Annotated in this window: 51 protein-coding genes and 2 tRNA genes (2 of these 53 running past the window's edge); 17 read left to right on the top strand and 36 right to left on the bottom strand. The window is 57.6% G+C overall.

The annotated features are described in order from the left end of the window. A protein-coding gene (locus tag BFV97_RS05060; RefSeq protein WP_069299259.1) for a YdcF family protein crosses the window boundary here: on the top strand, positions 1–35 show its end. It extends 622 nt beyond the left edge of the window; only the last 35 of its 657 coding nucleotides appear in the window; its start codon lies beyond the left edge, outside the window; the stop codon is at positions 33–35. Between the two features lie 9 nt (positions 36–44). Here the strand turns inward: BFV97_RS05060 and BFV97_RS05065 are convergent, their stop codons facing one another. The 5 genes from BFV97_RS05065 to BFV97_RS05085 form a co-directional block, all read right to left on the bottom strand. Beyond that, a complete protein-coding gene (locus tag BFV97_RS05065) occupies positions 45–1,862 on the bottom strand; it encodes an ABC transporter transmembrane domain-containing protein (protein WP_069299260.1) in 1,818 nt (605 codons plus the stop codon). A 53-nt stretch (positions 1,863–1,915) separates the two neighbouring features. Next, positions 1,916–1,989: transfer RNA gene (locus BFV97_RS05070), tRNA-Gly, on the bottom strand. A 161-nt stretch (positions 1,990–2,150) separates the two neighbouring features. After that, entirely contained in the window at positions 2,151–3,287 is a 1,137-nt protein-coding gene (locus tag BFV97_RS05075) for a Gfo/Idh/MocA family protein (RefSeq protein ID WP_069299261.1), read from the bottom strand. Continuing rightward, positions 3,287–4,342 carry a sugar phosphate isomerase/epimerase family protein gene (locus BFV97_RS05080; RefSeq protein ID WP_069299262.1) on the bottom strand — a complete coding sequence of 352 codons (1,056 nt, stop codon included), beginning with the start codon at positions 4,340–4,342 and terminating at the stop codon, positions 3,287–3,289. Before BFV97_RS05080 ends, BFV97_RS05075 begins: the two co-directional genes overlap by 1 nt. A gap of 35 nt (positions 4,343–4,377) precedes the next feature. Then, positions 4,378–5,241 carry a sugar phosphate isomerase/epimerase family protein gene (locus BFV97_RS05085; RefSeq protein ID WP_069299263.1) on the bottom strand — a complete coding sequence of 288 codons (864 nt, stop codon included), beginning with the start codon at positions 5,239–5,241 and terminating at the stop codon, positions 4,378–4,380. A 329-nt stretch (positions 5,242–5,570) separates the two neighbouring features. On the opposite strand from BFV97_RS05085, the gene BFV97_RS05090 reads away from it, so the two are divergent. The 4 genes from BFV97_RS05090 to BFV97_RS05105 all read left to right on the top strand — a co-directional run bounded on the left by BFV97_RS05090 (position 5,571) and on the right by BFV97_RS05105 (position 9,402). Next, complete coding sequence (locus BFV97_RS05090; protein ID WP_069299264.1) at positions 5,571–6,458, top strand: sugar phosphate isomerase/epimerase family protein; 888 nt, start codon at positions 5,571–5,573, stop codon at positions 6,456–6,458. A 74-nt stretch (positions 6,459–6,532) separates the two neighbouring features. Next, positions 6,533–7,702: a mandelate racemase/muconate lactonizing enzyme family protein gene (locus BFV97_RS05095; protein WP_069299265.1), complete on the top strand. Its 1,170-nt coding sequence runs from the start codon at positions 6,533–6,535 to the stop codon at positions 7,700–7,702. A gap of 1 nt (position 7,703) precedes the next feature. After that, positions 7,704–8,402 (top strand): FadR/GntR family transcriptional regulator, encoded by a 699-nt coding sequence (locus BFV97_RS05100; RefSeq protein WP_069299266.1) that lies wholly within the window; start codon positions 7,704–7,706, stop codon positions 8,400–8,402. 13 nt (positions 8,403–8,415) lie between these two features. Then, positions 8,416–9,402, top strand: a complete 987-nt coding sequence (locus BFV97_RS05105) for an NAD(P)-dependent oxidoreductase (RefSeq protein WP_069299267.1) — start codon at positions 8,416–8,418, stop codon at positions 9,400–9,402. 5 nt (positions 9,403–9,407) lie between these two features. On the opposite strand, the gene BFV97_RS05110 is transcribed toward BFV97_RS05105, so the two are convergent. The 6 genes from BFV97_RS05110 to BFV97_RS05135 all read right to left on the bottom strand — a co-directional run bounded on the left by BFV97_RS05110 (position 9,408) and on the right by BFV97_RS05135 (position 15,136). Then, positions 9,408–10,475 carry an ABC transporter ATP-binding protein gene (locus BFV97_RS05110; RefSeq protein ID WP_069299268.1) on the bottom strand — a complete coding sequence of 356 codons (1,068 nt, stop codon included), beginning with the start codon at positions 10,473–10,475 and terminating at the stop codon, positions 9,408–9,410. Continuing rightward, positions 10,475–11,575 (bottom strand): ABC transporter ATP-binding protein, encoded by a 1,101-nt coding sequence (locus tag BFV97_RS05115; protein ID WP_069299269.1) that lies wholly within the window; start codon positions 11,573–11,575, stop codon positions 10,475–10,477. The genes BFV97_RS05110 and BFV97_RS05115 overlap by 1 nt, the downstream gene beginning before the upstream one ends. Further along, complete coding sequence (locus BFV97_RS05120) at positions 11,575–11,862, bottom strand: hypothetical protein (RefSeq protein ID WP_069299270.1); 288 nt, start codon at positions 11,860–11,862, stop codon at positions 11,575–11,577. The genes BFV97_RS05115 and BFV97_RS05120 overlap by 1 nt, the downstream gene beginning before the upstream one ends. Beyond that, complete coding sequence (locus BFV97_RS05125) at positions 11,859–12,821, bottom strand: carbohydrate ABC transporter permease (RefSeq protein ID WP_069299271.1); 963 nt, start codon at positions 12,819–12,821, stop codon at positions 11,859–11,861. The genes BFV97_RS05120 and BFV97_RS05125 overlap by 4 nt, the downstream gene beginning before the upstream one ends. Before the next feature lies 1 nt (position 12,822). Then, the gene (locus BFV97_RS05130) at positions 12,823–13,728 is read right to left on the bottom strand and encodes a carbohydrate ABC transporter permease (RefSeq protein ID WP_069299272.1); all 906 of its coding nucleotides are present in this window, start codon (positions 13,726–13,728) and stop codon (positions 12,823–12,825) included. 97 nt (positions 13,729–13,825) lie between these two features. Further along, positions 13,826–15,136 carry an ABC transporter substrate-binding protein gene (locus BFV97_RS05135; protein WP_069299273.1) on the bottom strand — a complete coding sequence of 437 codons (1,311 nt, stop codon included), beginning with the start codon at positions 15,134–15,136 and terminating at the stop codon, positions 13,826–13,828. Between the two features lie 404 nt (positions 15,137–15,540). Between BFV97_RS05135 and BFV97_RS05140 the strand changes: the two genes are divergently transcribed. The 4 genes from BFV97_RS05140 to BFV97_RS05150 are packed head-to-tail and all read left to right on the top strand — an operon-like array spanning position 15,541 to position 18,933. Then, positions 15,541–16,755: a Tm-1-like ATP-binding domain-containing protein gene (locus tag BFV97_RS05140; RefSeq protein WP_069299516.1), complete on the top strand. Its 1,215-nt coding sequence runs from the start codon at positions 15,541–15,543 to the stop codon at positions 16,753–16,755. Between the two features lie 3 nt (positions 16,756–16,758). Next, a complete protein-coding gene (locus BFV97_RS05145; protein ID WP_069299274.1) occupies positions 16,759–17,601 on the top strand; it encodes a phosphoenolpyruvate hydrolase family protein in 843 nt (280 codons plus the stop codon). A 5-nt stretch (positions 17,602–17,606) separates the two neighbouring features. Further along, the gene (locus BFV97_RS18935; protein ID WP_216635948.1) at positions 17,607–17,762 is read left to right on the top strand and encodes a hypothetical protein; all 156 of its coding nucleotides are present in this window, start codon (positions 17,607–17,609) and stop codon (positions 17,760–17,762) included. Position 17,763: 1 nt separating this feature from the next. After that, entirely contained in the window at positions 17,764–18,933 is a 1,170-nt protein-coding gene (locus BFV97_RS05150; protein WP_069299275.1) for a M24 family metallopeptidase, read from the top strand. 64 nt (positions 18,934–18,997) lie between these two features. Here the strand turns inward: BFV97_RS05150 and BFV97_RS05155 are convergent, their stop codons facing one another. After that, a complete protein-coding gene (locus BFV97_RS05155) occupies positions 18,998–20,158 on the bottom strand; it encodes an acyl-CoA dehydrogenase family protein (protein WP_069299276.1) in 1,161 nt (386 codons plus the stop codon). Positions 20,159–20,346: 188 nt separating this feature from the next. Next, a complete protein-coding gene (locus BFV97_RS05160) occupies positions 20,347–20,883 on the bottom strand; it encodes a DUF992 domain-containing protein (RefSeq protein WP_083225520.1) in 537 nt (178 codons plus the stop codon). A 297-nt stretch (positions 20,884–21,180) separates the two neighbouring features. Between BFV97_RS05160 and BFV97_RS05165 the strand changes: the two genes are divergently transcribed. Then, positions 21,181–21,390 (top strand): cold-shock protein, encoded by a 210-nt coding sequence (locus BFV97_RS05165; protein WP_069299277.1) that lies wholly within the window; start codon positions 21,181–21,183, stop codon positions 21,388–21,390. A gap of 107 nt (positions 21,391–21,497) precedes the next feature. On the opposite strand, the gene BFV97_RS05170 is transcribed toward BFV97_RS05165, so the two are convergent. Next, a complete protein-coding gene (locus BFV97_RS05170) occupies positions 21,498–22,529 on the bottom strand; it encodes a histidine kinase dimerization/phosphoacceptor domain -containing protein (protein WP_083225521.1) in 1,032 nt (343 codons plus the stop codon). 338 nt (positions 22,530–22,867) lie between these two features. Here BFV97_RS05170 and BFV97_RS05175 point away from each other — a divergent pair, with 338 nt between their 5' ends. After that, positions 22,868–23,263 (top strand): diacylglycerol kinase, encoded by a 396-nt coding sequence (locus tag BFV97_RS05175; protein WP_069299518.1) that lies wholly within the window; start codon positions 22,868–22,870, stop codon positions 23,261–23,263. 9 nt (positions 23,264–23,272) lie between these two features. On the opposite strand, the gene ilvA is transcribed toward BFV97_RS05175, so the two are convergent. The 3 genes from ilvA to BFV97_RS05190 all read right to left on the bottom strand — a co-directional run bounded on the left by ilvA (position 23,273) and on the right by BFV97_RS05190 (position 27,868). Then, a complete protein-coding gene (ilvA, locus tag BFV97_RS05180; RefSeq protein WP_069299279.1) occupies positions 23,273–24,520 on the bottom strand; it encodes a threonine ammonia-lyase IlvA in 1,248 nt (415 codons plus the stop codon). A gap of 77 nt (positions 24,521–24,597) precedes the next feature. Further along, complete coding sequence (locus tag BFV97_RS05185; RefSeq protein WP_069299280.1) at positions 24,598–25,416, bottom strand: lytic murein transglycosylase; 819 nt, start codon at positions 25,414–25,416, stop codon at positions 24,598–24,600. A gap of 97 nt (positions 25,417–25,513) precedes the next feature. Then, complete coding sequence (locus BFV97_RS05190) at positions 25,514–27,868, bottom strand: M10 family metallopeptidase C-terminal domain-containing protein (protein WP_069299281.1); 2,355 nt, start codon at positions 27,866–27,868, stop codon at positions 25,514–25,516. A gap of 478 nt (positions 27,869–28,346) precedes the next feature. Here BFV97_RS05190 and BFV97_RS05195 point away from each other — a divergent pair, with 478 nt between their 5' ends. After that, positions 28,347–29,009 (top strand): 4'-phosphopantetheinyl transferase family protein, encoded by a 663-nt coding sequence (locus BFV97_RS05195; protein WP_069299282.1) that lies wholly within the window; start codon positions 28,347–28,349, stop codon positions 29,007–29,009. Positions 29,010–29,115: 106 nt separating this feature from the next. On the opposite strand, the gene BFV97_RS05200 is transcribed toward BFV97_RS05195, so the two are convergent. From BFV97_RS05200 to pdxR, 17 genes are all read right to left on the bottom strand, one after another. Next, positions 29,116–30,084, bottom strand: coding sequence for an ABC transporter ATP-binding protein (locus tag BFV97_RS05200; protein WP_069299283.1), 969 nt, complete (start codon positions 30,082–30,084; stop codon positions 29,116–29,118). Further along, complete coding sequence (locus tag BFV97_RS05205; protein ID WP_069299284.1) at positions 30,081–31,058, bottom strand: ABC transporter ATP-binding protein; 978 nt, start codon at positions 31,056–31,058, stop codon at positions 30,081–30,083. The genes BFV97_RS05200 and BFV97_RS05205 overlap by 4 nt, the downstream gene beginning before the upstream one ends. Positions 31,059–31,061: 3 nt before the next feature. Beyond that, positions 31,062–31,973, bottom strand: coding sequence for an ABC transporter permease subunit (locus tag BFV97_RS05210; protein ID WP_069299285.1), 912 nt, complete (start codon positions 31,971–31,973; stop codon positions 31,062–31,064). After that, positions 31,973–32,980 (bottom strand): ABC transporter permease subunit, encoded by a 1,008-nt coding sequence (locus BFV97_RS05215; RefSeq protein WP_069299286.1) that lies wholly within the window; start codon positions 32,978–32,980, stop codon positions 31,973–31,975. Before BFV97_RS05215 ends, BFV97_RS05210 begins: the two co-directional genes overlap by 1 nt. Further along, positions 32,974–34,083: a M24 family metallopeptidase gene (locus BFV97_RS05220; RefSeq protein WP_069299287.1), complete on the bottom strand. Its 1,110-nt coding sequence runs from the start codon at positions 34,081–34,083 to the stop codon at positions 32,974–32,976. The genes BFV97_RS05215 and BFV97_RS05220 overlap by 7 nt, the downstream gene beginning before the upstream one ends. A 74-nt stretch (positions 34,084–34,157) precedes the next feature. After that, positions 34,158–35,747, bottom strand: a complete 1,590-nt coding sequence (locus BFV97_RS05225; protein WP_069299288.1) for an ABC transporter substrate-binding protein — start codon at positions 35,745–35,747, stop codon at positions 34,158–34,160. A 74-nt stretch (positions 35,748–35,821) separates the two neighbouring features. Then, the gene (locus BFV97_RS05230) at positions 35,822–36,481 is read right to left on the bottom strand and encodes a helix-turn-helix domain-containing protein (protein ID WP_245667588.1); all 660 of its coding nucleotides are present in this window, start codon (positions 36,479–36,481) and stop codon (positions 35,822–35,824) included. 162 nt (positions 36,482–36,643) lie between these two features. Next, a complete protein-coding gene (locus BFV97_RS05235) occupies positions 36,644–40,312 on the bottom strand; it encodes a translocation/assembly module TamB domain-containing protein (RefSeq protein WP_083225523.1) in 3,669 nt (1,222 codons plus the stop codon). Continuing rightward, a complete protein-coding gene (locus BFV97_RS05240) occupies positions 40,309–42,093 on the bottom strand; it encodes an autotransporter assembly complex protein TamA (RefSeq protein WP_245667589.1) in 1,785 nt (594 codons plus the stop codon). Before BFV97_RS05240 ends, BFV97_RS05235 begins: the two co-directional genes overlap by 4 nt. A gap of 226 nt (positions 42,094–42,319) precedes the next feature. Beyond that, positions 42,320–43,480 (bottom strand): HPP family protein, encoded by a 1,161-nt coding sequence (locus BFV97_RS05245; protein WP_069299290.1) that lies wholly within the window; start codon positions 43,478–43,480, stop codon positions 42,320–42,322. A 123-nt stretch (positions 43,481–43,603) separates the two neighbouring features. Continuing rightward, positions 43,604–44,890 carry an NAD(P)/FAD-dependent oxidoreductase gene (locus BFV97_RS05250; RefSeq protein ID WP_069299291.1) on the bottom strand — a complete coding sequence of 429 codons (1,287 nt, stop codon included), beginning with the start codon at positions 44,888–44,890 and terminating at the stop codon, positions 43,604–43,606. 26 nt (positions 44,891–44,916) lie between these two features. Further along, a complete protein-coding gene (locus BFV97_RS05255) occupies positions 44,917–46,533 on the bottom strand; it encodes a GMC family oxidoreductase (protein ID WP_069299292.1) in 1,617 nt (538 codons plus the stop codon). Between the two features lie 17 nt (positions 46,534–46,550). Further along, positions 46,551–47,408, bottom strand: coding sequence for an ABC transporter permease (locus tag BFV97_RS05260; protein WP_069299293.1), 858 nt, complete (start codon positions 47,406–47,408; stop codon positions 46,551–46,553). Positions 47,409–47,424: 16 nt separating this feature from the next. Then, the gene (locus BFV97_RS05265; protein ID WP_069299294.1) at positions 47,425–48,291 is read right to left on the bottom strand and encodes an ABC transporter permease; all 867 of its coding nucleotides are present in this window, start codon (positions 48,289–48,291) and stop codon (positions 47,425–47,427) included. Positions 48,292–48,299: 8 nt separating this feature from the next. Beyond that, on the bottom strand, positions 48,300–49,430 hold the full coding sequence (locus tag BFV97_RS05270) for an ABC transporter ATP-binding protein (protein ID WP_069299295.1): 1,131 nt from the start codon (positions 49,428–49,430) through the stop codon (positions 48,300–48,302). Between the two features lie 99 nt (positions 49,431–49,529). Beyond that, positions 49,530–50,606: an extracellular solute-binding protein gene (locus BFV97_RS05275; protein WP_069299296.1), complete on the bottom strand. Its 1,077-nt coding sequence runs from the start codon at positions 50,604–50,606 to the stop codon at positions 49,530–49,532. 127 nt (positions 50,607–50,733) lie between these two features. Beyond that, positions 50,734–52,215, bottom strand: a complete 1,482-nt coding sequence (gene pdxR, locus BFV97_RS05280) for a MocR-like pyridoxine biosynthesis transcription factor PdxR (RefSeq protein ID WP_069299297.1) — start codon at positions 52,213–52,215, stop codon at positions 50,734–50,736. Positions 52,216–52,333: 118 nt separating this feature from the next. Between pdxR and BFV97_RS05285 the strand changes: the two genes are divergently transcribed. Then, a complete protein-coding gene (locus tag BFV97_RS05285; protein WP_069299298.1) occupies positions 52,334–53,440 on the top strand; it encodes a mandelate racemase/muconate lactonizing enzyme family protein in 1,107 nt (368 codons plus the stop codon). A gap of 18 nt (positions 53,441–53,458) precedes the next feature. On the opposite strand, the gene BFV97_RS05290 is transcribed toward BFV97_RS05285, so the two are convergent. After that, a complete protein-coding gene (locus tag BFV97_RS05290; protein WP_069299299.1) occupies positions 53,459–53,938 on the bottom strand; it encodes an Lrp/AsnC family transcriptional regulator in 480 nt (159 codons plus the stop codon). Positions 53,939–54,041: 103 nt separating this feature from the next. Between BFV97_RS05290 and BFV97_RS05295 the strand changes: the two genes are divergently transcribed. The 3 genes from BFV97_RS05295 (at position 54,042) to BFV97_RS05305 (ending at position 57,133) form a co-directional block, all read left to right on the top strand. Next, a complete protein-coding gene (locus tag BFV97_RS05295; protein ID WP_069299300.1) occupies positions 54,042–55,412 on the top strand; it encodes an aspartate aminotransferase family protein in 1,371 nt (456 codons plus the stop codon). A 312-nt stretch (positions 55,413–55,724) separates the two neighbouring features. Then, positions 55,725–56,579 (top strand): fumarylacetoacetate hydrolase family protein, encoded by an 855-nt coding sequence (locus tag BFV97_RS05300; RefSeq protein ID WP_069299301.1) that lies wholly within the window; start codon positions 55,725–55,727, stop codon positions 56,577–56,579. 86 nt (positions 56,580–56,665) lie between these two features. Then, a complete protein-coding gene (locus BFV97_RS05305) occupies positions 56,666–57,133 on the top strand; it encodes a DUF305 domain-containing protein (protein WP_108721635.1) in 468 nt (155 codons plus the stop codon). 17 nt (positions 57,134–57,150) lie between these two features. Here BFV97_RS05305 and BFV97_RS05310 read toward each other — a convergent pair. Next, positions 57,151–57,234: transfer RNA gene (locus BFV97_RS05310), tRNA-Tyr, on the bottom strand. A 142-nt stretch (positions 57,235–57,376) separates the two neighbouring features. Between BFV97_RS05310 and rlmB the strand changes: the two genes are divergently transcribed. After that, positions 57,377–57,671: the 5' end (the start) of a 23S rRNA (guanosine(2251)-2'-O)-methyltransferase RlmB gene (gene rlmB, locus BFV97_RS05315; RefSeq protein WP_069299303.1), read on the top strand. Its footprint extends 497 nt past the window's final position; 295 of the gene's 792 nt are visible here — the first part of the coding sequence; its start codon is at positions 57,377–57,379; the stop codon falls past the right edge of the window.

The raw sequence follows: 57,671 nt of genomic DNA on the forward strand, positions 1-57,671 counted from the left end.
TGGCACGTGCGGACCGCGATGCCCTGCTCTATTAGCCCCCGCGCCTACCCCGCTTTCTCGCTGATCACATCATCCAGTCCGGAGGTGAACTGCAAACGCGCAAGCCGTGCATAAAGCCCGCCTTCCGCCACCAGCGCGTCGTGGGTGCCCTGAGCTACCACTTTCCCGCCATCAAGCACGATAATCCGGTCCGCCCGTTTCACCGTGGCCAGACGATGGGCCACGATCAGCGTTGTGCGATCCGCCGCCAGACGGTCTACCGCCTGTTGCACGGCCTGTTCGCTCTCGGCGTCGAGCGCAGAGGTCGCCTCGTCCAGCAGCAGCACAGGCGCGTCCCGCAGGATGGCGCGGGCAATTGCAATCCGCTGTTTTTGCCCGCCCGACAACATGACGCCCCGCTCTCCGACGAAACTGTCATAGCCTTCGGGCAAAGCGGTCAGGAACCCGTCCGCTGCGGCGGCTTTGGCGGCGGCAATCACTTCGGCATCGCTTGCATCGGGGCGGCCGAAACGGATGTTCTCCATTGCAGAGGTGGCAAAGATCACCGGATCCTGTGGCACATAGGCCAGATGATGGCGGAACCCATCCCGGCGCAGGCTGGCAATATCCATCCCGTCAAGGGTTATGCGCCCCTGATCGGGATCAAAGAAGCGCAGTAACAATTGGAAAACAGTCGATTTTCCGGCACCCGAAGGACCGACCAGAGCCACAGTTTCCCCCGCCTTCACATCCAGAGAGAACCCTTCTAGCGCGGGCGCTTTGGGGCGGGCGGGATAGCGGAACGTGACGTTTTCAAATGCGACCGAACCCGTGATTGCGGCAGGCATTTGCGCCGCATCCGCACGATCCTGAACCGGATCTTCGGCCTGAAGCAATTCCACCAATCGCTCGGTCGCGCCGGCAGCCCGTTGCAACTCGCTCCAGATTTCGGACAGGGCCGCAACGGATCCTGCCACAAGCACCGCATAGATCACGAATTGCACCAGTGCGCCGGTGCTCATCAAATCGGCCCGCACATCCCGCGCACCCATCCACAGCACGCCCACGATGCCTGTAAAGATCAGGAAAATCACGATTACCGTTGTCAGCGCGCGGGCACCGATGCGTTGGCGGGCGGCGTCGAAGGCTTCTTCGGTCAGCGTGTCAAACCGCGCACGGCTGCGCCTTTCATGGGTAAACGCCTGCACTGTCGTTGCAGCCAGCAGGGTCTCGGAGGCATTGCCGGAGCTTTCCGCGATCTTGTTCTGGTTTTCACGGCTCAACCGGCGCACCCGCCGCCCCAGCACCAGAATCGGCACCAGCACAAAGGGCACCAGCAACAGAACCGCCCCTGTCAACTTGGCAGAGGTAAACATCATCAGGATCAGACCGCCAAAGAAAATCAGCACGTTGCGCAGGGCAACGGAAACGGAAGACCCGATAACCGATTGAATAAGCGTGGTATCGGTGGTGATCCGGCTCAGCACTTCGCCCGTCATGACTTTATCAAAGAAAGCGGGGCTCATCCCGATCATTTTGGTGTAAACGGCCTTGCGAATATCCGCGATGACGCGTTCGCCCAACCGCGTAACGAAGTAATAGCGAAACCCCGTTCCCACCGCCAGCAAGCCGGCAATCGCAATCGCTGCGCCAAAATACTGGTCCATCAACTGGGTAGACCCCGTGGAAAAACCGTCCACCACACGGCGCACAGCCAGAGGCAGCAACAACGACAGCGCGGCAGTAACAGCCAGCGACACCCCTGCAAGCGCAATCATCAGGCGATAAGGCTTCAGGAAAGGTGCAAGCCCGCGCAAAGGTCCGACAGTTTTGGATTTCTCACGGGATTGCGGGTCGGCTGACATGCTCTTATCTTGGGCCATGCTTACTCCGGCGGTCCGCAGTTCGCCACCTTAACAGTGTATTAGGGTGGATTTGGAGCGGGTAGCGGGAATCGAACCCGCACCTTAAGCTTGGAAGGCTCTTATGATACCATTTCACCATACCCGCGCCGAGTTTCAGGTACTATTTCAAAGCCTGCGGATGGTCAAGAAACAGTTTTCACAAAGTTTCTTCCGGTTTAAAAAAATGAAAGGCTGCACCCACGCCAATAGATGCAGCCTTTACAATATATACTGAAAATTTCTTCAAAAATTGCGGTGAAAACGGCGTTACGGCAGGTCCACCCATGCGGCATTTCGCCCAGAGGACCGCACGCAGGCGTCAATAAATTCAACGCCTTTCAATCCGTCCTGCACGGTGGGAAAAACCACGTCCTGCGGGATTGGCTGGTCATTCCGACGGGCGAGTATCGCTTCGGCTGCTTCGGTATAGATGGCGGCGAATCCTTCGAGATAGCCTTCGGGATGACCCGGCGGAATGCGCGAAACTCGGTTCGCGGCAGCACCGGACCCGGCCCCGCCCCGCGTGATCAGGCGCTTTGGCTCTCCAAAGGGTGTGAACCACAGATAGTTCGGGTCTTCCTGCGCAAATTCCAGCCCGCCCTTGGTGCCGTAAACCCGCAACCTCAGCGCGTTTTCATTGCCCGGTGAGACTTGCGAACTCCACAACATGCCCCGCGCCCCGCCTTTCCAGCGCAACAGAACATGGGCGTTGTCATCCACCCGCCGCCCCGCAACAAAGCTCTGCATGTCCGCGGAAAGGGATTCCAGCTCCAGCCCCGTCACAAAACAGGCGAGGTTATAGGCATGGACGCCAATATCCCCGATAGACCCGCCTGCCCCGCTGCGGTCCGGATCGGTGCGCCAGTCGGCCTGTTTGTTGTGCACCTCCTCGGTCATCCAGTCCTGCGGATATTCCACCTGCACCACGCGGATTTCGCCCAATTCGCCAGAAGCAATCATTTCGTGCGCCTGCCTTACCATTGGAAAACCGGTGTAATTATGGGTCAGCACAAACAGCGCGTCAGATGCTTCGGCCGCTTTAACCAATTTGCGCGCATCAGGCAGAGTAGAGGTCAGCGGCTTGTCGCAGATCACGTGGATGCCCCGTTTCAGAAACTCCCGCGCGGCAGCGTAATGGACGTGGTTTGGCGTCACGATCGACACTGCTTCGATCCCGTTCTTCAGCCGTGCCTCGCGGATTGCCATCTGCTTGAAGTCATCGTAGGTGCGATCCGGCGCAAGGCCAAGGGCCGCACCGCTCGCCCTTGCCTTTTCAGGGGTAGAGGACAGCGCCCCTGCCACCAGTTCAAACCTGTCGTCAATCCGCGCGGCAATGCGGTGGACCCCGCCAATAAAAGCGTCATTGCCACCGCCGACCATGCCCAATCTGATCCGTTCCGCCATCAGCCTATCCCCAACATCTTGCGGTTTGCGGCCTCATCCGCGCCCCCGTCTGCGAAATCGTCAAAGGCTTTTTCCGTCACACGAATGATATGATCCTTCACGAATTGCGCCCCTTCCCGTGCCCCGTCTTCGGGATGCTTCAGACAGCATTCCCATTCCACAACGGCCCAACCGTCAAAGTCATTCGCCGCCATTTTGGAAAAGATCGCTGCAAAATCCACCTGCCCATCCCCGAGCGAACGGAACCGCCCCGCGCGATTGACCCAAGGTTGATAGCCCGAATAAACGCCTTGCCGCCCCGTTGAATTAAACTCTGCGTCCTTGACGTGAAACATCTTGATCCGGTCTTTGTAAATGTCGATGTTGTCAATGTAATCAAGGCATTGCAGCGCGTAATGGGACGGATCATACAGCATGTTGCAGCGGGGATGATTGTCTACCCGCTCCAGAAACATTTCAAACGTGACACCATCGTGCAGGTCTTCGCCGGGATGGATTTCATAGCAAATATCAACACCGTTTTCATCAGCGTGATCCAGAATCGGACGCCAGCGGGCGGCCAGTTCGTCAAAGGCGGTTTCAATCAGCCCTTCGGGTCGTTGTGGCCAAGGGTAGACATAGGGCCAAGCCAAAGCGCCCGAAAAGGTCGCATGGGCCGTGATCCCCATATGACGAGAGGCAGAAATCGCCTTTTTCACCTGATCCACCGCCCAAGCCTGCCGCGCCTTGGGATCACCGTGCACGGAAGGATCGGCAAAGCCGTCAAAGGCAGTGTCATAGGCTGGATGCACCGCCACCAATTGACCCTGCAGATGCGTCGAAAGCTCTGTTACCTCCACCCCGTTTTCCTGTGCCTTTCCCTTGAAGGTATCGCAGTAATCTTTTGATGTTGCAGCTTTTTCAAGATCAATCAGACGGGCATCCCAACTGGGCACCTGCACCCCTTTATAGCCGCAATCTGCGGCCCATTTGGTGATCGAATCCCAAGAATTGAACGGGGCTTCGTCACCCGCGAACTGTGCCAGAAACAGGCCCGGCCCTTTGATGGTCTTCATGATGTTTCCTCCCTCATTCCTATCATTTGGTAATTTTACAGCACCGTCAGGCCCGCCTTATCCATACAGGCGCGAATATGGGCATACCCCTCGCGGTAGACCTGTTCGGGGCTGTCGGCAAAATCGCGCCAGACCTTCGTGGCGGCGGCAAGGTCGGGCAGCCCGCGCCCGAAGGCCTCTATCGTCAGCCAATCGTCATATCCGCTCCGGGCAATTGCCGCGAAAGTCTCGGCCCACGAAATATTTCCCCGCCCCGGCACGCCACGGTCATTCTCGGAGATGTGGATATGGCTGATCATATCGGAGTTGCGGATCAGCGCCCCGACCGGATCGGTTTCCTCTATATTGGCGTGGAACGTGTCGTACATGGCGGTGATATTGGGATGGTCGAGCGCTCGCAGATGATCGCAAAGCGCATCCATTGTGTTGAACAGATAGCATTCAAAACGGTTCAGCGCTTCCAGCCCGACCACAATCCCATGACCTGCCGCCAAATCCCCGATCTGCAACTGGGTATCGCGGAAATAGTCGAGCTCGGCCCCTGTCGGCCCCGCGCCGCTAAACAGGCCCAGCGTGGAGTGAAGCGGCCCGCTGATCTGATCCGCCCCCAGCGCGGCGGTGCATTCCAGCGCCCAGTCCATATAGTCCACGCCAGCCTTGCGCGTGGTGGCCTGCGGTGAAATCAGGTTCACCGAAGGATCCCCCATCGCCGTGACCGCCGTGCGCTCTAACCCGATCCGGTCAAGCATGACAGCGATTTGCCGGTACTCCTCGGGCGTGCCTTCGAAAACGGGGATCTCCACCCCGTCAAATCCGGTGTCGCGGAGGGCCGTTAACAGGGATTCGTGCTGTGGCGTGATGCGGGTGGTCCATAGAAACATGCACATTCCGATTTTCATCATTATTCCCTTGGCATCGCCTCTGTTGCAGCTTCACAAGCCTGATCCTTGGACCCGGATGCGCCTTATAACTGGTCATACCAAAATTGGCGAGCAGGTCAAAGCGAATTTATCAACAAACCAGACACCGCAGCCGCTCTACTCATAACAATATAAGCCATTATATCGCCTTGAGCGCAGAGAATGCGCGAATAAAGCCGAAAACCAGCCCTTGACCGTTTGGAAAATTCAATGCTATCTGGTCTAACCAATTTACACACTTCCCGACCGAAACACGATGACACGGCGGGACAATACGGGTGTGAAACAGACCTTCTGGGAGGACAGGAATGCATCTTTCGACACACAACTGGATGCGGGCGGAACCGCTGGAAACGACGGTACGCCGGATCAAGCAATATGGTTATGAAAGCATCGAGATTTCGGGCGAGCCGGATCAATACGATACCAAGGAAACCCGCGCGCTGCTGAAAGATACCGGCATGCGGTGCTGGGGTGCTGTGACCCTGACACTGGGCGATCGCAACCTTGCAGCAAAGGATCAGGGCCAGCGGGAGCGCACGGTCGATTACGTCAAAAACGTGCTCACTATGGTGTCAGAGCTGGAGGGCGAGATTATCTTACTAGTGCCCGCAACCGTGGGTAAGGTTGTCCCCGACGGCACACCGGAAGAGGAATGGAAATGGGTGGTCGATGCCACACGGGAATGTTTCCATCACGCAAAGAAAGTCGGCGTCAAAATCGCCGTGGAACCGCTGAACCGCTTTGAAACCTATCTGTTCAACCGCTGCGCACAGGCGCTGGCGCTGGCGGATGCGGTCAGTCCGGAGTGTGGCGTGTGCCTTGATGCGTTTCACCTCAATATTGAAGAAGACGATATATATGACGCGATCCGTCTTGCCGGTGATCGTCTGTTCGACTTCCACGTGGCCGACAACAACCGTTTTGCCGCTGGTCTCGGCCATCTGGACTGGCCCAAAATCGTCGGCACCCTAAAGGAAATCGGCTATGACGGTGCACTGACCAATGAGTTTGTCGCGCCGGTCGATCGCACTCCGGCTGCGCCCTACCCCGATATGGTCGAGAAAAATCCGGTGGATATTTCCCCCGAGCAATTGAAGTTCATTGAGGATCACGGTTCTTCCCTGTTGTCCGAGGATTTCTACGCCCGGCAGATGGAAATCACTGCGGAAACACTGTTGCCGCTGATGAAGTAAACGGGGTCCGCCCTGTTCCTGTCCGGGCGCGTCAACTCCCTGCGCGTCCGGCTCAAATAACCCGAGGATACATCATGCGCATAAAGTCGGCTCAGGCCTGGTGGGTGCAGATTCCAATCGAAACCGAACAACAGCATGTCAGCGATTTCGGTCGTCTGCGCACCTTTGATGCAGCGATCCTGCGGCTGGAAACCGACGACGGTCTTGTCGGATGGGGCGAAGGCAAGAATGCGGCGGGCAGTGCGGGCAATTACGGGACGCTGGTGCATCTGCTCAATCACGAATTCGGCCCCCGCATCATCGGCCGCGATCCGGCGGATGTTTCAATCGTCTGGGAGGATCTTTATAACGGCGTGCGGGCAGAGAAATCTGCATTGGCGGGCCATTCCATGCCCGATTTCGCGCGGCGCGGCATGTCCATCGCGGCAATCAGCGCCATCGACATTGCGCTTTGGGATATACTTGGGAAATCCGACAACAAACCTGTTTGGCAGCTTTTGGGCGGGCGCAAGGCGGACCGGATGCAGGCCTATGCTTCGGGGGGTTGGGCCGATAAGGACAATATTGGCGAACAATTACAATCCTATATCGACAAAGGCGGCTTCAGGGCTGTGAAGATGCGGGTCGGCGCGATGGACCCTTCCCCGCATGGCTCCGCAGAGCGGGTTCTCGCGGCACGCAAGGCGCTGGGGCCGGATGTGGAGATTATGGTTGACGCCCACGGCACCTTTACCGTCGCAGGTGCCAGACGCTTTGCCCATTTGTGCCGCGATGCGGATCTGGCGTGGTTTGAAGAACCTGTGAGCGGAGACGACAAACAGGGCATGGCCGAATTGCGGGCCAGCACCCATATCCCCATCGCGGCAGGAGAATCCGAGTCGACCCGCTTTGATTTCCGCGATCTCGCGACCCTGCGCTCGGTGGATATTTTCCAGCCCGATCCGGCCAATTGCGGCGGTATTTCCGAGGCCATGAAAATCGGCACATTGGCCAGCGCCTTTAACCTGCGACTGGCCCCCCATCTTTGGGCGGGTGCACCTTGTTTCTTTGCAGGGCTTCAGGTCTGCGCCGCCTCTCCTGCGGCATTTACCGTTGAATTCTCGCTCGGGGCTAATCCGATGATCCATGAATTATCCAACGCACCCGTCACTGTCAGCGATGGTATGATTGCATTTCCCGAAACTCCGGGTATAGGGTTAGATATGAACGAGGCCGCCGTCAGAGCCTACGCTATTCAGGGGTAAAATGCAGGAAAATCAGTTCCTTCCCACATTGGCCAGCTATCTGTTGAAGGTGGCAAAATCCAACTCGGGCAAAGCGCCCTCAGAGCGGGAACTGGCAGAACATTTTGAAGTCAGCCGCGGGCAAATCCGCGAGGCGCTGGCCATTCTCGAAGCGATGGAGCTGATCGAACGGCGTGCCAAATCGGGGATTTACGTGCGGGAAAACCAGCACGGGATCGAGCAGATGGCCTTTTATGCCCGCGCCGGCATCCCGCTGGAGCCGCTACAGATTTACGAAGCGGTTGAAGTGCGTAAAATCCATGAAATTCAGGCAGCAGAGCTGGCGGCTGAACGGGCGACAGAGGAAAATTTTGAACGTCTGCGCGAGATACTGAAAGCCTCGGAACAACGGATTGCTGACGGCGAAGGGCTTTTGGGGCTCGACCATGAATTCCACCTTGAAATCGTGCGGGCGACGCAAAACTCTATTTTTCACAACATCTGTTCTACCTTCTATGTCCTGAGCGAGAACCGCCTGCCGGTCTATTTTGAAAAGGAAGAGCGCAGCCGCAAATCCCATGCGGATCACATGCAAATCTTCGATGCGCTGGTCCACCGGGACGGGACATTGGCTAAGGCGCTGATGAATTCCCATCTGCGCAATGCCCGCAGCTACTGGACAGAGCTGCTGGAACCCGCCGGTGACACCACCCCCACCTAACCGGAGCCCTGTTATGCCCGAGACCCCTGTGATTTTCTCAACCCACAGCCTGCACCCTGACGTGACCACCGATCTGGCCCGTCTTGGCACGTTGAAAACCGCCTCTGCCCCCACACCCGAGGCAATCCTTGCGGAAAGTGTCGGAGCGAATATCATCATCGTGCGCGCCCCGATCCCACCCGAGATTGTCACGCGGGAACAAGGTCTTATGGCAACTGTACGTCACGGCGCAGGGTTGGATATGATTCCGATGGAGGCTTGCACCGAAGCCGGCGTCATGGTCACAAACGCGCCCGGTGCCAATGCGGTGACGGTAGCAGAGCACGCCATCTGGTCGGCCATGTCGCTGCTGCGCAAAAACCCGATGGTCACGCGGGACCTGCATGAAGGGGGCTGGGAACACGGCCGCCGCCACGCGGCTTTCGGGCAGGAAATTTCGGGTCGCACCCTTGGCATCCTCGGGTTTGGCAATATCGGCACGGCCCTGGCGGGCATGGCGCAAAACGGCTTTGGCATGTCGGTGATTTCCCACACGCGCAGCCCTGATAAACTGCCTGAAACTGTGGAGTCTGTGTCCCTGCCCGAGCTGTTGAAACGGGCTGATATTCTGGTGCTCAGCTGTCCGCTGACCGATGCTACCCGCGGCCTGATCGACAGGGCGGCGATCCAGTCCATGAAGTCGGGCGCAATCCTTGTGAATGTTGCGCGCGGCCCTGTGGTCGAAGAAGACGCCCTGATCGAAGCGCTGCAATCGGGGCATTTGGGCGGCGCGGCGATAGACGTTTTCGCCAAGCAACCCCTGCCCATCGACCACCCGTTGATGGCCCTTGGCAATGTGGTGCTGACGCCCCATATTGCAGGGCTTACGCAGGAAAGCATGCTGCGTCTGGGGCGCAAGGTGACGGAGATCACCGGACAGATTCTCGCAGGACACACGCCGGATAATCTGTGCAATCCGGAGGTTCTGCCAACCTATAAGGCGCGGTTTCCCGCGCTCTGAGCGTGTCAGGCATAGGCCAGATTGCGTCCGCTTTTCTGGTCGAATAACAACACTTTATCCGCTTTCCAGCCAAAGCGGACCGCGTCATCCAGCGCCACTTTCATCTGTGCTGAGACGGTCGCATGCAGGCGGTTCTGCCCCACGTCGATTGTCAGAATTTTGATAACGCCGTGATCTTCCACGTCAAACACTCGCCCCTGCACCGGAGCGCCGCTTTCGAGCACAAGATCTTCGGGCCGCACTCCGAATTTCAGGGGCTGGTCGATGGCCCCGCCACTGGCGGTCACAGGCAGGCTGAATCCGTCGCTGATACGGGCCTGTCCGCCCTCTAGTGTGCCGTCCATGAGGTTCATCGGAGGTGTGCCCACAGCCCCCGCAACAAAGGTGTTGAGCGGATTGTCGTAGATGTCCGACGGCGTGCCCACCTGCACCAGCTTGCCTTTATTCAAAACACCGACTTTGTCGCCCATAGACATGGCCTCAATCTGGTCATGGGTGACAAACACAAAGGTCGCGCCCAGTTCATTGTGCAGCTTCTTCAGCTCTACCCGCAACACGTCGCGCAGGTTGGCATCCAGCGCCGAGAGCGGCTCGTCCATCAGGAACACGCGGGGTTCGCGCACGATGGCCCGCCCGATCGAAACGCGCTGCATCTCGCCGCCCGACAGACGCTCTACCTTACGATCCAGCAGACGGGTGATTTGCAGGGTTTCCGCCGCTTTCTCTACCCGCTCTTTGATCTGCTCGGGCGTGAAGTTCTGGGTGCGGGATTTCAGTGGAAACTCCAGATTGCCCCGCACGGTCAGCCGCGGATAGAGCGAATATTGCTGCAACACCAGCGCTACATCCCGCTGCGCGGCATTCCAGTTGGTTGCATCCATACCGTCGATCAGAACCTTGCCGGACTCCGGTTCCTCCAGCCCTGCGATCACCCGCAGGGTCGTGGTTTTGCCCGCGCCCGTCTGGCCCAGAAGAACGAAAAATTCACCGTCCTTGATCTCCAGATCCAGATCGCGCAACGCGCGGTTCGGTCCGAAACTTTTGTTAATCCCCTGAAGCGTAATATCGGCCATCAGTTCGCCCCTCTTAAATTCAGCCCCGTCGCCCCGTCAAAGAAATGGGCCTGCGCCGGATCAATATTTACAAACACTTGCTGGCCTTCCCGCGCGACGTAGCCGCTCTCGGTGCGGGCCCGCAGCACGGTTTCCCCGATAAGGACATCCACAATGTCATGACTGCCAAGCGGTTCGATATTGCTGGTCTGCGCGGCCAAGTAGCCCTCTTTCGCCTCATGGGAGAGGATCACCGCCTCAGGCCGCACGCCGAGCGATACCGGCTGGCCCGTGTTGCGCACATGGTTGATCATTTGCTCGGGGAAGTGAAAACCGGTTTCGGCCCCGCCGATCAGCACCGAAGACTGACCGTTCACCCCTGCAAATGACGCCGCATTAATGTTCATCACCGGACTGCCGACAAATTTGGCGACAAAGGCGTTGGTTGGGTGCAGGTAGACCTCCTCCGGTGCGCCGACCTGTTGCAGCACGCCGTCATGCAGGATCACGATGCGATCCGCCAGCGACATGGCTTCGACCTGATCGTGAGTCACATAAACCGAGGTAGACCCCCGCGCGATATGCAGGCGTTTGATTTCCGCACGCATCTGTTCGCGCAATTTCGCATCAAGCACGCCAAGCGGTTCATCCATTAACAACGCCTTGGGACGACGCACCAGCGCACGGCCAATCGCAACCCGCTGCATATCCCCACCGGACAGCGCGGAAGGCTTGTTATCCAGATGCTCGGTGATTTGCAGCACTTCGGCCACCTCGTTCACCGCCTTTTCCCTATCCGCAGCCCCCATACGAACGGCGCGCAGCGGAAAGGAGATATTCTCCCGCACAGTCATATGCGGGTAGAGCGAGAAAGACTGGAACACAAAGGCAATATCGCGGTCGGCGGCCTTTTTGCCCTGCATCTCCACCCCGTCGATCAGGATCTGGCCGGAGGTGACAGTCTCCAGCCCCGCAATCGCCCGCAGCGCCGTTGTCTTGCCGCCGCCGGATTGCCCCAGCATCACAACGAACTCTCCGTCTTCAATTGTCAGATCCAGATCTTTCAGCACCTGATTGGCGCCAAAAAATTTCTGCACGTTGCGCATGTCTATCTGTGCCATCAGACGATCCCCCCGTCCTTATAGGTGCCTTTTTCGCGTACATCGTCCGGTTCATCCCCATGCAGTTCCAGCACATCGGCGCTTTCCCCGACGAAATCATCCTGAATTGGGGCGTCAGGACTAATTTTCGATGTCACCAGAAAGGCGATCAGTCCGAACAGCGTCATGGTCAGCCCGTAGCGGTGGAAAAACTCGCTCCACGGCTGGCAAAGCGCGATAATCCCGAGGATCATCAGCGTCTGCGCACCGGGGGCCAGAAAGCGGTAGTTCAATTCTCGAAAACTCATTTGCGGATTGCTCCAAAGGACATGCCGCGCAGCAGGTGATTGCGCAGAAGGAAGGTGAAAATTGCCACGGGGATCAGGAACAGGAAGGTGCCTGCCGCAATCACGGTCCAGTCCGGCAGGCCGGAACCAACCTGTGACGGAATATAGGGCGGCGCGGTCTGCGCGTTGCGGTTGGTCATGATCAGCGCGAAGGCGTATTCATTCCAAGCGGTGATAAAACAGAACACCGCAGTTGCCGCCATGCCGGTCAGGGCTTCGGGCAGAACCACCTTAAAGAAAGCTTGTATGCGGGTGTAGCCATCCACAAGGGCGGCTTCTTCGTATTCGCGGGGGATCTCGTCGATAAACCCCTTCATAATCCAGACTGCAAAGGACAGGTTGAAGGCGGTATAAAGGATGATCAGCCCCATATGGGTGTCATTCAATCCGACCACGCGGTACATCAGAAACATCGGGATTGCGACGACGACGGGCGGCAGCATCCGTGTCGAAAGGATGAAGAACAGCCAGTCATCCTCTCCGGCGACCTTGAAGCGGCTGAATCCGTAGGCGGTTAACGTCCCCATCCCCACCGCCAGAATGGTCGAGATGACCGAGACAATCAGCGAGTTTTTGAAGCGGTCGCCATAGCCGGAGGAGCGAACCTCGCCCGACTTGCGGTTGCGCACGACTTTCTCGCCGCCGTCGAACACCATCTGCTCCCACCACGGGGCGTTGTCGTATTCCTCTTGGGTGGGTTGTTCACGCAACTGGCTGCGTTTGGTGAACAATTTCACAAAGGGCGCAACGGTCGGCTCGTACACAACCGTCGGCGGAATGGTTGTGGCCAGATTACGGGGTTTGAACGCTGTCGCCGCGATCCAATAGATCGGGGTCAGCATGATAATCAGGGCAACAAACACGGCGGCAATCGCGGTGCGGTTGGTCCATTTTTCTGCAGATGTCTGAACGCCGGCCATATTAACGCGCCTTCACTTTATTGAGGTATTTCACATAGATATTGGTAATCGCCACCACCATGATCAGCACGATATAGGCAAATGCCGAAGACATGCCGGTCTGCCATTCCTGAAACGCCATCTTGTACAGACGGATGGCAATCAGCTCGGTCGTGGGCTGGGAGGACAGCACATAAGCCAGATCAAAGGTCTTGAAGGCCTCCATCGTGCGGAAAATGATCGCAATCATCAGGATCGGTGCCACCAGCGGCAAGGTGATGCGGAAAAAAGTGTAGATATTGCCCGCACGGTCAATCTCGGCAGCTTCATACAGATGCTTTGGCACTGCAGACAGGCCCGCCAACGACAGCAGCATCACAAAGGGCGACCACATCCAGATATCCACAATGGCAATTGCCCAAAGCGCCATATCCGGATCGGCAAGCCACTCGAATTTACCCAGTCCCAGAAAATAGTTGATGATCCCGAAGTTCGGATCATAAAGCAGCTTCCAGAACAGCCCCACAACGGCCATGGACAGCATCATCGGCAGCAACAAAAGTGTGGTAATTAGCCCCTTCGCCGGAATTGCGCGGTTCAGCAGCATGGCAAGGCCAAAGCCCACTACCACCTGCCCTGTAACGGAAATCAGCACATATTTCGCGGTGATCGAGAAGTTCTTCCAGATAAACGGATCATTCAGCAGGTCGCGGTAGTTTTGCAGACCGACAAATTTCGCAGGCGCGTTTGTCGAGGCGCGGAAATCCGTAAAGGAATAGCCAAGCGAATAGAGCAGCGGGAAGATATTGAATATAATCAGAAAAGCGATGGTCGGGATTATAAACAGGTTGCGGATCGACAGGTCGCTAAGCCCTCTGGAGGCCGCCTGAGAATTCGGGTCAAGCCGGGTCATGTTATTCGTCGGCACGGGGCATTCCTTCTTGGCTCGTTCTGATCAAATGGACGGTGGTTCGGGAATAAGGGGCGCCGCAGCGCCCCTGATGATCGTTCCACATCGCGCAGCGTTATTGACCGCGACCGTATTTCTTGAAGGTGGCTTCCCAGTCAGCGGCCAGCGCATCGAGCGTTTCCTTGGCCGTACCTTCGTCCCCGACAATGAACGGGTAAAGACGCTGGTTGGCAGAGGTCAGTAGTTCCGCAAATTCAGGAACAGCCCAGAAATCTTTGACCTTGAACATGGTCTGGTAAAACGCTTCATTATACGGGGTCGCCTGACGGAACTCGTCAGATTCCAGCACCGCAGCGCTGGCCGTATACCCACCGAGTTCAGCCCAGCGTTTCTGGGTCTCATCCTTGATAAACCACTCAAGGAAATCCATCGCCATGTCCTGATTTTCAGAGTATTTCACAACCGAAATCCCCTGACCGCCAAGCGCCGCAAACTGGTCGCCGTCCGGTCCGGCCGGATTGGCAAAAAAGCCGGTGTTGGCTGCATGGGGGTTGGTGGCCTCATTCAAAAGTGCGGGAAAAAAGGCGAAGTAATTCATCGACATGGCCACAAGACCCTCGGTGATTGCCTGATTGTTTTCCACAAAGAATGTCTTGGCCCAACCCGGCGGCGTATAGCTGTACAACTTCTTGTAGTTCTCCAGCGCGGCAACCGCCTTGTCGCTGTTTACATAGCCGTCCACTTCATAGGTTTCAAAGTTGCCCAGATCCGCCCCGTAAGAGAAGATCGCGTTTTCGACCCCCATGACCATCGCGTCATAGCTGTTGTCGGTATAGATCGCGATGCCGTAGCGGTCTTCGTCGGGACGGTGGAAGAATTCGGCAATATCAGTCAGTTCAGCCCATGTTTTCGGGGGGGCAAGGTCATAGCCGTATTTGGCCTTGAACGCCTCCATTTCAGCCGGATCCTCGAACCAGTCCTTGCGGTAAGACCAGCCGACAGCATCACCTTCGGCAGGAATGGCCCAGTATTTGCCAGAGTTACCGGGGTATTCGGCATAATATTTGACCGTCGCCGGTGCCATCACTTCACCAAGGTTGTTTTCCTTGAAAAACTCGGTGAGATCCACGTAATGACCGCCCTCGGACGCCGCGCCCAGCCACTGACTGTCCCCCACGATCATGTCATAGGCACTGCCACGGGCGTTAAATTCTGTAAACGCTTTGGTTTGGAAATCCGCCCAAGGCGTCGTTTCCACCGTCACCGAAATGCCGGTTTCCTCTTCATATTCATTAACAAGCTCTTGCAGGAAGTTGGCAGGGTCCCATTCCGCCCAGAATATCACCAGATCTTCCGCGGTGGCAGATGTCGCCATCAAAGCCGAAAGCGCGGCCCCGGCAAGCAGGCCAGACATGTTACGTTTCATAAGTTGTTCCTCCCAAATGTGCAGTGATCGTCCGGCAGTTTCCCCTGCGGCTCCTAGTCTCCATTCGCCCTGCTCTGCGACCCTTGGTGAATTGCAGAATACAAGGGTTTTCGTCTCCCGTGTTACTTTTGGTAATACCAGATAAACCCCCAAGTCAAGGAATTGTTTTGAAGGCCGCCAATCGCAACTTCTGCAGTAAAAGCAGGCAAAATCCCTTAATTTTAGCTGAAAATCTCCGGACGACCCGTTTGCAAGCCTTCGGCATTCCAAAAAATAGGGCTTTACGACTCGCCGCAAATTTGCCCACTCTGGCCGGACCAGATAATAGCGAGAGCGGCGAGAACACGTGGGGCGGGCGTGGGATTTTCCGTGAACGCGCCATGGTTGAAACGGGAGGGTTTCACGTGTCCAAACTCTATCTTGTCGGCACATTCGACACAAAATCCAAAGAGCTCGGGTATCTGGCGACCCTGCTGCGGCGCGGTGTGTTGCCGGTCGTGACGGTTGATCTTTCCACCCAAAAACCGGCCGAGGCTGCGGATGTGGCGGATGTTTCGGCGCAGGCGGTAGCCGCCTGTCACCCTGAAGGTGCGGATCATGTGCTGGGCGGTTCTGATCGCGGCGCGGCTGTCAAAGCGATGGCAGAGGCTTTTGCCCGCTTTTGCATCAGCCGCCAGAATGACATAAGCGCGATGATCGGGATTGGCGGTGGCGGTGGCAGTGCGATGGTCAGCGAAGGGATGCGCGCCCTGCCCTACGGCCTGCCCAAACTGCTGGTGACAACGCTCGCCTCTGGCGACATGGCGCCCTATATCGGCAGTTCCGATACCATCGTCATTCCTTCCGTAACCGATCTGGCCGGACTGAACCGCCTGAGCCGCAATATTCTTCACAACGCGGCGCAAGCGTTGATCGGGATGACGGCCAGTCCCTACCTGCGCCCGATTGTCGAAAAAGAGTCGCTCGGCCTGTCCATGTTCGGTGTCACCACCCCTTGCGTCACGCAAATCACCGCACAGATGAAGCCGGATTACGATTGCGTCGTGTTTCACGCCACCGGCACCGGCGGGCGGACATTAGAAAGCTTGCTGGACAGCGGCTATCTGTGCGGGGTGATGGATATGACCCTGACGGAAATTGCCGACGAACTGGTGGGCGGTGTTTTGCCTTCCGGTCCGGCGCGGCTTGATGCTGTGTGCCGCGCCCGAAAGCCCTGGGTCGGTGCGCCCGGTGCGGTGGATATGGTGAACTTCTGGGCGCCGGATACCGTGCCGGAGAAATTCGCAGACAGGCTGTTTTACAACCACAACGCAAATGTCACCCTGATGCGCACCACGCCGGACGAAAACGCGCAAATCGGCGCGTGGATCGCGGCCAAGCTCAACAAATGCCGCGGGCCGGTGACACTTCTGATCCCCGAAGGCGGGGTTTCCGCGCTCGACATCAAAGATGGACCGTTTCACCACCCCGAGGCCAGCGCCGCACTTTTTGACACTCTGGACGCGAGATTTAAGCAAACCGCACAGCGTAAACTCGTCCGCCTGCCCCACCACATCAATGATCCCGCGTTTTCGGCTGCCGCCGTAGACGCCTTTCAATCCCTGCAACAGGACCCATAATCCATGCCCTATATTGATCGTGCCAGCATTCTGGAAAAATTCGCCAACATGATCGCGGACAACCGACCCATTATCGGCGGTGGTGCCGGTACCGGTCTGTCAGCAAAATCTGAAGAAGCCGGCGGCATCGACCTGATTATCATCTACAATTCAGGCCGTTACCGCATGGCAGGGCGCGGCTCGGCGGCGGGTCTGCTCGCCTATGGCAATGCCAACGAGATCGTTAAGGAAATGGCGGTCGAAGTCCTGCCCGTTGTCAAACACACGCCGGTTCTGGCGGGGGTGAACGCCACTGACCCTTTCATCCTGATGCCGCAGTTTCTGGCTGAACTGAAGGCGATGGGCTTTGCCGGCGTGCAAAACTTCCCCACGATCGGGCTGTTCGACGGTATGATGCGCCAGAGCTTTGAGGAAACCGGAATGGGCTACGGGCTGGAGGTGGACATGATCCAGCAGGCCCATGGCATCGACCTGCTGACCACCCCCTATGTATTCAACCCCGACGAGGCCATCGCCATGACCAAGGCTGGCGCTGATATAATTGTGGCCCATATGGGGGTGACTACGGGGGGCGCAATCGGCGCAACTTCGGCCAAATCGCTGGATGACTGCGTGGCCGAAATTGACGTCATTGCCGCTGCTGCCCGTTCAGTGCGCGAGGATGTGATCATTCTGTGCCACGGCGGACCGATCAGCATGCCCGATGATGCCGCCCATGTGCTGAAACACTGCGACCGCTGCCACGGGTTCTACGGGGCCAGCAGTGCCGAACGCCTGCCAGCAGAAACCGCCATCCGCGACCAGATCAAAGATTTCAAAGCCATCGACACGACATCAAAAGGATAATTCACATGGGCGAGACCGATAAATATTTCACCTACCCCGATGACGTAGACAACTTCGGGTTTGACTGGGGGCGTCTGGCCCTGACTACCGGACCGGAAAAGATGCTGCGCGAGGCACCGGATTTCCGCATCATCCCGAAAGAAGACCTAAAGGCAGACTGACATGACGAAACCCGATCTCGACTACAGTTTTTCACATCTCGACAGTCTGATGGATGATGCAGGTCTCGATGCGCTGTTCATCACGTCAAAACACAATGTACGCTACCTGCTCGGGGGCTATCAGTTCATCTTTTTCTCGGCCATGGATGCCATCGGCCACAGCCGCTATCTGCCTGTATTCGTCTACATAAAAGGCGCCGTCGACAAGACCGCCTATGTGGGCAACAGGATGGAGGGCGGCGAGCATGAGAACCATCCTTTCTGGCCAGAGCATATTTATACAATGTCATGGACCAGCGTGGATTCCACACAACAGGCGCTGGAGCATCTGGCGCGGATGGGCGTTAATGCGGGGCGGATCGGGGTGGAACCCTCTTTTCTACCCATGAACGCCGCGGCGCAAATCGCGCAGGATATGCCGCAAGCCACCCTGCACGACGCAACGACGGTACTGGAAGAACTGCGTGCGGTGAAAACGGAACGGGAACTTAAACTGTTGCGGCAGGCGTCAGAGTCGATCACCGATGCGATGCAAGCCACCATTCACGGCGCCAAAGCCGGCGACAGCAAGTTCGAGATCATAGAGCGTCTGCGTCAGGAAGAAACCCGGCGCGGGCTGATGTTCGAATACTGCCTGCTGACCCTTGGCAGCAGCCACAATCGCGCGGCGTCGAACCAGACATGGGCCGAAGGAGAGGTGCTTTCGATTGATTCCGGTGGTAATCTGGACGGCTACATCGGAGACATCTGCCGCATGGGGGTGCTTGGCGAGCCGGACAGCGAACTTCAGGATCTTCTGGCCGAGGTGGAAGAAACCCAACAGGCCGCTTTCGCCCAAATCCGCGCTGGCGCAACAGGGGCAGAGGTAATCGCCGCCGGAGAAGCCTGCCGCAGCACCCAACCCAACGCGAGTCACACTGATTTCTTTGCCCACGGCATGGGGCTGATCAGCCACGAAGCCCCGTTCCTGATGACAAACCACCCTGTCGCCTACGAAAACCGCGACGCGGATAAACCCTTGCGCAGCAACATGATCCTGTCGGTAGAGACCACCATGCTCCACCCCAAGCGCGGCTTCATCAAACTGGAAGACACGCTTTGCGTGAAAGACGACGGCTATGAACTGTTCGGCACCGAAGGGCGCGGCTGGACCATCGGGGGCAGCGCCTGAAACGGCTCTTTTTGGGGCAAATATCCTCAGGGGGTGCGGGGGCAGAATGCCCCCGCTTTACCGGTCACAGTTCTGATTTGCGCTGTTTGATCATATTGCGTGCGATCACAAGCTGCTGGATCTGGGTCGTCCCCTCGTAGATCCTGAACAGTCGCACATCGCGGTAGAAGCGTTCGATTGCATATTCTGACATATAGCCTGCGCCACCGTGGATCTGAACGGCACGATCCGCCACCCGTCCGACCATTTCACTGGCATACATCTTGCAACAGGCCGCATCGGTGGTGACAACCTCGGCGCGGTCCTTGGCGCGGGCGGTTTCCAATACCATGCAACGGGCGGCAAAGGCTTCGGCGCGACTGTCCGCCAGCATGGCCTGAACCAGCTGGAACTCGGCAATCGGCTGGCCGAACTGTTTGCGCTCCATCGCGTAATCCAGACTGTCCGCAATCAACCGCTCTGCCGCGCCGACGCAAACTGCCGAGATATGCAGCCGCCCGCGATCCAGAACCTTCATCGCGGTGCGGAACCCCTGCCCGGTTTTTTCGCCCAGCACCGCAGAAGCTGGCACGCGGCAGTTTTCAAAGATCACGTCACTGGTCAGCGAACCCTGTTGACCCATTTTTTTATCTACAGGCCCGATGCTCAGGCCCGGTGTGCCGGCCTCCACCAGAAAGGCAGTGATACTGCCTACAGGATTGTCGGGGTCTTCGGTGCGGGCAAACACAGTAAACAATCCGGCATGGGGCGCATTGGTGATATAGCGTTTGGTCCCATTCAGGATGAAATCATTCCCGTCGCGCCGTGCCGAGGTGCGCAGGGAGCGGGCATCCGAACCGGCCTCCGCTTCGGTCAGGGCGAAAGAGGCAATCATCTCGCCACTGGCTAGCTTGGGCAGGTAATTCTGCTTCTGGGCATCGGTCCCGTCCATGATCAGCCCCTGCGACCCGATACCGTTATTGGTTCCGAGCAAGGAACGGAACGCCGGAGAGGTCTTGCCCAGTTCAAAGGCCAGATTGACCTCCTCCTCCATGCCCAGCCCCAAGCCACCAAACGCCTCGGGGATGGACAGACCGAACAGGCCCAGCTCCTGCATCTCGGCGCGAATATCTGCAGGGATGCCGTTGGTCTCGGCCACCTCATCCTCACGCGGGACGAGCTTTTCACGCACAAACCGTTGCAGCGTGGATTTCAAGAGATCGAAAGTTTCTGGGTCTAGCGCCATATTATCCTCGGTTGATCAGGGGTCGCTGCAAAATCGCGCAGCCCGTTGTCTGTAGCACCGCGGCTCTGCAACTGGCTACAGCTTTGCAGCTTTGGCACGTAAAGCCGCTCGGAAACGCAGCGCCAAACGAAAAAACCCGCAGCGCAGGGCTGCGGGTTCGGGAGGGTTCGATTAAACGGATCGGGAGATTATCCGTTATAGTCGAGATTAAACTTCTCTACGCCAATCGACGCGCCGATGCCGGTAGTGCCGGAAAACGCAGCCGGTTGCAGTGCGAGCGAACGGTCAAGACCACCAATCAGCACGTGGCCACCACCACCTGCGCCAAGGGTCGCATCGGCTGTTGCGCCTACAAAATTGCCTTCAAGGCCACCCTTTTCCAGACCGGAAGTCGGTGCAAATACATACCAGACCATCGTCTCAACCTTTTGTGCGGTCAGATCGACGCCCACTTTGGTAGCGGTGCCTGTATAGCTCTCAACTTCGCCGGTGTCAGCGGAGGTGTAGGAACAGTTAAATTTTGCCTTTGAAAAGACGATCAGGTTTTCACGATCCTCTTGTTCGCAAGTCAATTCTCCGACCTGAACCATGTTATCCCAGTTCATCGGGGATTCGAGTTCGGTTTTTGTGGAGCTTTCAGCGGTTCCCTCTTGGGCGGCGGCTGCGAAAGGCAGGGCTGTTACCATCAGGGCTGCGGCGGCTTTTGTTGCGAATGTACGTGTCATATCGTTTCCTTCTCGTTGCAATTTATCTGCTACACCGAGGTAACGCGGGCTTCCGGTTTAGGTTCCGACAAAGTTTTTATTTCTCCGCCATAGGGCCGGACCGGCGGAAAACCTCCTATCGCGGTTAGTGGAGTATAAGAGCTTTCTTTAACGGACAGCTTGTGCAATAAGGACATGGTGAGCCGTCTTTCACACGTTCCGTTCTTCTTCTTTGTTGCAGACGCCGGTACCGACCTGAGACCCGACTGCACCAAGCCACCGCATTCCGTGGGTGGTACTAAAATTAGGAGAATTACGATGGCTAATGGCACCGTAAAATGGTTTAACGCAACTAAAGGTTTTGGCTTTATCGAGCCTGAAGCCGGTGGCGCAGATGTGTTTGTACACATTTCCGCAGTTGAGCGTGCTGGTCTTTCCGGCCTGAACGACAACGACAAAGTAACATACGAAATCGAACAAGGCCGCGACGGTAAATCCTCCGCCGGTCAACTGGCGATGCAAGACTAAATCGCCCGGGACGGCTTTGACCGTCCTAAGGATTTCAAACGCCCGCAAGTCTGACTTGCGGGCGTTTTTTGTGGCGTATTCGCGGATTGGGTCAGGCGTAATTCGCCTTATCCAGTAAATTTAACGCATAGTTTGGTGCCACCGAGATTCGATGTCTCAGACACTCTGCTGCCCAATTGCGCGGCCGCGGCAGACATCAGCATTTCCCCCAGACCCGTATCTCGCGTTTCTACAGAAGGCGAAGTATTGCGCCCGATCCCGTCGTCGCGACACGTCAGTTTCAGATGGGTCTCGTCAATCCTTTCCAGAATGACATCCACCTGACCAGACCTGTTATCCGGAAAGGCATGTTTGATGGAGTTGGCCAGAAACTCGCTTGCGATCATGCCAATAGCAGAGGCTTTCTGCGCATCAAGATGCGTCTCAACGCTTTGCACTTTTACCGTAACATGATCAGGGGAGACATCTTTCAACAGGGCCGCGACCCTCTCAAGATAGCCCCGCGCCTCAACGCTGCTTCTACCCTCCTGCCCCATGAGCTCTGTGTGGAGCGATGCAACAGCGCCGATCCGCCGCTCGATCAGACGCAGAACATCCAGCGATTGCGGGTCCGTAATCTTGCGCGAGGCCACCCGCGTGATAGAGGCGATGGTCTGGAGCGAGTTCTTGACGCGGTGATCCATCTCGCTGCGCAAGGCGGTCTCGGTGTTCAAACGCTTGCGCAATTCAAGCTGGGTCACGACCTGTCTGGACAGGGTTTGCAGCGCCTGGCGTTGAAAATCGGTCAATTTGCGCGGTTTTGTATCCAGAACACACAGTGTTCCAATCGGCATTCCGTTTGGCGCCACCAGATTGGCCCCTGCGTAAAAATTGACCCGTGGATCCCCCGTGTGCAGCGGATTATCCGCAGTGCGGGGATCAGACGCCATATCCTCCACCTCCAGAAAACTGGACTCCAGTATGGCATGGGCGCAAACCGACTGGTCCAGCGGAGTTTCTTCCGGTCCGAATCCCTTACGCGATTTGAACCATTGGCGGTTGTCATCCACAAGGCTGATCAGCGAAACCGGCACGTCACAAATATTCGAGGCCAGCTCTACAATATCATCAAAATCGGCTTCGGCCTCTGTATCGAGCACGTTGTAACTGCGCAGCGTTTCAAGGCGTTGTTCTTCATCGGAATATTTGGGAGGTAAAATCGGCTTGTTCCTTGGCAGAGATCTGGACTGGGGCGGAGCCGGTCGGCTTGTTACAGAATTAGGTAGGTCGATGGCACATTTCTGCCATAATTCAGGTTAGCTTTAGGCAAGAGCGTCCCAGATTACCAGTCCTGCGTTGAAAATCCACCCGTTTTCTTGCAATCACAGCGGACAGAATCCATAGGCAGACCCTCCCTTAGCTGTTAGTAATTCGCAAAGGAATGGACCGCTTGGACGCGTATCAGCACGGCTCCGATCGGGTTTTGGAAAGGCATCAGATGACAGACCTGCAACCCAAGCCGAAACCCGCGCCGGTCCACGGCTTCAAACATATTTTCGCGGCGGCGGGGTATTCCTTTGACGGGTTGATCCGGCTTATGAAAGAAACCGCCTTCCGGCTTGAATTATTTGGCTTTTTCGCCGCTCTGATCGCCTTTGTGATGGTCAGGGCGCAGTATTGGGAATTTGCCATTCTGACCGGATTATTCCTGTTACTGGTGGCGGTAGAAGCCCTCAACACGGCCGTTGAATGCCTCACCGATCATCTTGCCCCGAACTGGGAAGCCTTTGCGAAAGAGGCCAAAGACCTCGGCTCTCTCGCGGTTTTGTGCCTGCTTTTGCTGTGCACCGGGTTTATCGGCCTGACACTCTTGCGGCATCTGATAAACGGCTAAGGCCCTGTGCTATATCAGGAATTCGGCAATTGCCGCATCATTGGTGATGTCGCGCAGATCGAATCCTTCCCGACTGATCCGACGATCGAGTTCAATAAAGTTCTCAGGGGCATCGGTTTCGATCCCGATTAACACAGTCCCGAAATTACGGGCCGATTTCTTAAGATACTCGAACCGCGCGATGTCGTCTTTCGGACCAAGCAGGCCAAGGAAATCTTTCAGCGCACCGGGCCGCTGGGGCAGACGCAGGATGAAATACTTCTTTAACCCCAAAAACTTTTGCGCGCGTTCTTTCACTTCGGGCAAACGCTCAAAATCGAAATTGCCACCGGAACTGACACAAACAACCGTTTTGCCTTTGATCTGATCGGCAATATCCGCCAATACGTCGATAGATAAAGCCCCCGCCGGTTCTAGAACGATCCCTTCAATATTCAGCATCTCAATCATCGTGGTGCAAAGCCGATCCTCTGACACGGGATACACCTGATCCGGCGAACAATGTTTCAGGGCGGCAAAATTCCGATCCCCGATCCGCGCAACGGCCGCACCGTCCACGAAATTATCCACTTTCGGCAAAGTCACCTGCGCCCCTTCCAGCAGCGCCGCCTTCAGGCTCGCCCCGCCAGCGGGTTCTGTGAACAGCAGGTCCGGCGCATCCGGCACGCCGCTGTAATAGCGCGTGATCCCCGCCGACAGACCGCCCCCGCCCACAGGCAGGACCACCAGATCAGGGCGCACAGGCATATCTTGCGCGATCTCCACTGCAACAGACGCCTGCCCTTCGATCACATCCTCGTCGTCAAAGGGAGACAGGAAATGCGCGGATTTTTTGGCGCAATAGGCTTGGGCCTCGGCCAATGTATTGTCAAAATAATCCCCGCTCAGGATGATTTCGACGTTGTCGCCCCCAAAAATCCGCGTCTTTTCAATCTTTTGCGCCGGTGTCGTCACTGGCATGAAAATCACACCATGAACGTTGAAATGACGGCACACAAAGGCCATTCCCTGCGCGTGATTGCCCGCACTGGCACAAACAAAGGTCTTTTGCTCGGGCTTTGCGGCCAGTGCCTTGCGCAACGCATTAAAGGCGCCACGAATTTTGTAAGAGCGCACCGGCGAGAGATCCTCCCGCTTGAGATAGATCTCCGCCTCGTATTTCGCGGACAGATGCGCGTTGTGCTGCAAGGGTGTCTGCGCAAACAGGCTACGCATCTCTGCGCAGGCCTGCTGCGCTGCATCGCGAAAATCGCTCATGGTCGCTGTCCTTTATCCTGATCGCTTCCTAGCGCAACAGGCGGTTCAGGACCAGAGCGGTTCACCTTTTGGGGCGCCTATTGGTCGATCCGCGCTGCCATGATCGCAATGGCCTTCTGATAGACCGTTGCCGCATTCCACTGTTTGATCACCGCGAAATTCGGTTGGCCGGGCTGATAGCCCTGCCCCGGACGCCACCCTTTTTGCCGCAGGAAATTCGCAGTAGAAGCCAGCGCATCGGTCTGGTTGTAAAAATCAATCCGTCCGTCGCCATTCCCGTCCACACCATAGGTCAGCGCATTGCCCGGCAGGAACTGGGTGTGCCCCAACTCTCCATGTTTCGCGCCTTTGGTGTTGGCGGTGATCGCGCCCCGATCCACCAGCTTTAACGCCCCGATCGCATGGGGTTTGAAGAAATCAGAGCGCCGGCAGTCATAAGTCAGCGTGGTAATCGCAGAAACCACATTGGATTTCCCCATAAACCCGCCAAAGCCGGTTTCCATTCCATGAATGGCGATGATCACACCAGCCGGAACACCGTAGATCCGCTCCAACGCCGAAAACACCTGCGGATTTGCAGCCTTGCGGCGGCGGCCCTGATTGACAATCGTATCAGCGCCGCGGATTTTCATAAACTTGTCGAGCGAATAGCGAAAGGATTTCTGGTTCCGGTCCGCCGCAATGGTAGAGCTTGCATATCGCGCCGCCGCCAAAGCCTGCAAGCCGCGCTGCTGCACGCCGGCTTTCTGCGCTTCGCGGGCAAATTCCGCTTTCCACGCGTTAAATCCCGCGCCGGTATTGCCACAAGACGCCGCCGCAACAGGTGAGGCAACACCAAGGGCCAGTCCAAAAATCGCGAAACGCAGGGAGGATTTGGTCAAAGCGGTTAAAGTCATGAAAACATTTCCTTTCGAGCTATGTTTCCATAATAGCCCGCGCAAGAAAACGGGCAAGCTATTCGTCGTACCGAAAGCTGTCCCCCCGCAAGTCGATCTAGCCGAGATCGAGGTGAATCGCATCCTCCAGCGCTTGCAGATCTGCCTCTGTTTCGAGGAAAACACCTTTCAGAAGAATCGCGGCCTTGTCGTCATAGTGGATTTTTACCCCGCCAGAGGTTTCGCGCAGCGTGTAGGAATCGGCGTCCACAAGATGAATCTCATCCTTTAAGGCGCTGAAACCCTTAATTTTATCCTTACCGTCGCCGTTAGTAAACACAAAGCTGTCCGCCCCGCCGCCGCCTTTCAGCACGTCATTTCCCGCACCGCCCTCCAGCCTGTCCGCGCCCTTGCCGCCGATCAGATTATCGCGCCCGTCGCCACCGAACAGCCTGTCATCACCGCCGCCGCCGTTTATTACATCGCCGCCTTTCGCGCCCTCAACATAGTCATCTCCAGAGCCGGAATAGATAATATCGGCGCCCATACCGCCGTATATTTCGTCGTTGCCCTTATACCCGTAGATCGTGTCGTCGCCGCTCAGCCCGAATACAATGTCGTCACCGCGGGACACCGCCTCGCCTTGGGAGTCTTCATAACCACCGCTGCCGATCAGGTCATGGCTGACTGTGCCCGAAATCACCCCGTCTGCAGGCTTTGCTCCGATAAAATGCTCCGCCGAGAGTTCGGACTGGGAGACATCGAGGAAGGTCAGGGACTTGCGCCCGCCCAAGGCGATCTCCAGATCGTCCTTTGCGCCGTCACCATCCGCGTCGATCTTGGTGATATTGGCGGAAATCTCGGACCAGCCGGACAAACGGCCCAAAAGATCAATCCGGTCATCCCCCGCATCAAAGTCGGTAATCACGTCCTGCCCCTTGCCGTTGCTGACAAACACATCGTTTCCGGCGCCACCGTGAAACTGGTCATAGCCCCGCCCGCCGATCAGCCGGTCGTTGCCGGACCCGCCGAACAAGTGGTCTACCCCACTTGACGCCGTCAGCACATCGTTGCCCTGTTGCCCGAACAGGAAATCATCCCCCGCTTTTCCGATCAGGGTATCGTTGCCGAACCCGCCGTACAGGAAATCGTTGGAGAGCTTCGTGCCGATCAGCTTGTCATCGCCTTCATAACCAAAAGCCGAGCCGAGCAGTTCTTCGGTGTCAAAAGCGCCCTCGGCGTAGTCTTTTTCGTAGGTTTCATTGCGCAGGCGTCCTTCAACCAGCTCTGCCCTGATACGGTCATTCCCCGCCAGCGCCGCATCGGTTTCCCCTTGGGAAAAGGCGTTCATCCCGTGCGCGTAGGAATGCTGGTGCAAAAAGCGCAGCGAGCCGTCCTGATCAATCACCACAAAGTTGGAGCCACCAGCCTCGGCGCCGGGAAACCAGCCGATGCCAATATCGTTCGCCGCAAACCATTCGTACATGGAGACAAACAGATCGACCACATTATGCCCGCCACTGTAGTCATTCACCAGTCCCGTGGCGTTGGTCTCGGTGATCAGAACGTCCTGATCCCGTAGCAGGGCAAAATGGGACTCCAACATCTCGGTCAACTCATCGGTCGAGGTGGCGGCATTGGTGCCGACCCAACCGGGATACAGATGGGCCGACCAGATCAGCGCATCGCCCACAGACTCCGAGATGTAATCGAGCGCTGATTGTCCGGTCTTATCGTTCACAACCGTATTTGCGAGCGTGGCGAAATCACCGGAATATCCCCATCCCCCTACAAGCACCCGCGCGTCCGATTGTGCCTGTATCATGTCGGACAGTTCAACCATGTGATCCGCATAAAGCTTCACGAAATCGGCATAGACGTACCCGTCCCCGTCACCGTTTTCCTTAATACTGCGGCGATACCCAGCCGGTTCATTGGCCAGTTCCAGACCATAGACCCCGTCGGCAATCTCCGGCTGCCCCTCCAGCCAGTTCAACAAGGAATTCCAACCGGATTTCAGATCTTTGAAGTTGTCTTCCAGATGGTCATAGGCTTGCGCATTCGTCAGGCTTTCATGGCCCCAGGGAGAGCCGCCGTTGCCGATATTCTGCGCATCACCACTTCCCAGAACAAAGGTGATTTCAAAGCCCTGTTTGACCGATTCTTCCAGAAACGCCTGATATTGCGGGTGCAGTTCACCGTTTTCATCAAAGGAAAACTCGTTGAACAACATCCGCAGATTGTTCACTTCGGGCAGCGACTCCCGCAGTTTCTGGGCGAACTGGCGCGGCTCTCCATCCATGCCCATCGGAATGGTCTGATATTCGCTTTGCCATGTGTAATGTTTCGAATTTTGTGCAACATTCAGGTCGTAAACAGATTTTCCGGAGGCTTTGTCGATCGTCGCCCGATCAATCGCGATTTGATCCGCAGCTATCACCTGCAAGTTGATCATGTTCACTTCGGAAGTCATCGCACTTTAATCCTTTTACTACCCACACGTCCTGACCACTTGGCTGGACGGTTACTCCACTACGGAAAATCAACGCAGCGCCGCGCGGATTTCACGAGTCCGGAGTGCCGGATAAACTGGGCAAAATTGCGGCTAAACAAAGTCGAGAAAAATTGAAAATTGCCCAATTTTAATTGTTTTTTGCGTATAAACTGGCGAAACAGGCAATTTTTCGCAGAAGCTTAAATCAGGGCATTTGCTATCATTTGAGCCTAGCCATACCGAAAATGCTGCTGTGGATACGGCAATGACAAAGATGAAATGTTTGGATGCGGAGCTGCTGCTTGGCTTTTTGGGTTCGCGGGGCGCGTCGCAACCTTAAGTAGACTCAGCCATCGAAGTGTGCACAACGACTTCAACATGGGCCTGTACCTCTCGATTTGTTGGGGGAGTTATGCCAGTGTCCTGCCAACAACAGGAACGACAGGGCGACACCGCTTTGGATATAAATATTGACCTTTGGGTCTGGGATCTGGACACGCGGCAAAATATCGACCTGTCGGTGCTGTCCAAAGAAGAACAGCAACGCGCGGGCCGCTTTGTGCAACCGCTGCACCAGAACCGCTATGGGGTGGGACGCGCGACCCTGCGGCACATTCTGGCGCAATACACCGGAAGCGCCGCCGCCGATTTGACCTTCCGCTACGGGGCAAACGGCAAGCCGGCGCTGGCGGGGGATGTGTGTTTTAACCTTAGCCATTCCGAGCAATCGGCCGCGCTTGCTGTCACGCGAGGTTGCGAGATCGGACTTGATCTGGAGCATTACCGCCCCGTGGAACCCGACCTTGCAGAGCGGTTCTTCTCCCCGTGCGAGCGAAAGGAACTGGCCGCATTGGGGCCTGCGGGTTTTGCGGACGGGTTCTTTCGGTGCTGGACCCGAAAAGAGGCGGTTCTCAAGGCCCGTGGCGAGGGGCTTTCGGTAGAGCTCAACAGTTTTGATGTCACCCTGACACCGGACGCACCGCCCCGACTGCTGCGTTACGCGCCCGACCCGGCTTGTGTGGACAGCCTGACCCTGCATCATATTGATTTTGCACCGGAACTGGTGGGCGCGATCGCAGCGTTCAGCCACGCGCAGCCCGTCAAACTTATCCGCCGCTAAAACCGCCCAATGTGCTGCTGCCCCGTGACCTTACAATTCAGATTGTACGGGGCAACAGGCAGGAACAGCAAAGCACCTGATCCTGCCCTCTTTCATCAGCGGCAGATTATCCGTCTGAATTCTCCGGGAAAAAACAGGCGGCCGTATGGGGCGTTATTCCCAGTTCGGGACGGTGCGTGCGGCACTTATCCTGCGTCTTCCAGCAGCGCGGCGCGAAGGGACAGCCCTCCGGCACGGCCAGCGGAGAGGGTAGTTCCCCTTTCAGCTTGATCTGGCGCTTTTTATTGGCCGGATCGGCCTGCGGCGTCGCAGAGAGCAGCGCGTTGGTATAAGGATGCTGTGGCGCCTCGAACAGGTCTTCCTTGCTGCCTTTTTCCACCGCGCGGCCCAGATACATTACAATCACTTCATCCGCCACATGGCGTACCACGCTCAGGTCATGGCTGATGAACAGATAGGCCAGTTGCATCCGTTCCTGCAGATCCACCAGAAGGTTCAGAACCGAGGACTGGATCGACAGGTCAAGCGCGGAGACTGGTTCATCCAGCACCAGTACCTTGGGATCGAGCATCAACGCCCGTGCAATGGCCACACGCTGACGCTGCCCACCAGAGAACATATGGGGATAGCGGTCATAATGTTCCGGACGCAGCCCCACCAGCGACAGGATTTCCCGCGCCTTGGCCTCTCGGTCCTGTTTGGAAATTTCGGGGCGATTGATGATCAGGGGTTCCTGCAAGATTTGCCCGATCCGCTGGCGCGGGTTGAGCGATCCGTAAGGGTCCTGAAACACAATCTGCACGGATTTGCGCAGGCTGGCCCAGTCGGATGGCAGCACAGGTTTACCATCGAGCGTCAGGCTGCCAGATGTGGGTTCCTCGATCATGGTCACAAGACGGGCGAGCGTTGATTTACCACAACCGCTCTCCCCCACGACCGCAAGGGTCTTGCCGGGATATAGCGCGAAATCCACGCCGCCCACCGCCTTGAGAATATTGGGCTTGCGCAGCAGTCCGCCGCTGACTTCATAGTGACGCTGAAGCGCCTCGGCTGTCATGACAGGTGTCGCACTCATGATGCTATCCTCTCGTCCGTGTTAAGCGGGTAGAAACACCGCGCGTGTCCAAGCTCCGGTCCTTGCGGGGCGGGTTGCTCGGCTTTGCATTTGGAGTTGGCGTATTTGCAGCGGGGCGAGAACAGGCAACCGGCGGGGCGGTCGAACTGTCCCGGCACCATGCCCGGAATGGTTGGCAGGTGCTTTTCCGTTGCCCGTTCGGGCAGCGCGTCCAGCAGCGCTGCGGTATAGGGGTGATGCGGGCTTTGGAACAGCGGCAGCACCGGCTGCTCCTCGATCTTTTGACCGGCATATTGCACGCTGACCCGCTCGGCCGTTTCCGCCACAACGCCCATGTCATGGGTGATCAGCACCAGCCCCATCCCGTTATCATCCCGCAGACTGGTCAGCAGGTCGAGGATTTGCGCCTGAATCGTCACATCGAGCGCGGTCGTCGGTTCATCCGCAATCAGCAGCTTGGGTTTACAGGCAATCGCCATCGCGATCATCACCCGCTGGTTCATCCCGCCCGACATCTGGTGTGGAAAGGCCGACAGGCGGCGTTCGGGATCGGGGATGCCGACCTGTTCAAACAGCTCCACCGCGCGGGCGTGACAGGCCTTGCGGCTTAGCCCCAGATGCACGCGCAGGGTTTCCTTGATCTGCCAGCCCACCGTGAAACAGGGGTTGAGCGAGGACATCGGTTCCTGAAAGATCATCGCCAGATCCTTGCCAACCACACGGCGGCGTTCGCGCTTGCCGATGGTCAACAGGTCATGCCCGTCAAAACTCATTTCGTCCGCTGTCACCGTGGCGGTCCAGGGCAGCAGCCCCATCATCGCCAGCATGGACACGGATTTCCCCGAGCCGCTCTCCCCCACAATCGCGAGGATCTCGCCGGTGTTTACGTCCTGATCGACCCCGTCCACCGCACGGAACTTGCCCGATGCAGTGGCGAAATCGACGCTGAGGTTTCGGATGCGTAACAGTGACATGGCTCAGCTCCGTTTCAGTTTGGGATCAAGGGCATCGCGCAGACCGTCACCCAGCAGGTTGATGGCCAGAACGGTGACAAGGATGGCAAGACCGGGGAACGTCACAACCCACCATGCACGCAGGATAAACTCGCGGGCTTCGGCCAGCATGGTGCCCCATTCAGGTGTCGGCGGCTGTGCCCCCATCCCCAGAAAGCCGAGCGCGGCGGCATCAAGGATCGCCGTGGAAAACGACAGGGCCGCCTGCACGATGATCGGGGACAGACAGTTGGGCAGCACGGTGACGAACATCAGGCGCAGCGTCCCTGCTCCGACCACGCGGGCCGAAGTGACATAGTCTTTCTGCCGCTCGGACATCACGCTGGCGCGGGTCAGACGCACGTAATGGGGTTGCAGCACGATCGCGATGGCAATCATCGCGTTGATCAGGGACGGACCAAGGATCGCCACCAGCACAAGGGCCAGCAGCAGGGATGGAAAGGCCAGAATAATATCCATGATCCGCATGATGATCGTATCGACCCATTTGGGCGCGAAACCGGCCAGCAGACCGATCAGGATACCGCCCGATGCCGCAACGCTGACCACAACAATCCCCACAAAGAAAGAGAACCGCGCCCCCACGATCAGACGGGACAGCATATCACGCCCCAGCGGATCGGTTCCCAGCAGGAATTCGGTGCTGCCGCCCTCTTGCCAGAACGGAGGTTGCAGCGCATTTGTGCGGAATTGCTCGGTCGCGTCATGGGGGGCAATCCACGGCCCGAACAAGGCGAGGAAGGCAAAGACAGCGAAAATCCACAGGCCGATCACAGCGCCACGGTTTTCGCGGAAATAGAACCAGAATTCCTTCAGACGGGAGGGCCGTTCTTCACCGATGGCTTTGGCTGTCTGTGTTGAAGAAGCGTCAGTCATTACCGTTTCCTGATTTTCGGGTTAATCAGACCGTAGAGCATATCTACCGTCAGGTTTACGATCATCACCATCACGGCGATCAAAAGCAGGCCGCCCTGCACCACCGGATAGTCGCGGCGGAAGATGCTATCCACCATCCACTTGCCAATACCGGGCCAGCTAAAGATGGTTTCCGTCAGGATCGCCCCCGCCAGCAGGGTTCCAACGGACAGGCCGATCACGGTGATCACCGGAATAAGCGCATTGCGCAGGGCATGGATCGAATTGATCCGGCCGGGCGACATGCCTTTGGCCCTTGCGGTGCGCACGTAATCTTCGCCCAGAACTTCCAACATGGCGGAACGGGTTTGCCGCGCAATCACCGCCAGCGGGATGGTCCCGAGCACGATTGTGGGCAGGATCAGGTGACGGATCGCGGACCAGAACGCCCCCTTCTGGCCGGATGCCAGACTGTCGATCAGCATAAAGCCGGTCGGATCTGGGAAGTAATACAACAGATCAATCCGTCCTGACACCGGCGTCCAGCCGAGATTACCGGAAAAGACGATGATCAGCAGCAGCGCCCACCAGAAGATCGGCATCGAATACCCCACCAATGCGGTGGACATCAACGCGCGGTCAAAGAATTTGCCACGGTTTACAGCGGCAATCACACCCGCAGGCAGCCCCAACACAATCGCCAGCACCATCGCACAGAGCGACAGTTCCAGCGTGGCTGGAAACAGGGCAAAAAACTCGTCCCAGACGGGTTTTTTGGTCACAAAACTATTGCCAAGATCCCCCTGCAACACGCCGGTAAAATACTCCCAGAACTGCACATACATCGGTCTGTCAAAGCCGAATTGCGCGGCAAGCTGATCGTATCTTTCCTGACTGACGCCCCGCTCTCCGGCCATCACGATGATCGGATCACCGGGCAGAACGCGGATGAAGGCAAAGGAAATCAGGGTCACGCCGAAAAAGGTCGGCACGAAAGTTAGCAGTCGGCTTAGGACATAGTTTAGCACGGAAGCACCATCAGTTCTTTTGGAAAGTGGGTCAGCAATTTGTAACCGTCCTGCGTGATCAGAACGTCATCTTCGATGCGCACACCAAAGTTGCCGAGCTGGTAAAGTCCCGGTTCGTTGGTGTAAACGGTTCCCGCGGGTAAAGTCATGTGATTTCCACGCATGATATAGGGCGCTTCATGCACGCTGCGCCCCAGCCCATGTCCGGTCTTGGTCCGGATCCGGTCGCCGTAGGGCGAGGCTTCCAGAACGCCGGTGGCCGCATCGTCGATTTCATGGGCGGTGACACCGGCGCGGGTGACATCCAGCGCGGCTTGGTTGGCGGCAAGAACCGTGTCGTAGACCTCCCGTCCCTCGTCACTGACATGGCCAAGAAACACGGTGCGGGTGATGTCAGCGGCAAAGCCGTCCTTATAAGCGCCAAAGTCAATCAGCAGCGCATCTCCGGCTTGCACCGCATAATCGGCGCGGGCGTGGGCGTGGGGCCGTGCAGAGTTGTCCCCTGCGGCCACGATCGGTGAGAACGCAAGATCGTCGGCCCCTTCAGCAAACAGCATCTGCACCAGCTTCTGTTCGATTTCTTTCTCGCTCTGACCAAGCCGGACAGAGTCGAGCGTGCGGTGCAAGGCCCGTTCGGAAATCCGGATCGCCAGTTGCAGGGCGGCTACGTCCTTGTCGGTCTTGATCATCCGAAGTGCTGAAATCTCTCGCTCTGCATCGACAATCCGCAGATCGGGCTGGGCCTGTTTCAACGCGTGATGAACAAAGACGCGCATGACCTGCCCCTCGACCCCGATAGAGGCAATATTAAGATGGGCCATCATCGCTGCAAAAGCATCGCTATATCCGGTCTGGTCGCGCCAGTCGAACACCGCGCCTTCAAACCCGACCAGCGTCCAGCTGCCAAGTTCGAGGTTCGGCACAAGTGCCGCCGGGGCACCTTCCGCGGGGATCACCAGTACAAAGGGCCGTTCGTGGCTCATGAAACTGTGCTCTACCGCGCGGGTAAAATTAGGTCCGGGCACAAGGGCCACGGCATCAACGCCAAGTTCGGCCGCAACGGCGGCATAAGGGGCAAGGCGGTCTGTCAGGGAATCTGTCACGTGTCGTCACTCGTCGACTGGAGGTAAAAGGAATGGGGGCGGCATCTTCATGCCGCCCCCTGATCGCCGGATTGTTATTCGGACAATCCAACTTCGTTAAAGATGTGGCTGCCCAGCGGGTGCACCACATAGCCGTCCACTTCAGGACGCATTGGCATGTACACAACAGAGTGTGCGATGGTGGCCCAAGGTGCCTGATCCTTGAAGATAACCTGTGCTTCTTCATAAAGCTTGGCGCGCTCTTCTTGGGAAGATTCGCTTTTGGCTTTCTGGATCAGCGCATCGAACTCTTCGTTGCACCATTGTGCGCGGTTGGATTTGCCAACACCGTCACAGCCCAGCAGAACTGCAAGGAAGTTGTCCGGATCACCATTGTCACCTGTCCAACCCAGCAGTACAGCGCCGTCACGGTCCAGTTCTTTGGAACGGGACAGGTATTCACCCCATTCATAGGACACGATCTCTACGTTTACGCCGATCTTGGAGAAATCCTCCTGCATCAACTCGGCCATACGCCGCGCGTTCGGGTTGTAGGGACGCTGAACCGGCATTGCCCAGATTTTCATGGACAGGTCGGTGACGCCTTCGGCTTCCAGCATGGCTTTGGCCGCTTCGGGATCATGTGCATCGTCCTGAATGTCGTTGTTGTAGGACCACATGGTCGGCGGGATCGGGTTTTTGGCGATCTGACCGGAGCCTTGGAACACAACGTCAATTATGGACTGTTTGTCGATGGCCATGTTCAGGGCTTTACGCACCTTCGGGTTGTCGTATGGCGCCACTTGCGTGTTATAGGCCAGATAGCCCACGTTCAGGCCCTCTTGTTCCATCACAACGATGCTTTCGTCGCTTTTCATCGCTTCCACATCCGCAGGGTTCGGATAGGCCATAACATGACACTCGCCCGCCTGAACCTTCTGGTAGCGCACAGACGCATCCGGAGTGATCGCAAAGATCAGCGATTCAACCTTGGCTTTGTTACCCCAGTAATCGTCGTTACGCAGATACCGGATCACCGCATCCTTCTGATAGGCTTGGAATGAGAACGGACCTGTGCCGATCGGCGCTTGGTTCAGCATCTCGGGTGTGCCGGCTTCCAGCATCGCATCTGCGTATTCCTTGGACACGATAGAGGCAAAATCCATTGCCATATTGGCAATGAACGGCGCTTCGGGACGGGTCAGGTTGAATACAACTGTGTGATCGTCAACCTTTTCGATGCTTTCGATCAGGTCCGGCATGGACATGCCGCCATAGTATTCCCAAGTGCCGCCGGACACTTTGTTGTAGGGGTTTTCAGCGTTACCCTGACGGTCGAATGTGAAAATCACGTCATCCGCGTTGAAATCCCGTGTTGGGGTGAACTGGTCGTTCGAGTGGAATTTCACACCCTTGCGCAGTTTGAAGGTTACGGTTTTGCCGTCCTCGGAAACTTCCCAGCTTTCTGCGAGGCCCGGTACGGTTTCTGTGGTGCCGGTTTTGAATTCCGCCAGACGGTTGTAGATCGGCTGGCTGGACGCATCAAACGTAGTGCCAGCGGTGTAAAGGGCAGGATCAAAGCCTTCCGGGGAACCTTCCGAACAGTAGACCAGGGATTGTGCGAATGCGCCGCTTCCCAGCGATGCAAGCAAAAGGCCAGAGGCCAGTGTGGTTTTTAGTGTCATTGTTTCGATATTCTCCGTTGGTTTGGTGTTGGAATATTGGCAGCAGATGTTTCTGTCTGCGGGTTTGCCCCTGTTTAGGGGCGCATCGGGACAAGTTCGGAAACCTGTACGCCGTGTTCTGTATCCGTTGGCGAGAGCTCTCCGGATTTCTGGTATTGCATCCGCCCCACCCAAAGGATGCGTGCGGGTTTATCGGTGGCATTGGCCCAGCCGTGGGGCTTTTCTCCTAGGTAATGCAAGCTGTCGCCACGGGTCATTGTATACTCGCGCCCGCCAACCCGCTGTACGATTTCACCTTCCAGAATGTAGATGATTTCCTCGCCCACATGCTGGATCAGCTCGGATTCATATCCGGGGGGCACGTTCAGCACGAAAGACGTCATCTCGTGACCGGGCAGGTTCACCCCGATCTGTTCGTATTCGACCGAGGAACCGGACACGGAAAACCGTGGCCGATTGCCGTCACGGGTGAAACTTTCGGCAACTGCGGGGGTGCGGATAAAATACTCGGCAGACTGCCCAAGCGCCTCTGCGATCTGGGACAAAGTGCCAAGGGTCGGCGTGGCGCGATCCCGTTCTACCTGACTGAGATAGCCCACAGACACACCGCTGGCTGCGCTCAACTGCTGCAGCGTCATGGACCGGCGTTGTCTCAGGCGCCGCATCCGCGTGCCCAACCCGTTCCCCAGACCGTTGACCGGTCCGCTTGTTTCATAATTGCGGTCTGCTGACACAGAATCCTCCCGTTGGCACCAGTCTTTGCCGATGTTGGCGCGTAGGGTGCGCAGAAATAAATTTTGCGTCAACAATAAAAATTTTACTCAGAAAATAACAAGCGAACACAGCGACTTAGGCGGACCTCTCGACCCGCCTAAGACCTAAGCTGTTAAACTTGTTTAGTAATCCCGCTCGAAAAACACACCCAGCGTGCTTTCGCCCTCGCTGCTCACGCTGCCGCGTGCGGTGATAGAGGGCGTCAGATCAATGTTGAGAGAGATCGAACTGCCCGCCTGACCTGCGGTGATATCGGTGTAAACATTGTCGGAAAGATACTTGCCGACCCGACCGCTGGTGTTGCCCTCTGCATCCGTCACAACGTCCAGATCATCCACGCCCAGACCACGGCGCAACTTCGAGATGACACCCTCGCCCCCCTTGCCCGCCAGCGTCCGCACCGCATTGATCAGTTGCAGCGCCTGAAACGGGGAAAGCTGCGAAAGATCACGGCCAAAGAAGATCTGCGCGAGAATTTCGTCTTCCGGTGCGGCCGGATCGGATTCAAAGGATACCTCCGGACTGGAGGCTTGCCCCTCTACGATAATAGAGGCGGTTCCCGTCTCGGTGCGCGTCGTGGCCACAAAGCGGATGTAGGGGTCCAGATCCCCTTGCATCTGCACGCTGCCTGCGTCGAGGTCAAAGCGTTTGGTCAGCAGATCAAGCCGCCCGCGGATCAGCTCGAACCGGCCCGCAGAAATCACATTTGCGGTGGTCCCTGTCAGACGTACCTGCCCGCCAAGCTCTGCGTCCAGTCCCCGTCCCCGCACAAAGATCTGCGATGGTGCGCGTACCCGTACGTCTAGCCCGAAGGCCGTCGCAGACGAGCCATTCGAGCCGCCAGCGCCTGAGGCGTCCTCTCCGGTCAGTCCGGCCTTCGCACGTGTCCGGCGCGAGGCTGCGCTTTCGTTGATGTGCACGATGTCGGGAATGATGGCGAACCCCACCGCCCCCGCAGTGGGCACTTTGATCTGGGTTTCGCCCAGATCCAGAGCCCCCGAAATCATCGCCCCGCCAGAGAGCGGACCATTGACGTTAACGGTGCCGTTCACCGTGGTGTTGTAAAGTTCGGGATCGACAAGAATGATGGATTGCAGGGCAATGGTCAGATCCGCCGCCAGATTGCCGCTCAGGTTCACGCCACCATTCACCGACAACCGCCCGCCCGAGGATATTCCACCGTTTACCGAAACCGTCGCTCGTCCGTTGTTGAGCCGGATATCCGCGTCAATGCCCGTCAGGGAGATTTGCAGTTCAGGGGCGGCGAGCCGTGCATCCTGCGCCGTGATCCGGCCCGAGACCGAAGACACATCCGCAGGTCCGCGCACGGAAAGATCGAAACTGGCCTGTCCGTTCAGGCTGCGCGGCGCGATGAACCGGTCCGCAAGCGCCAAGGGCAACACGCCGTTGGTCGAAAGGTTGAGCGTGCCATTCGTGGCCACATCGCCCTGCACCCGCGCCCGCATACCGCCCGGCCCGGTCAGACCCGTGTCCACCTCCCAGACATCACCCAGTTGCCGTGCAGTGCCTGTCGCTGTGACAGGCCCGCTGATTTTTGGGACGATGGGGCTGATGTCAGGCAGGCTTGCTGTATAGGTCAGCATTGGCGTTTCGCCGGTGGCAAGCCCTGACAGCGTGGCATCCAGCCCGTAAGGACCGTCGATTTCCGTCTGGATGCGCCAGCCCTTATCCGATTGGGCAGCGCGTCCTTCGACCCGCAGCGGACCGCTATAGGCGGGCACCAGCGGGTTGATGTTCGGCACGCTGAACAGGAATTCTACGGCGGCCTGCGGACCTGTCACCAATCCGGCGACCTCTGCTTCTGCGCCGATAGGACCGGCGGCTTTCAGGTCAACGCTCCAGCCGGTTTTATCCAGCACCGCCGTGCCATTGACCGTGGCCGGACCGGGCAAGCGCGGATCAAACATGGCGGCATTTTCCAGCCGCAGCGCATAGGTAAACTCTGCATCATCCGTTGCCAGCCGCCCGTTTGCGGCCAGCGTCATCTGGTCGTTCTCCAGTTTGGCCTGACGCAACCTTGTGCCGGTCTCGTCCCGCTGTGCGTCTAGCGCAAAGGTGGTTTTGCCCCGCAGCAGCTTGTCCGCTTCGGCCTGATTGATCGCCAGATTGTCCAGCTCCCCCGAAAGGTTAAGATCGAACACCCCGCCAAGCGCGGCCGTGCCTTTGAGGTTTACGGCGGCGGCGCCGCTCAAGTCTTGTCCGGCAAGACCGGAAAACCGTGACAGATCATCCGCCACCAGCCGCGCATCCAGCAAGGTTTCAAACGCATCTTCAAGCGCGTTGACAGTGGCCGCGCCGGTCAGCACGGCTGTCTCCGTACGCAGGTTCATTCCAGTCAGTTCAAGCGGTTCGCCTTCGGTGTAATTCAGGCTCAGCCCGCCCTTTATGGACCGCCCCAACGCCTGTGCCAATGCGGGATCGTTAAAGTCAAAATCACCCGCATCAAGTTTCAGATCCGCTGTAACCTGCCCCAAAGTGCCGATGTCGTCGCGCAGAATACCTTGGGCGTCCAGATCAAGTGTGCCGATGCGGATACCGTCGCGCACCAGTTCGCGAAGATTGAAAACACCGCTCCAGTTGCTGCCCGCTGCACGGTCGTATTTCAGGTTCAACACGGCACGATCCACACGGGTTTCCGGCCCCGGAATCGGCAACACAACAGAACTTTCGCCCGCCAGCACCGCATCCAGATCAAATTTCACCGGCCAGTATTGCGGGTTAAGCGTAGTAGAGCCTTCCAGCGCCAGTTCGTTGGTTTTCAGGTTCAGTTCAGCCAGTTCAAGCGACCCGTCCGGCAGCTTTTGACCGACCGCACGCAGGCGCACGGAGTCTCCGAAAAAGTCGTGGTATTGCGGGGCGAACAGCGCTGTAATGTCACCACTTATATCCGCCTCAAAGCCGCGGGTGACTTCGCCCGCAGCATCTGCCGGCGCGCCTTCTGCGGGGGCTGTCTGCTGGCTGGTCAGACGGATCTCACCTGTCAGCCGGTCCGCCCCATCCGTAGCAATGCGCACATCCGTAGCCAGATCGTCGAGCGTTCCGGCCCCCTGCACCGCCAGTTCCACCGAAGGCAATCCGGGCAGGTCGAGCAGCCGCGCCGCGATACCGCCCTCACCCTCTTCAAGACCGATGTCGAGCGTTAGCGCCTGTGTTGCGCCGGAGTATTCGGCAATGATCCTGAACGCGCCTTCCTGCCCGTCAATCCGCTGCGCCCGCAGGTTCACATCCGCCACATTATCCGCCAGCTGCGCCGAAGCCTCCAGCGTCAGGGCCATTTCTGTGCCAAGCACCGCGTTGCCCAGAAAAATCTCCCGCGCCCGCAATTCACCGACATTCACCGAAACCGGCAATTCGGGCAGGGTAAACGGTTGGGCCTCGGCCTCTGGCAGACCTGTATCGGGGGTCACGGGCAAACGGTCGAGCCGGATCACATCGGCGGCAAGCTGTTCAATATCCACGCGCCCGCGCAACAAGGCGCTGCGGTTCCACTGCATGGTCAGCCCTTCCAGCGTCAGCCACACACCGGAATTATCCGCGATGGTAATGCGCTCCATCGTCGCCGTACTGCTAAGCGCACCGCGAAATCCGGTGATCGACACCACGCGCCCTTCGCCGCCCAGAGACTCCTCCAGCAGTTCGGTCAAAAAACCTTTGTCGGACTCCTGCTGTTCGGTTTCCTCCGCAGGGGCGGCATCTTCCTGCGCCAGCACCGGAAGGGCCAGAAGCGTCAGCAGGCAAATCAAAAACGTGCGAATGGGGCGCAAGATCAAAACGATTGTCCTATTCCAAGGTAAAATTCCACACCGCTGTTGTCCCCCGGTCCGCTGACCGGAACAGCCACATCCAGACGGAGCGGGCCAAGTCCGGTGCTATAGCGCAACCCGAGCCCTGCACCCGCGTGCCAATTGCCCGAGGTGCCATCGGGAAAGCTCTCGCGTCCGATATAACCGGCGTCATAAAACCCGACCGCTGCGATCGTGTCGGTAATCCGGTAACGGGTTTCCGCAGATACCCCCATAAAAGAGCGCCCGCCGACGGTAACTCCGCCGCCCAGATCCACGCCAAGCGACTGATAGCTTTGCCCGCGCACGGTGCCCCCGCCGCCCGAGTAAAACAGGAAATCGCTTGGCGCGGTGGTCAGATCGGGACCGCTGAGCGAGCCAAGCTGCCCGCGTAGCGCAAAGGTCAGCCGGTCCTCTGTGCCAACGGATTTATAGGCCCGCATGTCCAGCGTTCCAAGCAAGCCGCTGTCAGTGCCGCGCAGCGCGTAAAACGGGGTCAGTTCGGTCTTGGCATAATACCCGTTTTTGGCATCCAGCGGATCATCGCGGTAATCAAACGTGGCCGAGGCCGGTGCCATCAACAATGCATAGGACCGGCGTCCAAACGCGTCCGTAACATCGGCAAAGCGATAGCCAAGACCAAGCGAATATTCCCGCTCCGCAGAGGCATAGCGCCGGATTCCCGCGCCCAGTTCAAAGGATTTGGTGGTGTAGCTTTCCTCGTGCAGACGTTCGGCTTTGCTTTCGATGTAGAAATCAGTGTCTTCGTTAAAAGTTGCCGGCCGGTCAAAGCGAAGCGAGACCGTGTAATCCGTGCCGCCTGTTTCACCGCCGATGCCAGAAATTGCGCCGTCGATGCGCAGGCGTTCTGCCCCGCCGAACAGGTTGCGGTGTAGCCAGTAGCTCGACACGCCAAGCCCGTCTACCGACGATATTTCAGCCCCGAACCCAAAGCGGCGCGGCGGTGATTCCACCAGTTGTGCGGTGACATCAAGGGTGTTGCCCGCCCCGACTGACTCTGCCTCTTTGAGAGCGACCACGCGGAAGGCGCCGGTGCGCCGCAATCGGGTAGACACCCGCTGCAATTCCTCGGGCGAGAACACGTGACCGGAGGGGAAACCGGCAATATCGTGAATGCGTTCGGTGCGGACCGCCTTATTGCCGCTGACCAGCAGGCGACCGAAAGTCAGCCGCGGCCCCGGCGCAAGGCGGATTCCAGCGTCAATCTGTTGCTGGGCATGACGCGCGGTGACGCTTTGGCCGCCAAGTTCAGCCTTGGCGTAGCCAACCGCCCTCCAGCCGGTGATCCCCGCATCCACCGTATCGCGAAGCACCCCCACCCGCGCAGGCTCTCCGGTGGCAAATTCCTCGGGCAGTTCGCTTCCCGGTGCAACGGGCGCAACTTCCGCGCGGCCAAACCGGAACAGCGGTCCGTATTTGACGCGGATTTCGACGTTCTCTATGGATTTCGGCGTGTAAAATGGAGACAGGCTGCTGGCTTCGCGCCCGTCGATTTTGATTTCAACCACCGGCGCGTAGCGAGCCTCTCCGTAGAGCGCGGTGACGAGACGTTCGTAATCCGCGCGGGCCGATGCGATAATATCCTGCACAGCCACATTTTCGCGCGATTGCAGCTCTACCAGAAGCGAGGCATTTTGCAGCGTTTGGGCAAGGTCTTCGTCCTCCTGCCCCACAACAATACGCAGATCAAACGCTTCTGCCGAAGCAGACAGCCCGCCCCCCAGTCCCAGTGCAACTGCACCGGCCAAGGTTGTTGTCCTTAGAAATTTGCCCAAACTATGCCCCGTCACTGCAATCCTGCCCCCATCTAATCTGTTCCCATCGGGCGATCCGTCAAGCGGCGCTCCGCTGTGCCCAAGGCACGTTGATGCGGATCTTACAGGACCTGTCTGGAATGTTACACCACCTGTTTGAATTGCAGCCCTTCACGCTGGTGTGATCAAACTGCACTGCGGATCTGGCGGCAGCCACTTTTTACCCTTTGCGCAAACTTTCCCGCGCCAGCGCTGCGATCAGGTCGTTGCGGGCGACGATTCCCACCAAACGGCCTTCTGCAACCACCGGAACTGCATCATAGCCGCCATCCCCGAGGATCGGCAATAACGTGCCGAGACGGGTATCGGGGTCCACTTGCGGCAGGGTTGTGGCCATGATGTGCCGTGCCCTGACAGGCTCGGGGCGGCGCGGTGTCAACAGGCGTTGCATTGCGGCCCCGAAACGACGGTTCAGTCGCAAGGCATCCTCGCGGGCGCGGCGGATCAGGTGGATCTGGAAAATCACGCCAAGGTACTGACCGCTTTTGTCGATCACCGGAAGCGTGGTGAACCCGTGTTTGCGAAACAGGTCCGCAACTCTGCCCACCCGCATCTCCGGTCCCACTGTGATCAGATCGCGGGACATGATGTCCTTAGCTGTCATCGGCCCGCTGCGCTGCCCCGCAGCCTGCATTTCAGCCGCCCCGATCAGCCGCGCAAGATCCTCCACCCCGAGGTTCAGAGACTGGCGGTATTGTTGCAGGATCGCGGTAAGGTCATCCTCGCTCAGCCCCAGACGTTCGATTGCAGGGGGGTCTTGGGTGCCGCGCTCATTGGGGTCATCAAACTGGCGGAAGGGATAGTGGCGTTTGGTCAGGGGCGCATAGATCATCGCCCCTGCAACCAGAACCGCCGTGCCCAGCGCCACAGGGGATAGGGCAAAGAAAAAGCCACTCTCGCGGATCACATCAGGGTTCAGCGCGGCGGTCATGGCCACAGCCCCGCCCGGTGGATGAACCGAGCGCGTGACCATCATCGCCACCAGCGCCAGCGCAACCGCCAGCCCCACCCGCATGGTGGGGTCTTCCACGCTTAGGCAGACGGCAACACCGACAAGTGCAGAGACCGTATTCCCCACCACTGCCGCCCAAGGCTGGGCCAGCGGAGCGTTCGGCACCCCGAACAGCAAAACCGCACTGGCCCCGAAGGGGGCAATCATGAACAGTCCCAATCGCGGATCAAGAAACGGGATCATCACCCCCACCAGCCCCAGCCCGAGCAATGCGCCACAGCTGGCACGGGCGATCTCGGCTGGTGGCACGCCGCTAATGGCAGGACCAAGCCCGCGCCACATATGGCCCAGATACTGTCTGATCTGCATCGGGAAACCGCCCTTTCAACCATTGCCCCGTTGGGCGTCGGACCCGAGGTATATCGCCCCTGTGCGCAGGCACAACCACGGATTACCCTGCGTAAAGCGCTGAAACCGACCGCGTTACCGGTTTTACAGCCCCGTGCGGTCCCACAGCCGGTAGGCCATGACCGAAGGCGCCAGAAACCACGGGTTGCCTTGATAGAAAGGCCGCGTCGGGAAGGGGATTTTGTTAAAGGCGGTCATTCCGCGCGGGTCATCCACCGCCTGTTGCCCGATGCGCATACCCATGTAGCTCGACATGCCAACGCCGGACCCGCAATAGCCCATCGCGTAGAACAGACCGTCATCCTGCCCTGCGTGCATCAGCGTATCAAAGGTATAGCCCACCAGTCCGGTCCAGCTGTGGCTGATCTTTGTTGCCGACAGCTCGGGGAAAATCCGCACCATTTCGCGGTGCAGGCGCGGGCCGCTGACCGAGGGATCGGATTCCTGCAAGGACACCCGCCCGCCAAACAGGATACGTTTGCGATCCGGCGAGCGGCGGTAATAATAGACCAGCTTGCGGCTGTCACAAATGTTGCGGTCCGTTGGTATCAGACGGTTGATAAGCGCTTCGGGCAGTTCTTCGGTAGCAATGATATAGGACCCGATCGGAATCAAGCGACGCCGCTGCCACGGGGCAATGGCCCCAGTGTAACCGTTGGTGGCTAGGATCACCCGCGTTGCCTCTAGCGGTCCTTTGGCAGTGTCCAGCACAAAACCGCCGTTCTGCCGTTTCAGGCCGGTCACACCGCAATGGGAATGGATCTGCGCACCGGCCTGTCGCGCCACGCCCAGCAAGCCCTGATGATAAAGCGCCGGATGAAGATTGGCGTGGCGGGGATAGACCATGCCGCCGAAATAGGCCTCTGTTCCCAACTCCGCCGGCATGTCAGCTTTTGACACCAAATAGGCATCCGTTTTCAGATAGCTGCCAGCGGCCACCTCTTTGACCATCTTGTCGTATTGGCGCGGGCTATGGGCGCCGTCAAACCGGCCCGCCCCGTTGAAATGACAATTGATCCCTTCCGCGCGGATAAACTCTTCTACGTAATCCCGAGAGGATTGCCCCTCTTGCAGAATGCCTTCTGCGATCTCTTGGCCATAGCGTTTCGTCAGCGTCTCCAGCCCAAATTTCACAGAGGTGGAAATCTGCCCGCCATTGCGCGTGCTCGCCCCGAAGCCAAGCGCTTTTGCCTCCAGCACCACGGTAGAGCGCCCTGCCCGCGCGCATTGGACCGCCGCTTGCAATCCGGTATACCCGGAGCCGATAATCGCCACATCCACCTTCTTGCGGGGCAGATCCTGTGTTGTACGCTCTGCAATGGGGGCGGCCTCCCACCAGTAGGGCGTCTGTTTGTAATCCTCTGTGAACATGGTTGCTCTGCCTGTTGCTGTTGGCGTTACGAATGGTCCTGCAAAATCAGGTCCGCAGCTTTTTCCCCGACCATAACAGCCGGAGCGTTTGTGTTGCCAGAGGTTACTGTGGGAAAGATCGAGGCATCCACCACCCGCAATCTGTCCATCCCGTGCAGTTTCAGCCGTGCGTCCACCACATCGGTTTTCGCGTCCGGCCCCATCTTGCAAGTGCCGACCGGATGGAACACCGTGCCGACCTTCTCGCGAATGTATTCGATAAAGGCGGCATCATCCTGCGCCTGTGGACCGGGTGCAATTTCGGAGTCGATGATGTCCTGAAAGGCGGGCGCGGCAGCCAGCTTGCGCATGAAGTACATCCCTTCCAGCATTTCCTGCATGTCAAGTTCGGTAGACAGGTAGTTCGGGTGGATTTCAGGGGCTTGCGCCGGATCGGCAGAGCGGATTGCCAGATACCCGCGACTGGTCGGGTGCATCGGTTGCGTTCCCAGCAGAAAGCCCGCAAAGGGATCGGGGTTCATCAACGGCCGCTTGCCCGGAGGCGCCTTGGTATAGCTGACCGGCGAGAAAAACACCTGCATGTTGGGACGGTTCAGCCCCGGACGGGAGCGGATAAACCCGCCCCCCTGATTGACCCCGAGCGATAGCGGACCGCCCCGTGTCAGCACATAGCGCATACCTTGCAACAGCTTGCCGTGCCATGAATGCAACTGGTTGTTCAGCGTCGGCACTTTGGAGCGGTAAAGTAAATCAATCCCCAGATGATCCTGCAGGTTCTGACCGACACCGGCCACGTCCCTGACCACCTCTATTCCTTTGGATTTCAGCAGTTTTGCAGGCCCAACACCGGAGAGTTGCAGCAGTTGGGGCGAATTGATCGCACCCGCGGACAGGATCACTTCGCGCGCTGCAAAAGCCTGTTTAATCTTGCCATTCTGGGCGTATTCCACACCAATGGCACGTCCGTTTTCAAATATCACCCGCTGCGCCAGTGCACGTTTTTCCACCCGCAGGTTGCGCCGCTTGCGCGCAGGGCGGATATAGGCCCGCGCCGTGGACATACGCATCCCGCCGCGTGCGGTGTTCTGATAGGTGCCGAGCCCTTCCTGACTGGCGCCGTTGAAATCGGCGTTGCGCGGAATCTGGATCTGTTCACCGGCTGTGATGTAGTTCTGGCAGATCGGATGCAGGAAGCGGTCCATCGTTCCCACATGCAGCGGACCGGAATCGCCGCGAAATTCGCATCCGCCCCGATCATTGGTTTCCGCTTTCTTGAAATAGGGCAGCACATCGTCCCAGCCCCAGCCCGGATTGCCCATATCCTTCCAGCCGTCGAAATCCTGCGCCTGCCCGCGAATATAGACCATCGCGTTGATGGAACTGGACCCGCCCATCACCTTGCCCCGCGGCCAGTAGGACACGCGGTTGTTCAGCTCTGGATTGGGCTCTGTTTCATACATCCAGTTGACGCTACGTTTGTAGAAGGTCTTGCCATAGCCGATGGGCAGCCAGATCCAGAAATTCAGATCACTGCCCCCCGCTTCCAGCAGCAACACCTTATACTTTCCGTTCTCGCTCAGCCGGTTGGCCAGCACGCAACCCGCCGAGCCTGCGCCAACGATGATAAAATCCACCTGTTCCATCTCAGACTTCCCTAACTTCAGGACTTGGGATCGCGCTGGATCACGACGCTGATCAAGGCCAGCAAACCAGACCCGACGATCAGGAAGAATGACACAGCATTCAGCACAGGTGTAGAGCCGACTTTGGCCATCCGGTCATACATCGTGATGGTCAGAGGCGACTCCGATCCAACCAGGAACAGTGTGGTGTTGAAATTCTCAAACGACACCAGAAAGGCGACAATTCCCGCCGCAATCATGGCAGGGCGCAGGAATGGCAGGGTCACAGTGCGCAACACCTGCGCACGGCTCGCCCCGAGGTTCAGGGCAGCTTCCTCCAACGAGGTGTCAAATTTCTTCAAACGTGCCGTGATCACCAGCGAGGTGATGGTGGTGACAAAACTGAACTGGCCAAAGACAACCAGCAGGATTCCCGGACGCAGGAATTCCAGTTCCAGATTAAACCGGTCCTCTACCCCGTTGGCGATATTGCTGGCCATGACCAGAATGGAAATCCCAAGGATCACGCCGGGAATAACCAGCGGCAGGATCATCAGGATGTAAAAGAAGTTCTTGGCGGGAAAGTTGCCGCGCACAAACAGGAACGCATTGGTGGTGCCGACGAACACCGACAGCAGCGCAACCATCACGCCGATGACGCCGGAATAATACAGCCCCCGCAGCAGGCGGCGGTCGTGAAACATACCAAGCTTGGGCTCGCTATCGTTAAAGAACCAGTCGAGCGTGAACCCCTGCCACGGCAGCGCCGGAAACAGCGAGTCGTTAAAGGCAAAACTGCCTGCCGCTACCAAAGGCGCGGCCAAAAAGATAAAGAACGCCGCTATATAAGCGCGGTAGCCCAGCAGAAAGGCGCGATTTTTGGTGGATGATGCCATGTCCGGTCCCTCCCCTTCAGCTTTTCGCAACAGTGTTGGCCAGCGTCTGCCCCGTCAGGCGCAAACCGATCCACACAACGACAGATGTAAAGGCCAGCAGCAGGAAGCCAAAGGCCGCGCCGCTCTCCCAGTTGAAGCGGGTGATAAACTGGTCGTAGATCTGTTCGGTAAACCAGCTGGAATTCTTGCCGCCCAAAAGGATCGGCGTCAGATAGCTGCCCGCCGTCATCATGAACACTACGATACAGCCCGACACGATGCCGGGCATGGCATAGGGCACGATGATACGGCGCAGCACGGTGAACCCGTTGCCGCCCAGATTATACCCCGCCTCGATCATGGCGTTGTCCATCCCGTCAAGGGTTGAGACAAGGGGCACGATCATGAACAGGATCACGGTATAAACCAGCCCTATGATTACCGTGATGTCGTTGTAGAGAAACTCTATCGGCTGTTTGATCAGGCCAATATCCGTCAGAAAACTGGAAATCACGCCGGTTTCCCGCAGCAGCAAAATCCAGCCGAAAGCGCGGATCAGATCGCTGACCCACAAAGGGATCAGACACAGCAGAAACAGCGCCCCGCGGGATCGTTTGCCCGCGATTTTGGCGATGTAATAGGCAATCGGAAAGCCGATCAGCAGCGCCAGAAACGTCACCAGAATAGACATGGAACCGGTGCGCAGCAGCGTGTTCCAGTAAATCGGCTCGTTTATGAAATCAATGTAATTGCCAAAGCCGAACTCATAGACGCGGGGCGCCACTTTTTCGCGCAGGGACAGCACAACCATCCCCATATGGGGCAGGATAATCAGCAAGGCGATCCACAGCGCAAAGGGTGCGAACAGCAGGATCAGGGAAAGGCGTTTGATGTCAGATTGCATATCGCCCCCTATACCGCAAAGCACATGGTTTGCGCAGCGGACCATTCCAGCGTGACGTCATCCCCCGCGCGCAAATCCTCTGCCCCGCCGGTGACAACCACATCTGCTTCGATCAGCTCCCCCACGGGATCGCGTACCAGAACGCGGCTGTTGGCCCCGTTGAACAGAACGGAATCCACACGCCCCTGCAGCGCGTTTTGCGCGTTGCCACTGCCTTCAGAGGATGTCTTGCGGGCTGTGATAAATTCGGGGCGCACAAAGATTGAAACCTCCTTGCCGGTGCTGATCCCCTGCCCCACGGCCCGCGCACTGGTCATTACCAGCCCTGCCTCTGTCTCTACACGGTATTCCCCGCCTTCCACAGCAGTGACACGTCCGGACCAGCGGTTGGAATCCCCGACGAACCCCGCCACGAATGATGTTTGCGGGTTGTGATAGAGGTCTTCGGGGCGGCCGATCTGTTCAAAACGGCCCTCGTTCATAATGGCGACGTGATCGGACATGACCAGCGCTTCGGACTGGTCGTGGGTGATATAAATAAAGGTGGTGTTGAACTGGTGTTGCAGCAGTTTAAGCTCGATCTTCATCGCCTCGCGCAGTTTCAGGTCAAGCGCCCCAAGCGGTTCATCCAGCAACAGCACATCAGGGTCCATCACCATGCAGCGGGCAATCGCGATCCGCTGCTTCTGGCCACCCGAAAGCTGGTGAATTTCGCGATCTGCCACATCCGGCAGGGCTATCCGCTCTAGCACATCCCGCACTTTACGTTCGATTTCCGCCTTATCCGTCCCGATACAGCGTAATCCGTAAGCGATGTTTTCATAGACGTTCATCATCGGAAACAGCGCGAGATGCTGGAACACCATCTTCACGTTCCGCTTGTTAGGCGGCGTGTTCAGAACCGATTTCCCCTTGATCTGGATATCGCCGGAAGTGGGGTCCTCGAAACCTGCGATCATCCGCATCAAGGTTGTCTTGCCACAGCCCGACGGCCCGAGGATCGAAAAGAAAGACCCCTTGGGAATTTTGAACGACACATCATCTACAGCGCGCACAGCCCCGAACGATTTGTGGATATTGCTGCATTCCAGATCGTATGCAGGATCAAGGGCCGGATCGGTCAGTGTGGCAGTGTTCATTCGGAAATCCGTTGGTCAGTGTCGTGGGAAAAGGGCGCCAGATGGCAGATAGAAAAAGGGCGGCGTCATGGTGAACGCCGCCCCTTCTACTGGACAGGTTTAGCCGCCAGTGGCCGCTTTGATTTTCTCAAGCGTTTTGCCTTCCATATCCTCGACACCGGCGGGGATGTTGGCAAAGAACTTCAGGTTGGCAATATCTGCGTCGGTAAAGGCCGCAGTCACCGCGTTGCGCTTGTCTTCCGGCAGCAGCTCCAGCCCGCCTTTGACAGCGGCAATCGCGCCGGTGCTGCCGGACATGATCGTTACGTTCTCAGGCTCCAGCACGAAGTTGATCCACTTGTAGGCCGCATCATCCGCCTTGCCCTTGCGGGGCAGCGCAAATGTGTCGATCCATGCCAGTGCCCCAGTTTCGGGTGGCACAAACACGATGTCCTTGTTCTGACCATAAAGCTTATAGGCTGTGGAATCCCATGTTTCAGAGGCCACAATCTCACCCGACAGCATCATGGCGGACAGATCGTCGCCGCCTTTCCAATAGGCTTTGATGTTGGATTTGCAGTCGATCAGTTTTTCGGCCACTTCGTCCAGAATCTGCTGGTATTTATCCAGATCGGAATAGGCGGCAAACGGATCATGCCCCATGGAAAACGCAGTGCCAAGCAGAATGGTCCGCTTCAGGCGCATAGAGGTTTTGCCTTCATATTTCGGATCGCACAGATCACCCCAGCCTTTGAAATCCGGTGCCACGGATTTGTTTGCCATCAGACCCGATGTGCCCCACTGATGCGGAACCGCATAAACTTCACCGTCGATGGTGGTATTGGCCTTCACGCCCTCCAGATGGGAGGTCTCCATCACAGAGGTGTCAATCTTGGACAGGTCCAGCGGTTTGTAGATGTCATATTCCATCTGCGCGGCGTGAATACGGTCGTGGCTTGGCTGTGCAAGGTCAAACCCCGCACCGCCGGTGGCCCGCAGCTTGGCGATCATTTCCTCGTTGTTGGAAAAGGTCACTTCCACGTCAATATCGGGATAGCGTTCCTCAAACTTTTGCACCAGTTCCTCGGGCGCATAAGACCCCCAAGTCAGCAGACGCAGTGTTTCGGCATGTGCGATCGAGGCCGTAGACAGCAGCAGCGCCGCCATCAGACCCGTGATTTTTGTTTTATGTTTCATAATGTACTCCCTGAAGTATCAACGCGGCAGCGTCGGGTTCTAGTCAGTCGCACGTGAACCTTAGAAAGGCATTGGACTGCGACTCATATCCATTGCCGAATTCTTATCAGACCAATTTGTAACAGGATTATATATCAAGGGCGGGCAATCCAGACAAAATTCTAAGCCCCGTCTGAATATCATCGGGCTTTGCACTGCCAAACCCGAGCACAAGCGCATTTTGTTCAACAGGCGTTAGACAATAGCGGGCCAGCGGCGCCGTAATGACGTTGCGTTCACGCGCTTGCGCCACCAGCGCAGCGCTGTCCACGCGGCGATCCAGAAACGCCGTGGTGTGAAATCCGCTGCGGGTCGGCTGGACCTGTATCGTTGCTGGCAGCGCCTTTGACGCCTGCATCAGCACATCATATCGGGCCTTGTAAAGGCGGCGCATCATGCGGATGTGGGTGGCAAACTGACCCTCATCCATGAAATCCGAAACAATCGCCTGTGTTGCCGTGGACGGGCCGCTGATCCAGCTTGTGAATACCTGATCGAACACCGGCACCAGACTGTCGGGCGACAGGATAAAGCCCAGCCGGATAGAGGGAAACAGGGTCTTCGAGAAGGTGCCCACATAGATCACTCGGTCCTGCGTATCTATGCTTTTCAGCGCGGGTTGCACCCGATCCGAAAAATGGAACTCGCCGTCATAATCATCCTCGACAATCATCGCATTGGCGGAACGGGCGGCATCCAGCAGTGCCAGACGCCGTGGCAGAGACATCACATGGCCAAGGGGTTGCTGGTGGGACGGAGTGACAAAAGCCAGCCGGAAATCCGGCGCAAGCTGCGAGCCCCGCTCCACATCCAGCCCGTCCCCGTCCACCGGCACCGGCACCAGTTGCGCCCCGTTCGCCACCAGCGCATTGCCAGCCCCGATAGCACCGGGGTTTTCGTACCAGACCTTATCGCCGCTGTTCAGCAGCACACGCCCGAGGATCGAAAACGCCTGCTGCGCCCCGCCGGTGACGAAAATCTGCTCCGGCCTGCATTTGATCCCCCGCGCCGCGTTCAGATGGCTGGCAATAGAGCGGCGCAACCGGTCCAGCCCTTGCGGTGGTCCGTAGCCCATGATTTCGTCCCGATTGCCCCGCAGGTGGCGCGCCGAGATCCGCGCCCAATGGGTCATCGGAAACGCCTCCAGCGCGGGGAGCGCGGTGATGAAAGCCTGACTTTTATGGGGCAGCCGCTGGCGGGGGGCAAAATTCTCCAGCGCTGTGGTGAACCTTTCGGAAAGTTGCGGCTTGGCCTGCGCCTCCTTCGGGGGGGATTGCGCCTGCTTTCCACCCTCAGGCTGCGCCAGCACGTCACTCACATAGGTTCCAGCGCCGACACGGGATACCAGCATCCCTTCGGACACAAGCCGGTCGATAGCATCAATTACGGTCGTACGCGACACGCCGATCTCTTTGGCAAGCGTACGACTGGCCGGAAGCCGTCGGCCCACGCCAAGACCGCCCGTCAGGATAATCTCGCGCAGGGCCATATAAAGCTGCACACTGATCTTGCGATCTGATCCCCGTTCAATGCGGATAGAGGACAGCAGGGCCCCGGCCTGTTGCTTCACTGTGCATCCCCCATATTGGACCGCTCCTATTGTCGGAATGGACCTACTGTAAGGTCCAATTTCTTTTATGGTCAACGCCAAAGATTTCAGACCTGCCCAGCCTAGCGGAGCCTCCCCCATGAAGATCAAATCCATCGAAACCTTCAGCACGGAATTCGTCAGCTTCACCCGTGTGACCACTGACACAGGGGCGCAAGGCTGGGGTCAGGTCGCGCCCTATTATGCCGACATCACAGCCCAAGTGCTGCACCGGCAGGTGGCACCCTATGCGCTGGGCTGGGATGCCTATGACGTGGATGGCATTCTGGATTTCGTGCGCGACCGCGAACACAAATTCCCCGGTTCCTACCTGCGCCGCGCTATGGGCGGGCTGGAAACAGCCCTTTGGGATTTGCGCGGCAAGGTAGAGGGCAAACCGGTCTGCACCCTAATGGGCGGCAGCCCCGGCGATTTCCGCGCCTACGGATCGTCCATGAAGCGGGACATAGCGCCCAAGGATGAAGCAGAGCGGCTGGTCCGGCTACGCGATGAAAAGGGCTTTGACGCCTTCAAATTCCGCATTGGCGCGGAAGTGGGCCGCGACCGCGACGAATGGGAAGGCCGCACCGAAGAAATCGTCCCCACCATGCGCCGCGCCATGGGCGATGATGTGGCGCTGCTGGTCGATGCCAATTCCTGTTATTCCCCGAAACGGGCGATTGAGGTTGGCAAGATGCTGATCGACAACGGCATTTCCCATTATGAAGAACCCTGCCCCTATTGGGAGTTTGCCCAGACCAAAGAAGTGACAGACGCATTGGATCTGGACATCACAGGGGGGGAGCAGGATTGTATGATGGCCAACTGGCAGCAGATGATTGACGGTCGGATCGTGGATATTGTGCAGCCGGATGTGCTCTACCTCGGGGGTATGTCCCGCACGATGCGGGTGGCCAAAATGGCCGCGGATGCGGGGATTCCGGTCACACCTCATGCAGCGAACCTGTCGCTGGTTACGCTATTTACGATGCACCTGTTGCGGGCCATTCCCAATGCGGGCAAATATCTGGAGTTTTCCATCGAGGGGCTGGATTATTACCCCTGGCAAGAGAATCTGTTCACCCGCGACCCCTATGAAATCCGCGATGGCAAGGCCACTGTGACAGACGCGCCCGGTTGGGGAATTGAAATCAATCCCGAATGGCTCGACAAGGCAGAGTATCGCAAGTCCGAACTGGAGAGATGAGACGATGCTTCCTTGGGTTCATTCCCACGGGGGCACGTAAAAGGACGTTTTGATCTGATCCATCACCACGGTGGTTTTGAACCCTTTGATGTCAGGATTATCATACAGAAACGTGCGGGTGAAACCTTCGTATTCCTTGATGTCGCGGGCGCTGATGATCAGCACGAAATCACTGTCGCCCGTGACGTAATAGGCGCTCATCACAATGGGTTCGTTTCGCACGGCCTTTTTGAAGTGGTCGATAATGTCAGAGCGGTCCCGTTCAAGCTGGACAGAGACAATCATGGTTAACGTGCGCCCCACATCCGCTCCGGAAATGATCGAAATATCCCCCTTGATCACCTTGTCTTTGCGCAGCCGGTTCAACCGGCGCTGGGCAGAGGTCGGGGACAGGCCGATCCGCTCTGCCAGTTGAGTCGAAGTCAGTTGGTTGTTCTGCTGCACTTCATGCAGAATTTTGCGATCAAAATCATCTAATGCGGGGGTTTTGGCAGCCATTCGATCAATCCTTGCATAAATTAGGCGCAAACCTAACAGATTTGCATCGTTTCGTCACGGCGCGTTGCTATGCTGCGCGCAACACACACGAAAGGGCGTAGCTATGCTGAACAATGACCAACTGGCCGAATGGGACCGCGAGAATTTCTTCCATCCCTCCACACATCTGGCGCAACATGCGCGGGGGGAAACCCCGACACGGGTCATCAGCGGCGGCGACGGCGTCCACATCACCGATCGCGACGGCCGCCGGATGCTGGATGCTTTTGCAGGGCTTTACTGCGTGAATGTGGGCTACGGGCGCACCGAAATTGCCGAGGCGATCGCCAAACAAGCCCATGAACTAGCCTATTACCATTCCTATGTGGGCCACGGCACCGAAGCCTCCATCACGCTGGCCAAGATGATTCTGGACCGCGCACCGGACAATATGTCCAAAGTCTATTTCGGGCAAAGCGGCTCTGACGCGAACGAGACCAACATCAAACTGGTCTGGTATTACAACAATATCCTTGGCCGCCCTGAAAAGAAAAAGATCATTTCGCGCTGGCGCGGGTATCACGGCTCCGGTCTGATGACAGGCTCGCTGACGGGTCTGGAACTGTTCCACAATAAATTCGACCTGCCCCTGTCCCAAGTGATCCACACAGAGGCGCCCTATTATCTGCGCCGCAAGGATGCCGCGATGACACCGGCAGAATTTGCGGCCGATTGCGCGGCGAAACTGGAAGAGCTGATCCTCGCAGAAGGCCCTGACACGGTTGCCGCCTTCATCGGGGAACCTATTCTGGGCACCGGCGGCATCGTGCCCCCGCCCGAAGGCTATTGGGAGGCGATTCAGGCTGTTCTGAAGAAATACGACATCCTGCTGATCGCGGATGAGGTCGTCACCGGCTTTGGTCGTCTGGGCAGCATGTTCGGCTCGGACCACTACGGGATCGAGGCTGACATCATCACCATCGCCAAGGGTCTGACTTCGGCCTACGCGCCGCTGTCCGGTTCCATCGTGTCGGATAAAGTCTGGAAAGTGCTGGAAAACGGCACCGATGAAAACGGTCCTATCGGTCACGGCTGGACCTATTCTGCCCACCCGATCGGGGCCGCAGCCGGAGTTGCCAACCTGAACCTGATTGACGAGATGGGACTGGTTGATAACGCCGGAAAAACCGGACGCTATCTGAACACGGCCCTGAAAAACGCGCTGGCGGATCATCCCAATGTGGCCGAAGTCCGCGGCGAGGGTCTGATGTCTGCGGTTGAATTTGCCGACACAACCGAACCGCTCAACTTTTTTGATGCATCCCGCAAGATCGGCCCGTCGATTTCCGCTGCAATGGCCAGCCGCGATGTGATTGCCCGTGCCATGCCGCAGGGCGACATCATCGGCTTTGCCCCGCCGCTGTGCATCACTGAATCCGAAGTGGATCATGTGGTTGACGTGACCGTTCAGGCCGTCAAGGAGGTGCTGGGTTAACTTATCGCCCACCACCAAAGTAGCGAGGCGCAGCGGTCCAACCGTCTGCGCCTTTTTCCCGTCTGATACAGCGCCCGCGTCCGGCATGGGACGCCATCGTGTTGGCCCCACACGCGAGGTGTCTACAAAAATGCAATAATACCTTTGCAAAATTCGACAGCGCATGATCTGTCAAAGCCGCATAAACTCGGAATTGTAGGGACGTTTCAGCAGAGATCATTGCCATTCGAGCGCGCTGCGCTGGGAAACCTTTGCATTGGCGCCGGAGATCACCCTACGACAGGGAAAAAGACAGGCGACAAGGATACACGCGTGAAATTACTGGTTGGGAAACATGCAGGACGAAACGCCGTCTTTGCAGTCAATGACGATGCAGCCACAAATCTTTCCCTCTTATCCAGCGATGTCGGCGCGGACCTCAGATCTCTGCTAACGAATCCCGAATTGCTCCAAAGCCTGTCAGCGCGGATTGCCGGATCGGACAAGGTGGCGGTTGGCGACATTATCCCTGCCCTGCCCGTTGAGCGTCCGGGCAAGACGATTTGTCTGGGGCTGAACTATGCCGATCATGCCAAGGAAGGGGGCTATGATATGCCCAGCTACCCTGCCCTGTTCATGCGCGGTCTGGAATCCCTCATGCCCTCCGGTGCGCCGATGGTGCGGCCCAAAAGTTCGACCAAACTGGACTATGAAGCAGAGCTGATGGTGATCATTGGCAAAGGCGGGCGGCATATTTCACCTGACACAGCGCTTGATCATGTGTTCGGCTATACCGTGTTCAACGACGGCTCTGTGCGGGATTACCAGCGAAAGACCCCGCAATGGACGCCGGGCAAAAACTTTGACAACACCGGCGCTGTCGGCCCCTATGTGGTAACGCCCGATGAATTGCCCTCCGGCGCCAGCGGGCTGAGGATCGAATCCCGTGTCGGCTCTGAAATCCTGCAAAGCGCCAATACGTCCGAAATGATGTGGCCTGTGCATAAAACCATCGCGACGATCTCGGAATTTGCCACGCTCAACCCCGGTGACATGATCGCTATGGGCACCCCGCCGGGTGTCGGCCATGCCCGCACGCCGCCCCGTTTTCTCAAGCCCGGTGAAGTGATCGAGGTAGAGATCGAAGGCATCGGCATCTGTTCCAATCCGGTGGTAGACGAAGACTGACCCCGACCAAATTTTTCAAAAAAATTCGGAACCCTCCCGCGCTGGAGTCTTGTTGTGATTTTATAATCACTTCGACGGAGGGAATGATGAAAGACAGCAACCACAAAGGGTCTTATGGCCGTTTCTTTGCAATGGTCGGCACTTCAACAGCGGTGATGTTCGGGCTGATGTATCTCAACACCTATGCCGTGGACCACGTATTTTTTAGTGAAACACGGTTTTACATGACCTTCATCATGGGGGCCGTCATGGCGGTTGTCATGCTGACGTTCATGTTGGGTATGTACCAGAATAAGACTGTGAATGCAGCAATTTACGTAGGGTCGGCGCTGGTCTTTGCCATCGCGCTCTGGCTCGTGCGTTCGCAGGAAACCGTGCAGGATGTCAGTTGGATGAAGGCGATGATTCCCCACCACTCGATTGCGATTCTCACCAGCGAGCGGGCAGAAATCAGCGATCCCCGTGTCAGGGAGCTGGCCAATTCCATTATCGAGGCCCAACAGAAAGAAATCGGAGAGATGAAAACCCTCATCGCGGATCTGGAGTCCCGTTAAAACGGGAGCCAGAAATATGGTGGGCGACCCTGGAATCGAACCAGGCATGAGTCGCCTCGGCGGAGTTACAGTCCGCTGCCGCACCTTGCAGCACGTCGCCCAACGCCGCCCGATTTAGCGGGGGTGTTGGGTGGCGTCAACCACTAATCTGCATCAATCTTGCATCTTGTTCATCCCCAGCCCCTTGCGGTGGCTTCTGGCATCTGCGACACGGGATAAACACGGCAGCAAGGGCATAGGATCATGGCCAGAAAACCCAAGAAACCCACATGGGTTGTTGAAAAAGAGCGGGAAAAACGCGGGGATACGCCAGTGACGGTCTGGTTGTTCGGCCTGCATGCAGTGCGCGATGCGCTGATGAATCCCGCCCGAGTCAAACACCGGCTGATCCTGACCCCCAATGCTCAGGCCAAGCTGGAGGATGCCATTGCTGCGGCCAATATCGAACCCGAGGTTCAGGACCCGCGTAAATTCTCTGCGCCGCTGGATGCGCAATCCGTGCATCAGGGGGCCGCGCTGGAAGTGGACCCGCTTATCT

It is taken from the genome of Neptunicoccus sediminis, assembly GCF_001719615.1.
In the GTDB taxonomy this organism is placed as follows: Bacteria; Pseudomonadota; Alphaproteobacteria; order Rhodobacterales; family Rhodobacteraceae; genus Amylibacter; species Amylibacter sediminis.

Bases quoted from the DNA above. Each gene is read 5' to 3' on its own strand.
- BFV97_RS05290 (WP_069299299.1), bottom strand. From the start codon at position 53,938: ATGGCTGCCAAAACCCCCGCATTAGATGATTTTGATCGCAAAATTCTG.
- BFV97_RS05090 (WP_069299264.1), top strand. From the start codon at position 5,571: ATGCATCTTTCGACACACAACTGGATGCGGGCGGAACCGCTGGAAACG.
- ilvA (WP_069299279.1), bottom strand. From the start codon at position 24,520: ATGAGCGATTTTCGCGATGCAGCGCAGCAGGCCTGCGCAGAGATGCGT.
- BFV97_RS05080 (WP_069299262.1), bottom strand. From the start codon at position 4,342: ATGAAGACCATCAAAGGGCCGGGCCTGTTTCTGGCACAGTTCGCGGGT.
- BFV97_RS05100 (WP_069299266.1), top strand. From the start codon at position 7,704: ATGCAGGAAAATCAGTTCCTTCCCACATTGGCCAGCTATCTGTTGAAG.
- BFV97_RS05150 (WP_069299275.1), top strand. From the start codon at position 17,764: ATGACGAAACCCGATCTCGACTACAGTTTTTCACATCTCGACAGTCTG.
- BFV97_RS05200 (WP_069299283.1), bottom strand. From the start codon at position 30,084: ATGAGTGCGACACCTGTCATGACAGCCGAGGCGCTTCAGCGTCACTAT.
- BFV97_RS05065 (WP_069299260.1), bottom strand. From the start codon at position 1,862: ATGGCCCAAGATAAGAGCATGTCAGCCGACCCGCAATCCCGTGAGAAA.
- BFV97_RS05205 (WP_069299284.1), bottom strand. From the start codon at position 31,058: ATGTCACTGTTACGCATCCGAAACCTCAGCGTCGATTTCGCCACTGCA.
- BFV97_RS05260 (WP_069299293.1), bottom strand. From the start codon at position 47,408: ATGGCATCATCCACCAAAAATCGCGCCTTTCTGCTGGGCTACCGCGCT.
- BFV97_RS05225 (WP_069299288.1), bottom strand. From the start codon at position 35,747: ATGACACTAAAAACCACACTGGCCTCTGGCCTTTTGCTTGCATCGCTG.
- BFV97_RS05305 (WP_108721635.1), top strand. From the start codon at position 56,666: ATGAAAGACAGCAACCACAAAGGGTCTTATGGCCGTTTCTTTGCAATG.
- BFV97_RS05120 (WP_069299270.1), bottom strand. From the start codon at position 11,862: ATGAGTTTTCGAGAATTGAACTACCGCTTTCTGGCCCCCGGTGCGCAG.
- BFV97_RS05165 (WP_069299277.1), top strand. From the start codon at position 21,181: ATGGCTAATGGCACCGTAAAATGGTTTAACGCAACTAAAGGTTTTGGC.
- BFV97_RS05245 (WP_069299290.1), bottom strand. From the start codon at position 43,480: ATGCAGATCAGACAGTATCTGGGCCATATGTGGCGCGGGCTTGGTCCT.
- BFV97_RS05295 (WP_069299300.1), top strand. From the start codon at position 54,042: ATGCTGAACAATGACCAACTGGCCGAATGGGACCGCGAGAATTTCTTC.
- BFV97_RS05115 (WP_069299269.1), bottom strand. From the start codon at position 11,575: ATGGCACAGATAGACATGCGCAACGTGCAGAAATTTTTTGGCGCCAAT.
- BFV97_RS05125 (WP_069299271.1), bottom strand. From the start codon at position 12,821: ATGGCCGGCGTTCAGACATCTGCAGAAAAATGGACCAACCGCACCGCG.
- BFV97_RS05210 (WP_069299285.1), bottom strand. From the start codon at position 31,973: ATGACTGACGCTTCTTCAACACAGACAGCCAAAGCCATCGGTGAAGAA.
- BFV97_RS05275 (WP_069299296.1), bottom strand. From the start codon at position 50,606: ATGAAACATAAAACAAAAATCACGGGTCTGATGGCGGCGCTGCTGCTG.
- BFV97_RS05110 (WP_069299268.1), bottom strand. From the start codon at position 10,475: ATGGCCGATATTACGCTTCAGGGGATTAACAAAAGTTTCGGACCGAAC.
- BFV97_RS05155 (WP_069299276.1), bottom strand. From the start codon at position 20,158: ATGGCGCTAGACCCAGAAACTTTCGATCTCTTGAAATCCACGCTGCAA.
- BFV97_RS05145 (WP_069299274.1), top strand. From the start codon at position 16,759: ATGCCCTATATTGATCGTGCCAGCATTCTGGAAAAATTCGCCAACATG.
- BFV97_RS18935 (WP_216635948.1), top strand. From the start codon at position 17,607: ATGGGCGAGACCGATAAATATTTCACCTACCCCGATGACGTAGACAAC.
- BFV97_RS05270 (WP_069299295.1), bottom strand. From the start codon at position 49,430: ATGAACACTGCCACACTGACCGATCCGGCCCTTGATCCTGCATACGAT.
- BFV97_RS05250 (WP_069299291.1), bottom strand. From the start codon at position 44,890: ATGTTCACAGAGGATTACAAACAGACGCCCTACTGGTGGGAGGCCGCC.
- BFV97_RS05185 (WP_069299280.1), bottom strand. From the start codon at position 25,416: ATGACTTTAACCGCTTTGACCAAATCCTCCCTGCGTTTCGCGATTTTT.
- BFV97_RS05175 (WP_069299518.1), top strand. From the start codon at position 22,868: ATGACAGACCTGCAACCCAAGCCGAAACCCGCGCCGGTCCACGGCTTC.
- BFV97_RS05190 (WP_069299281.1), bottom strand. From the start codon at position 27,868: ATGACTTCCGAAGTGAACATGATCAACTTGCAGGTGATAGCTGCGGAT.
- BFV97_RS05095 (WP_069299265.1), top strand. From the start codon at position 6,533: ATGCGCATAAAGTCGGCTCAGGCCTGGTGGGTGCAGATTCCAATCGAA.
- BFV97_RS05105 (WP_069299267.1), top strand. From the start codon at position 8,416: ATGCCCGAGACCCCTGTGATTTTCTCAACCCACAGCCTGCACCCTGAC.
- BFV97_RS05255 (WP_069299292.1), bottom strand. From the start codon at position 46,533: ATGGAACAGGTGGATTTTATCATCGTTGGCGCAGGCTCGGCGGGTTGC.
- BFV97_RS05075 (WP_069299261.1), bottom strand. From the start codon at position 3,287: ATGGCGGAACGGATCAGATTGGGCATGGTCGGCGGTGGCAATGACGCT.
- BFV97_RS05265 (WP_069299294.1), bottom strand. From the start codon at position 48,291: ATGCAATCTGACATCAAACGCCTTTCCCTGATCCTGCTGTTCGCACCC.
- BFV97_RS05160 (WP_083225520.1), bottom strand. From the start codon at position 20,883: ATGACACGTACATTCGCAACAAAAGCCGCCGCAGCCCTGATGGTAACA.
- BFV97_RS05135 (WP_069299273.1), bottom strand. From the start codon at position 15,136: ATGAAACGTAACATGTCTGGCCTGCTTGCCGGGGCCGCGCTTTCGGCT.
- BFV97_RS05085 (WP_069299263.1), bottom strand. From the start codon at position 5,241: ATGAAAATCGGAATGTGCATGTTTCTATGGACCACCCGCATCACGCCA.
- BFV97_RS05285 (WP_069299298.1), top strand. From the start codon at position 52,334: ATGAAGATCAAATCCATCGAAACCTTCAGCACGGAATTCGTCAGCTTC.